General features: G+C 71.5%; 47 protein-coding genes and 2 pseudogenes (2 of these 49 running past the window's edge). 34 read left to right on the top strand and 15 right to left on the bottom strand.

Annotated elements, in window-relative coordinates; all coding sequences use genetic code 11:
- Nucleotides 1–208, bottom strand: the 5' portion of a protein-coding gene (locus tag AB5L52_RS12190) for a hypothetical protein (protein WP_369363938.1). 509 nt of this gene lie to the left of the window's left edge; the window shows 208 of its 717 coding nt (coding positions 1–208); it begins with the start codon at nt 206–208; the stop codon falls past the left edge of the window.
- A complete protein-coding gene (locus AB5L52_RS12185; protein ID WP_369363936.1) occupies nt 205–780 on the bottom strand; it encodes an RNA polymerase sigma factor in 576 nt (191 codons plus the stop codon). Before AB5L52_RS12185 ends, AB5L52_RS12190 begins: the two co-directional genes overlap by 4 nt.
- 54 nt (nt 781–834) lie before the next feature.
- Here AB5L52_RS12185 and AB5L52_RS12180 point away from each other — a divergent pair.
- From AB5L52_RS12180 to AB5L52_RS12165, 4 genes and pseudogenes are all read left to right on the top strand, one after another.
- A pseudogene (locus AB5L52_RS12180) lies at nt 835–1,041 on the top strand (carboxylesterase family protein); the annotation flags it as partial.
- 58 nt (nt 1,042–1,099) lie between these two features.
- A complete protein-coding gene (locus AB5L52_RS12175) occupies nt 1,100–1,546 on the top strand; it encodes an alpha/beta fold hydrolase (protein WP_369363933.1) in 447 nt (148 codons plus the stop codon).
- 524 nt (nt 1,547–2,070) lie between these two features.
- Nucleotides 2,071–3,594, top strand: coding sequence for a tRNA (N6-isopentenyl adenosine(37)-C2)-methylthiotransferase MiaB (miaB, locus tag AB5L52_RS12170; protein WP_351016197.1), 1,524 nt, complete (start codon nt 2,071–2,073; stop codon nt 3,592–3,594).
- A gap of 66 nt (nt 3,595–3,660) precedes the next feature.
- A complete protein-coding gene (locus tag AB5L52_RS12165) occupies nt 3,661–4,374 on the top strand; it encodes a class III extradiol dioxygenase subunit B-like domain-containing protein (RefSeq protein WP_369363930.1) in 714 nt (237 codons plus the stop codon).
- Between the two features lie 524 nt (nt 4,375–4,898).
- Here the strand turns inward: AB5L52_RS12165 and AB5L52_RS12160 are convergent.
- Nucleotides 4,899–5,183 carry an antitoxin gene (locus tag AB5L52_RS12160; protein ID WP_351016191.1) on the bottom strand — a complete coding sequence of 95 codons (285 nt, stop codon included), beginning with the start codon at nt 5,181–5,183 and terminating at the stop codon, nt 4,899–4,901.
- A 24-nt stretch (nt 5,184–5,207) separates the two neighbouring features.
- On the bottom strand, nt 5,208–5,501 hold the full coding sequence (locus AB5L52_RS12155; protein ID WP_351016188.1) for a hypothetical protein: 294 nt from the start codon (nt 5,499–5,501) through the stop codon (nt 5,208–5,210).
- Nucleotides 5,502–5,684: 183 nt separating this feature from the next.
- On the opposite strand from AB5L52_RS12155, the gene miaA reads away from it, so the two are divergent.
- The 6 genes from miaA to hflX all read left to right on the top strand — a co-directional run bounded on the left by miaA (nt 5,685) and on the right by hflX (nt 14,564).
- On the top strand, nt 5,685–6,623 hold the full coding sequence (miaA, locus tag AB5L52_RS12150; RefSeq protein WP_351016185.1) for a tRNA (adenosine(37)-N6)-dimethylallyltransferase MiaA: 939 nt from the start codon (nt 5,685–5,687) through the stop codon (nt 6,621–6,623).
- Nucleotides 6,624–6,730: 107 nt separating this feature from the next.
- Complete coding sequence (locus tag AB5L52_RS12145; protein WP_369368856.1) at nt 6,731–7,354, top strand: hypothetical protein; 624 nt, start codon at nt 6,731–6,733, stop codon at nt 7,352–7,354.
- 213 nt (nt 7,355–7,567) lie between these two features.
- On the top strand, nt 7,568–8,437 hold the full coding sequence (gene dapF, locus AB5L52_RS12140; protein ID WP_369363927.1) for a diaminopimelate epimerase: 870 nt from the start codon (nt 7,568–7,570) through the stop codon (nt 8,435–8,437).
- 283 nt (nt 8,438–8,720) lie between these two features.
- The gene (locus AB5L52_RS12135) at nt 8,721–11,039 is read left to right on the top strand and encodes a bifunctional (p)ppGpp synthetase/guanosine-3',5'-bis(diphosphate) 3'-pyrophosphohydrolase (RefSeq protein WP_369363925.1); all 2,319 of its coding nucleotides are present in this window, start codon (nt 8,721–8,723) and stop codon (nt 11,037–11,039) included.
- A 175-nt stretch (nt 11,040–11,214) separates the two neighbouring features.
- Nucleotides 11,215–12,912 carry a M1 family metallopeptidase gene (locus AB5L52_RS12130; protein ID WP_351016176.1) on the top strand — a complete coding sequence of 566 codons (1,698 nt, stop codon included), beginning with the start codon at nt 11,215–11,217 and terminating at the stop codon, nt 12,910–12,912.
- A gap of 158 nt (nt 12,913–13,070) precedes the next feature.
- Nucleotides 13,071–14,564: a GTPase HflX gene (gene hflX / locus AB5L52_RS12125; protein ID WP_369363923.1), complete on the top strand. Its 1,494-nt coding sequence runs from the start codon at nt 13,071–13,073 to the stop codon at nt 14,562–14,564.
- 164 nt (nt 14,565–14,728) lie between these two features.
- Here hflX and AB5L52_RS12120 read toward each other — a convergent pair whose 3' ends face one another.
- Nucleotides 14,729–15,952 carry a serine protease gene (locus AB5L52_RS12120; RefSeq protein WP_369363922.1) on the bottom strand — a complete coding sequence of 408 codons (1,224 nt, stop codon included), beginning with the start codon at nt 15,950–15,952 and terminating at the stop codon, nt 14,729–14,731.
- Nucleotides 15,953–16,397: 445 nt separating this feature from the next.
- On the opposite strand from AB5L52_RS12120, the gene AB5L52_RS12115 reads away from it, so the two are divergent.
- From AB5L52_RS12115 to AB5L52_RS12100, 4 genes are all read left to right on the top strand, one after another.
- Nucleotides 16,398–17,795 carry a diaminobutyrate--2-oxoglutarate transaminase family protein gene (locus AB5L52_RS12115; protein WP_351016383.1) on the top strand — a complete coding sequence of 466 codons (1,398 nt, stop codon included), beginning with the start codon at nt 16,398–16,400 and terminating at the stop codon, nt 17,793–17,795.
- Nucleotides 17,796–18,131: 336 nt separating this feature from the next.
- Nucleotides 18,132–20,174, top strand: a complete 2,043-nt coding sequence (locus tag AB5L52_RS12110) for an IucA/IucC family siderophore biosynthesis protein (protein WP_369363919.1) — start codon at nt 18,132–18,134, stop codon at nt 20,172–20,174.
- 290 nt (nt 20,175–20,464) lie between these two features.
- Nucleotides 20,465–21,088 carry a GNAT family N-acetyltransferase gene (locus tag AB5L52_RS12105; RefSeq protein ID WP_369368855.1) on the top strand — a complete coding sequence of 208 codons (624 nt, stop codon included), beginning with the start codon at nt 20,465–20,467 and terminating at the stop codon, nt 21,086–21,088.
- A 362-nt stretch (nt 21,089–21,450) separates the two neighbouring features.
- On the top strand, nt 21,451–23,442 hold the full coding sequence (locus AB5L52_RS12100; protein WP_369363917.1) for an ATP-dependent DNA helicase: 1,992 nt from the start codon (nt 21,451–21,453) through the stop codon (nt 23,440–23,442).
- A 163-nt stretch (nt 23,443–23,605) separates the two neighbouring features.
- Here AB5L52_RS12100 and lexA read toward each other — a convergent pair whose 3' ends face one another.
- A complete protein-coding gene (lexA, locus tag AB5L52_RS12095; protein ID WP_055710152.1) occupies nt 23,606–24,385 on the bottom strand; it encodes a transcriptional repressor LexA in 780 nt (259 codons plus the stop codon).
- Between the two features lie 587 nt (nt 24,386–24,972).
- On the opposite strand from lexA, the gene nrdR reads away from it, so the two are divergent.
- From nrdR to AB5L52_RS12075, 4 genes are all read left to right on the top strand, one after another.
- Entirely contained in the window at nt 24,973–25,524 is a 552-nt protein-coding gene (gene nrdR, locus AB5L52_RS12090; protein ID WP_369363914.1) for a transcriptional regulator NrdR, read from the top strand.
- Nucleotides 25,525–25,688: 164 nt separating this feature from the next.
- A complete protein-coding gene (locus AB5L52_RS12085; protein WP_369363912.1) occupies nt 25,689–28,577 on the top strand; it encodes a vitamin B12-dependent ribonucleotide reductase in 2,889 nt (962 codons plus the stop codon).
- A gap of 208 nt (nt 28,578–28,785) precedes the next feature.
- Nucleotides 28,786–29,328, top strand: coding sequence for a TetR/AcrR family transcriptional regulator (locus AB5L52_RS12080; RefSeq protein ID WP_369363910.1), 543 nt, complete (start codon nt 28,786–28,788; stop codon nt 29,326–29,328).
- Nucleotides 29,329–29,377: 49 nt separating this feature from the next.
- A complete protein-coding gene (locus AB5L52_RS12075) occupies nt 29,378–29,875 on the top strand; it encodes a DUF6463 family protein (protein WP_369363908.1) in 498 nt (165 codons plus the stop codon).
- Nucleotides 29,876–29,960: 85 nt separating this feature from the next.
- On the opposite strand, the gene AB5L52_RS12070 is transcribed toward AB5L52_RS12075, so the two are convergent.
- Nucleotides 29,961–30,488, bottom strand: coding sequence for a TerD family protein (locus AB5L52_RS12070; protein WP_369363906.1), 528 nt, complete (start codon nt 30,486–30,488; stop codon nt 29,961–29,963).
- Between the two features lie 154 nt (nt 30,489–30,642).
- On the opposite strand from AB5L52_RS12070, the gene AB5L52_RS12065 reads away from it, so the two are divergent.
- The 7 genes and pseudogenes from AB5L52_RS12065 (at nt 30,643) to AB5L52_RS12035 (ending at nt 35,756) form a co-directional block, all read left to right on the top strand.
- A complete protein-coding gene (locus AB5L52_RS12065) occupies nt 30,643–31,248 on the top strand; it encodes a YdbC family protein (protein ID WP_351016146.1) in 606 nt (201 codons plus the stop codon).
- A gap of 175 nt (nt 31,249–31,423) precedes the next feature.
- Complete coding sequence (locus AB5L52_RS12060; protein ID WP_351016143.1) at nt 31,424–32,083, top strand: histidine phosphatase family protein; 660 nt, start codon at nt 31,424–31,426, stop codon at nt 32,081–32,083.
- A 12-nt stretch (nt 32,084–32,095) separates the two neighbouring features.
- Complete coding sequence (locus AB5L52_RS12055) at nt 32,096–33,001, top strand: ADP-ribosylglycohydrolase family protein (protein WP_369363903.1); 906 nt, start codon at nt 32,096–32,098, stop codon at nt 32,999–33,001.
- Nucleotides 33,002–33,433: 432 nt separating this feature from the next.
- On the top strand, nt 33,434–33,685 hold the full coding sequence (locus tag AB5L52_RS12050; protein ID WP_351016137.1) for a hypothetical protein: 252 nt from the start codon (nt 33,434–33,436) through the stop codon (nt 33,683–33,685).
- Between the two features lie 156 nt (nt 33,686–33,841).
- A pseudogene (locus AB5L52_RS12045) lies at nt 33,842–34,252 on the top strand (TetR-like C-terminal domain-containing protein); the annotation flags it as partial.
- A gap of 104 nt (nt 34,253–34,356) precedes the next feature.
- The gene (locus AB5L52_RS12040) at nt 34,357–35,058 is read left to right on the top strand and encodes a ribonuclease HII (RefSeq protein WP_369363901.1); all 702 of its coding nucleotides are present in this window, start codon (nt 34,357–34,359) and stop codon (nt 35,056–35,058) included.
- 68 nt (nt 35,059–35,126) lie between these two features.
- The gene (locus AB5L52_RS12035; RefSeq protein ID WP_351765162.1) at nt 35,127–35,756 is read left to right on the top strand and encodes a hypothetical protein; all 630 of its coding nucleotides are present in this window, start codon (nt 35,127–35,129) and stop codon (nt 35,754–35,756) included.
- A gap of 391 nt (nt 35,757–36,147) precedes the next feature.
- Here AB5L52_RS12035 and AB5L52_RS12030 read toward each other — a convergent pair whose 3' ends face one another.
- Nucleotides 36,148–36,768 (bottom strand): hypothetical protein, encoded by a 621-nt coding sequence (locus AB5L52_RS12030; protein WP_369363899.1) that lies wholly within the window; start codon nt 36,766–36,768, stop codon nt 36,148–36,150.
- 417 nt (nt 36,769–37,185) lie between these two features.
- Here AB5L52_RS12030 and AB5L52_RS12025 point away from each other — a divergent pair, with 417 nt between their 5' ends.
- The 5 genes from AB5L52_RS12025 to sigJ all read left to right on the top strand — a co-directional run bounded on the left by AB5L52_RS12025 (nt 37,186) and on the right by sigJ (nt 44,279).
- Nucleotides 37,186–39,345, top strand: coding sequence for a RecQ family ATP-dependent DNA helicase (locus tag AB5L52_RS12025; RefSeq protein WP_351765158.1), 2,160 nt, complete (start codon nt 37,186–37,188; stop codon nt 39,343–39,345).
- Between the two features lie 155 nt (nt 39,346–39,500).
- Nucleotides 39,501–41,018, top strand: a complete 1,518-nt coding sequence (locus AB5L52_RS12020) for an MFS transporter (RefSeq protein WP_351016124.1) — start codon at nt 39,501–39,503, stop codon at nt 41,016–41,018.
- A 72-nt stretch (nt 41,019–41,090) separates the two neighbouring features.
- The gene (locus AB5L52_RS12015) at nt 41,091–41,573 is read left to right on the top strand and encodes a nuclear transport factor 2 family protein (RefSeq protein WP_351016123.1); all 483 of its coding nucleotides are present in this window, start codon (nt 41,091–41,093) and stop codon (nt 41,571–41,573) included.
- An 11-nt stretch (nt 41,574–41,584) separates the two neighbouring features.
- Nucleotides 41,585–43,357 carry an AMP-binding protein gene (locus AB5L52_RS12010; protein ID WP_369363897.1) on the top strand — a complete coding sequence of 591 codons (1,773 nt, stop codon included), beginning with the start codon at nt 41,585–41,587 and terminating at the stop codon, nt 43,355–43,357.
- A gap of 10 nt (nt 43,358–43,367) precedes the next feature.
- The gene (sigJ, locus tag AB5L52_RS12005) at nt 43,368–44,279 is read left to right on the top strand and encodes an RNA polymerase sigma factor SigJ (protein ID WP_351016118.1); all 912 of its coding nucleotides are present in this window, start codon (nt 43,368–43,370) and stop codon (nt 44,277–44,279) included.
- Nucleotides 44,280–44,306: 27 nt separating this feature from the next.
- On the opposite strand, the gene AB5L52_RS12000 is transcribed toward sigJ, so the two are convergent.
- The 7 genes from AB5L52_RS12000 to AB5L52_RS11970 form a co-directional block, all read right to left on the bottom strand.
- Entirely contained in the window at nt 44,307–46,613 is a 2,307-nt protein-coding gene (locus tag AB5L52_RS12000; RefSeq protein WP_369363895.1) for a LuxR C-terminal-related transcriptional regulator, read from the bottom strand.
- A gap of 150 nt (nt 46,614–46,763) precedes the next feature.
- A complete protein-coding gene (locus AB5L52_RS11995; RefSeq protein WP_351016113.1) occupies nt 46,764–47,993 on the bottom strand; it encodes a benzoate/H(+) symporter BenE family transporter in 1,230 nt (409 codons plus the stop codon).
- Nucleotides 47,993–49,294 (bottom strand): nucleotide sugar dehydrogenase, encoded by a 1,302-nt coding sequence (locus AB5L52_RS11990; protein ID WP_369363893.1) that lies wholly within the window; start codon nt 49,292–49,294, stop codon nt 47,993–47,995. Before AB5L52_RS11990 ends, AB5L52_RS11995 begins: the two co-directional genes overlap by 1 nt.
- Nucleotides 49,295–49,305: 11 nt before the next feature.
- Nucleotides 49,306–50,262, bottom strand: a complete 957-nt coding sequence (locus AB5L52_RS11985) for a UbiA family prenyltransferase (protein ID WP_369363891.1) — start codon at nt 50,260–50,262, stop codon at nt 49,306–49,308.
- Nucleotides 50,259–51,074, bottom strand: a complete 816-nt coding sequence (locus AB5L52_RS11980) for a class I SAM-dependent methyltransferase (protein WP_369363889.1) — start codon at nt 51,072–51,074, stop codon at nt 50,259–50,261. The genes AB5L52_RS11985 and AB5L52_RS11980 overlap by 4 nt, the downstream gene beginning before the upstream one ends.
- A gap of 29 nt (nt 51,075–51,103) precedes the next feature.
- Nucleotides 51,104–52,222: a DegT/DnrJ/EryC1/StrS family aminotransferase gene (locus AB5L52_RS11975; RefSeq protein WP_351564027.1), complete on the bottom strand. Its 1,119-nt coding sequence runs from the start codon at nt 52,220–52,222 to the stop codon at nt 51,104–51,106.
- Nucleotides 52,219–53,391 (bottom strand): DegT/DnrJ/EryC1/StrS family aminotransferase, encoded by a 1,173-nt coding sequence (locus tag AB5L52_RS11970; protein ID WP_369363887.1) that lies wholly within the window; start codon nt 53,389–53,391, stop codon nt 52,219–52,221. The genes AB5L52_RS11975 and AB5L52_RS11970 overlap by 4 nt, the downstream gene beginning before the upstream one ends.
- Before the next feature lie 410 nt (nt 53,392–53,801).
- Between AB5L52_RS11970 and ispH the strand changes: the two genes are divergently transcribed.
- The 4 genes from ispH to AB5L52_RS11950 all read left to right on the top strand — a co-directional run.
- On the top strand, nt 53,802–54,725 hold the full coding sequence (gene ispH, locus AB5L52_RS11965; protein WP_369363885.1) for a 4-hydroxy-3-methylbut-2-enyl diphosphate reductase: 924 nt from the start codon (nt 53,802–53,804) through the stop codon (nt 54,723–54,725).
- Entirely contained in the window at nt 54,722–55,924 is a 1,203-nt protein-coding gene (locus tag AB5L52_RS11960) for a polyprenyl synthetase family protein (RefSeq protein ID WP_369363883.1), read from the top strand. The genes ispH and AB5L52_RS11960 overlap by 4 nt, the downstream gene beginning before the upstream one ends.
- A gap of 16 nt (nt 55,925–55,940) precedes the next feature.
- Complete coding sequence (locus AB5L52_RS11955) at nt 55,941–56,993, top strand: Gfo/Idh/MocA family oxidoreductase (protein WP_351016092.1); 1,053 nt, start codon at nt 55,941–55,943, stop codon at nt 56,991–56,993.
- Nucleotides 56,994–57,102: 109 nt separating this feature from the next.
- Nucleotides 57,103–57,671: the 5' portion of a sugar phosphate isomerase/epimerase family protein gene (locus AB5L52_RS11950; RefSeq protein ID WP_369363881.1), read on the top strand. It continues 472 nt past the right edge of the window; only the first 569 of its 1,041 coding nucleotides appear in the window; the start codon lies at nt 57,103–57,105; its stop codon lies beyond the right edge, outside the window.

Raw genomic sequence — 57,671 nt, 5'->3', positions numbered from 1 at the left:
GGTCACCGGACAGCGGATGGCAGTGGAAGGCACGCAAGGTGGGTACCAGGTGGGGCAGTTCGCCCTCCAGGTCGCTCGCCACGGCCCACATGTCCGCCATCGGCAGGTCTGCATGGGTTTCTGCGTACATGACGGCATGCAGCCCGGCGGCCGTGACGCGCAGGCGGCGCACCGGGTCGAGTTCGGCCGTAGGCCAGTTCAGGTTCATCGCGGCCACGCCTTTCGGAAGCTGTGACGGGCACGGTGCAGCCGGGACTTCACCGTGCCGCAGGAGATGTTGAGGATGTCGCTCGCGGTCCGTTCGTCCAGGCCCTCCAGTTCGCGAAGGACCAGGACCGCACGGTGCTCGGTGGACATGCGCCGTAGGACGTCCCGCACGTCCACGGCGAGTTCGGGACTGCGCGGCCCGGCGATGTCGTCGAACGCGCACACCGGTGTCTCGCGTTCGGTCCGGCGGGCCACCCGTACCGCCTCGCGTACGGTGATCGTGCGCACCCACGCGTACAGGGCACGCGGGTCCTTCAGCCGGGGCAGGCCCTGGAAGACGGCGATCAGCGCCTCCTGGACGGCATCGGCGCTGTTGTTCAGGGCGATCGGCCGGCACAGTCGGCTCACATACGGGGTGAGCAGGCTCAGCAGGTCGTTGAGCGCCATGGCGTCACCGGACTGCGAGGCCCGGACGAGCGGGGCCGCCTCGGCCCACGGGTCCTCCGGCGCGGCTTGCGGGGACTGCGGGCCCTGCGAGCCCTGTTGCGGGGTGCCCGCTCGCGCGGTTTTCATCTGTCGTTCCCCTCCCCTGGTCGTCAGCTCTCCAGCGGCACCAAGGCGGCGTCGGTGGGGGAGCTCCGGTGGGAAGGAGGGGCAGGAACGGTCCGGTACTCCCGTACTTTTCGCTCTGGCCTGAATTCATGTGGGGGCGACGGAGCGCGGACCGGTGGGCGCCTTCCCGCTTTCCTCGTGATCCCGTTCGCGAAGCCGCCGTTCGGGGCCCTGCGCTTCGCCGCGCCCGAGCCGCCCGAGCTGTGGGACGGGGTCCGGCCTGCTCCCAGGTGGCGGCCGCCGTGGCCGCGCGGCTGGGCCGGGCCGCCACCGCACAGGAGTGGCGAGAATCGGATCCTATGGAGCTGGTGCGGGCGGCCGAGGAGATGTTCGCCGACCGGGAGAAGCACGCGGGCCGCTGGTGTTCGGCGGCCGACTCGGTGCCTGCCGCGGTCTCGACGTGCCCCTGGTCCTCGGCACTGCAGGCTCGGCGGATGCTCCGGCCGGAGCCGTCGCAGGAAGGCCGGGGAACTGTCCCGCCGGATGCGCGCGACACCCTTACTCAGGACTCCTGCGGCCGTACAAGAAGCTCCGGCTGACCACGCCCACCGTGATCCTCGCCGGCGAGCGGGACTTCATGCTGCCGCCGAGCGTCATCACGGACGCCGGCCACCACGCCGACGACCTCCGCGTCGAGGTGATTCCCGGCTGCGGCCACTACCTGCACGAGGAGCGCCCCGAGCTGGTGGCCGAGGCGGCCGAGGCCCTCTTCGCCGGCCGCCCCTGACCCGAGCGCTCCCGGCGTCGCCCGCGTTCCCCGCTCCCCCCGCTTCGCCCGCGTTCCCCGCTGCCGGCGACGCCGAGGCAGGGCGCCCGTCCCGGGTCCGCGCCGCCATGCTGGCCGCCGCCTCGAACGAGAGCTGCCCGTGCAACTCGGACAGGTCCAACAGGGTCAACAGGGTCATGGGCAGGTCCGCGATCCGCTGGCGGATGATCACACGGCAGCGGATCGCGGACACGGTCCGGCTGCGGGGCCCGTCGGGGCGCCGTTCCGGCACGGGCATCAGGCCGGGGCGCAGGAAGCCGGGAGGCATCGACCGGGGACCTCGCGACGTCGTGGCCGTGGCGGTGACCCGCTCGCGCGAGCCATGGCGTTCTTCTTGGACTGGACCTGACGATGGGAATCGCGCAGCCGCTCGTCCCTGACACGGGCGGCGGCCGTGGGGCCCCGTACAAGATCCTCGGGCGCCCTGGGGCGCCCTCCTGAGAAGCGCGGGAAATGAGGTCCCGGGAACCGCCTACCCTTGATGCATGACCATCAGCAGCGACCGGAGCAAGGCAGTGGACCCTCGTTCATCTATGACGTATGAGATCCGCACCTACGGGTGCCAGATGAACGTCCACGATTCCGAGCGCCTGGCGGGGCTGCTCGAAGAGGCCGGGTACGTGCGGGCCCCCGAGGGGGCGGACGGGGACGCCGATGTGGTCGTGTTCAACACCTGCGCCGTACGGGAGAACGCCGACAACCGGCTGTACGGCAACCTCGGCCGGCTCGCGCCGAGGAAGGCCTCGCGGCCCGGTATGCAGATCGCGGTCGGCGGCTGCCTCGCCCAGAAGGACCGCGACACCATCGTGAAGAAGGCGCCCTGGGTGGACGTCGTCTTCGGTACGCACAACATCGGCAAGCTGCCGGTCCTGCTGGAGCGCGCCCGCGTGCAGGAAGAGGCGCAGGTCGAGATCGCCGAGTCGCTGGAGGCGTTCCCGTCCACCCTGCCGACCCGGCGCGAGAGCGCCTACGCGGCCTGGGTCTCGATCTCCGTCGGCTGCAACAACACCTGCACCTTCTGTATTGTCCCGGCCCTGCGCGGCAAGGAGAAGGACCGCCGGCCCGGCGACATCCTCGCCGAGGTCGAGGCGCTGGTCGCCGAGGGCGTCTCCGAGATCACGCTGCTCGGCCAGAACGTCAACGCCTACGGCTCCGACATCGGCGACCGCGAGGCCTTCAGCAAGCTGCTGCGCGCCTGCGGGAAGATCGACGGGTTGGAGCGTGTCCGCTTCACCTCCCCGCACCCCCGTGACTTCACCGACGACGTCATCGCCGCCATGGCCGAGACCCCGAACGTGATGCCGCAGCTGCACATGCCGATGCAGTCCGGCTCGGACACCGTGCTGAAGGCGATGCGCCGCTCCTACCGGCAGGAGCGTTACCTCGGGATCATCGAGAAGGTCCGGGCCGCCATCCCGCACGCCGCGATCACGACCGACATCATCGTGGGCTTCCCCGGCGAGACCGAGGAGGACTTCGAGCAGACCCTGCACGCCGTCCGTGAGGCGCGCTTCGCGCAGGCCTTCACCTTCCAGTACTCCAAGCGCCCCGGCACCCCGGCCGCGACCATGGAGAACCAGATCCCCAAGGAGGTCGTCCAGGCGCGCTACGAGCGGCTCGTCGCCCTCCAGGAGGAGATCTCCTGGGAGGAGAACAAGAAGCAGGTCGGCCGCACGCTGGAGCTGATGGTCGCCGAGGGCGAGGGCCGCAAGGACGGCGCCACGCACCGGCTCTCCGGCCGCGCCCCCGACAACCGGCTCGTCCACTTCACCAAGCCGGAGCAGGAGGTCCGCCCCGGTGACGTGGTCACCGTCGAGGTGACCTACGCCGCCCCGCACCACCTCCTCGCCGAGGGCCCCGTCCTCGCCGTGCGCCGCACCCGCGCGGGGGACGCCTGGGAGAAGCGCACTGCCGCCGAGTCCGCCAAGCCGGCGGGTGTGCTGCTGGGCCTGCCGAAGATCGGCGTCCCGGAGCCGCTGCCCGCGGCGAGCGGCTGCGGTTGCGACTGACGGCACGACGTCCCCGACGCCGTCGAGAGCCGAGCCGGGCGTCGTCCCGGCGTTACCCTGCCGATCATGCTTGTCGCCGCCGCTGTCTGCCCCTGCCCTCCGCTGCTCGTGCCCGAGGTCGCCGCGGGCGCCGCACCCGAAATGGACGCCGCGCGCGCGGCATGCTCCGACGCGCTCGGGGAGCTCGCCGCCGCCCGTCCGGACCTCCTGGTGGTGGTCGGGCCCGCCGAGCAGAGCAGGCGCGGAGCGTTTCCGCAGGGTGCCCGGGGATCCTTCCGCGGGTTCGGGGTCGACCTCGACGTATGCCTCGGGCCCGCGACGGACACCCCCGGCGAGCGCGAGCTGCCGCCGTCGCTCGCCGTCGGCGCGTGGCTGCTGGAGCGGACCGGCTGGGCGGATGCCCCGATCGAGGGACTCGGCGTCGGGGAACCGCTCGCACCACAGCGGTGCGTCGAAGCCGGACGGGACATCGGGGCCCGGGCCGGGCGGGTGGCGCTGCTGGTGATGGGAGACGCCAGCGCGTGCCGCACGCTCAAGGCGCCGGGCTATCTGGACGAGCGGGCGGCACCCTTCGACGCGGAGGTCGCGCGGGCGCTGGGCACGGCGGACCTGGCGGCCGTCCTTGCGCTGGACGCCGAGCTGGCTTACGAGCTGAAGGCCTCCGGCCGCGCCCCCTGGCAGGTCCTGGCCGGCGCCGCCGAGAACGCGTCCCTCAGCGGCTCACTGCTGTACGAGGCCGCACCGTACGGCGTCGGGTATGTGGTGGCCACCTGGTCGTAGCGGGGTGCCCGGTCGCCGGTGGTACCGGGAGGGTGCGCGGTCGCCGGTGGCACCCGGAGGGGGTTCGGCCGCCGCCTGGTCTCAGCGCGATCGCCGATGCGCCGGCGCGCGCGTGAAGCGGGGGCGGAGCCGGTCTGCGTACGGTGGCGATGCGGAGGGGCCGGGTGCTCTGGCGTACCGGCGAAACGGCGGGAGCCGACGCTCTGGCGTACGTGTCAAGCGGTGAGGGCCGGCGCTGCGGCGTCGCGCGAGACGCCGAGCAGGCGCTCTCGCCACGCCCGGAACGGCTGGCAGACGCTGTCACCATGCCCGAAACGGCTTGCATGTGCTCTCGGAATGCTCGAAACGGCTGGCAGGCGCTGTCGGCACGCCCGAAACGGCGGGCACGCACTCCGGCGCACGCGCACACGCACTCCGGCACACACGCATACGGCGGACGGCCGGGAGCCGGTGTGTTGCACGACCGTCCCCGCGACCGTCCGCCGATTCGCATGCCCTGGAGATCCGCATGCCGTTGAGGAGACTCAGGAAGCCGGTGGCGGGCCCTCCGGCCGGGTGGGGGTCGTCGGGTCGCCAGTGGCCGTATCCGGGCCGGGACCTTCCTTGTGCGCAAGGCGGTCCATCGCCTCCTTGGCCTTGCCGGTGCCCGCCTGGATCTTTTCGCTGTACTTGCCCTTGGTCCGCTCGTCCACGACCTTCGCGGCCTTGTCGATGCCGTGCTGGACCTTGTCCCCGTGCTGCCGCGCGAGGTCCGACACCTTGTCCTTGGCCGGGCCGAGCTTGGCCTTCATGTTGTCCAACAGACCCATGGTCCACCTTCCCTCACGGGGCAGTTACCTGCGGGCGCCCTCGCCGGCCTCGTTGTCGGCGGCCTCCTCGGCGGACTGCTGCTTGGGGATGCCGGAGCCCTCGGACGCGTCTTCTGTGTCGGCCTCCGACGGTACCGCCACGTCCTCGCTCCCGTCCCCGGCCGATCCCTTCGCCTCCGCCGATGCGGTCGCCTTCGCCTCCGCCGACTCCGCTTCCGCCGCCTCGGCCGCTTCCGGCTCCGCGCCGGCCTGCGCCTCGGCGGCCGACTCCTCCGGGGTCGGCTTTGACTTGCGGAGGAGCCGTGCAAAAACGCCCATATCCACTCCATACGGTACTCGTGCGGGCGAATTCCCGCGTTACCCGGTGCGTACGGTTGCGCCGCCCGGGTCACCGCCTCCAATCTGCCGGAGGGCGGCTTCTCGCCTCGGGCAACGACCCGGGACCCCGCTCGTCACGTAACTCGTTCGAGGCATGGCCTGGAGGTTTGCGAGACTGGTGCGGTGAGCAGTGCACCCTCCACCCCCCGCGTCATCGCCGTCGTCGGACCCACCGCGGCCGGAAAGTCCGATCTTGGCGTCTTCCTCGCTCAGCAGCTCGGTGGGGAGGTCGTCAACGCCGACTCCATGCAGCTGTACCGAGGGATGGACATCGGCACCGCGAAACTGACGCCCGAAGAGCGCGGCGGCATACCGCACCACCTGCTCGACATCTGGGACGTGACGGTGACCGCCTCCGTCGCCGAGTACCAGAAGCTCGCCCGCGCCCGGATCGACGCCCTGCTCGCCGAGGGCCGCTGGCCCATCCTGGTCGGCGGCTCCGGCCTGTACGTCCGGGGTGCCGTCGACAACCTGGAGTTCCCCGGCACCGACCCCGAGGTCCGCGCCCGCCTGGAGGAGGAGCTGGCCCTGCGCGGTTCGGGCGCGCTGCACGCCCGGCTGGCCGCCGCCGACCCCGAGGCCGCCCGCGCGATCCTGCCGAGCAACGGCCGTCGTATCGTCCGGGCGCTCGAAGTGATCGAGATCACCGGCCGGCCCTTCACCGCGAACCTGCCGGGGCATGACTCCGTCTACGACACCGTCCAGATCGGTGTAGACGTGGCGCGCCCCGAACTGGACGAGCGCATCGCCCTGCGCGTCGACCGCATGTGGGAGGCGGGCCTCGTGGACGAGGTGCGCGCACTGGAGGCGCAGGGGTTGCGTGAAGGGCGCACGGCGTCGCGTGCGCTGGGTTACCAGCAGGTGCTCGCCGCGCTCGCCGGGGAGTGCACCGAAGCGGAAGCGCGGGCCGAGACCGTACGTGCGACCAAGCGCTTCGCGCGCCGCCAGGATTCGTGGTTCAGGCGCGATCCCCGGGTGCACTGGCTGAGTGGGGCCGTGGCGGACCGGAGGGAACTTCCGCACCAGGCCCTGGCGTTGGTCGAACGACCGGTTACAGCCTGATCACGTCATGGCATCGGGATGCGCCGCCGGTCATCCCGGCCTTCCCGGCCGTGCCATCATCGAGCTTCGATCGACCAAGTGGAGCCTAGTTGGGAGGGCGCGTGGCGATGGAGGCCGGCCCTCGTGACACCGCACAAAGCGCCGAGCGCGTCACCACCGACAGTGACGAACCGGACCTGGGTGCGGCCCGTCTGCCCGAGGACTGCCTGGGCGAGGACCGTCCGGCCGATGGCCGGGTGGTCGAGCAGCGGCTGCCCGAAGGGGCTCTCACGGAGGGCCGGCTGGTCGAGGACCCGCTCACCGAGGCCCGGCTGACCGACGACGGTCCCGACGAGACGCCCGACGGCGTGACCGACGACGGGCCGGAGCCCGAGGAGATGTACCCGGGCGGCCCGGAGGTCGAGGTCGAGCTGCGCCCACAGCGCCGGCTGCGCATCTGGCAGCTCGCTCCCATCGTGGGCCTGTCCGCCGTCGGCTCCCTGATGTTCGCCTTCCCGCTCGCCTTCGACTTCGGCGACAGCGGCGCCGTCATCGCCATGCTGGGCCTGCTGATCTGCTCCTGCGCCGCCGGCTGGGCCATGATGGCCGCCCGCAAGGTCGGCTACACCTGGCCCGGCCTCCCGCCCCGCGGCTCGACCCGCCGCCCCGACTGGAGGGTCGTACTCGGCTACGCCCTGCTGGTGGCCGTGGTGGTGGTCCTGGCGGTATGGCGCGTGGCAAGGCTCCGCTGAGGCGCGCCCGAAGCTGAGGCGCGCCCGAAGCTGAACGGCGCCCCGCCAGGGGCGCGGGGCTGTATCCCATGTGCGGCTTACCGCCGCGTGGACATGCCCAGCCACACACGACCCGCACCGCCCCACCCTCCGCACACCACCCCCCACCACCCCCCACCGCTCACAGCCGTCGGCCCAACCTGGCGGAGCGCTCCGCTCCCGTACGATCGAGGAATGAGCGCATCCCTCCCCTTCCTCAAGGGCCACGGCACCGAGAACGACTTCGTGATCGTCCCGGACCCGGAGAACGCCCTCGACCTGACCCCGGCCGCCGTCGCCGCCCTGTGCGACCGCCGGGCCGGCATCGGCGGCGACGGGGTGCTGCACGTGGTGCGCTCGGCCGCACACCCGGAGGCGAAGCCGATGGCGGCCGAAGCCGAGTGGTTCATGGACTACCGCAACGGCGACGGCTCGGTCGCCGAGATGTGCGGCAACGGAGTCCGTGTGTTCGCGCGCTATCTCCAGCACGCCGGGCATGTGGGCGAAGGCGACCTCGCGATCGCCACGCGCGCGGGCGTGAAGACCGTACACATCGCGAAGAACGGTGACGTCACCGTCGGCATGGGCCGCGCCCGCCTGCCCGAAGGCGACGTCATGGTGAGCGTGGACGCGCGAAGCTGGTCCGCGCGCAACGTGAACATGGGCAACCCGCACGCGGTCGCCTTCGTCGACGACCTCGCGCACGCAGGCAACCTGTACACCGCGCCGCCGGTCAGCCCGGCGAACGCCTACCCGGACGGCGTGAACGTGGAGTTCGTCGTCGACCGCGGCCCTCGCCACGTCGCCCTGCGCGTGCACGAGCGCGGCTCCGGCGAGACCCGCTCGTGCGGCACGGGCGCGTGCGCCGTCGCCGTGGCCGCCGCCCGGCGCGACGGCGCAGACCCGGCCGTCACCGGCACCCCGGCCACGTACACCGTCGACGTGCCCGGCGGCCGCCTGGTCATCACCGAACGGCCCGACGGCGAGATCGAGATGACCGGCCCCGCCGTGATCGTCGCCGAGGGCGAGATCGACGCCGAATGGCTGGAAAACGCGCTTCGTTGACCAGGCGAAACCACGAGCGACACATCCCTCGGCGCCCGGAGCAGCGGTTTCCGGTGGCCGGGGGAGTTCGAAACCGCGGGCGACGCCAGGGCACGTGGCGCAAACCCTAAACCTCTTTTGCATCGCTCGAATGGGTGATCCGTTTCACGCTCGGCGGGAGGCGGTCGGTCGCACGTGGTGGGCTCGATAGCATCAAGCACCGGCACGGACGGGGGAACGTCGCCTTCCCTGAGCCGCGTACGCCCTGGGGCCCCGTCCGCCGGTCCACGAGCCGGAGGTGCCCATGAGTGCGGAGGCCACGAACCCTGCGTCCCCTGGCCCGGTGGCCCCCACGGCGTCCGCGGCGGCCACCGCGCCCGCGGTGCCCAGGGCGGACCGCAGGAAGTCCCGGGCCCGGATCGATCTGCGCAGGCTCGGCCGGGCCGCGCTGCTGGGGCCCGCCGTCCGCGGCAAGTTGCCCGACGCGATCGGCCATGTCGTGGAGGCGCACCGCGCCCACCACCCCGATGCGGACCTCGACCCGCTGCGCCGCGCCTACGTCCTCGCGGAGTCCTCGCACCGCGGCCAGATGCGCAAGAGCGGTGAGCCGTACATCACCCACCCGCTCGCCGTGACCCTGATCCTCGCCGAACTCGGCGCCGAGACCACGACGTTGACCGCCTCCCTGCTCCACGACACCGTGGAGGACACTGACGTGACGCTCGATCAGGTGCGGGAACAGTTCGGCGAGGAGGTTCGTTATCTCGTCGACGGGGTGACGAAACTGGAGAAGGTCGACTACGGAGCCGCCGCCGAGCCGGAGACCTTCCGCAAGATGCTCGTCGCCACCGGCAGCGACGTGCGCGTGATGTCGATCAAACTCGCCGACCGGCTGCACAACATGCGCACGCTCGGCGTGATGCGCCCGGAGAAGCAGGCGCGGATCGCCAAGGTCACCCGCGACGTCCTCATCCCGCTCGCCGAGCGCCTCGGCGTGCAGGCCCTGAAGACGGAGATGGAGGACCTGGTCTTCGCCATCCTCCACCCCGAGGAGTGCGAGCACACCCGCGAGCTCATCGCCGAGAACGCCGCCCGCCCGGACGACCCGCTCGCCGAAGTCGCCGACGAGATGCGCCGGGTGCTGCGCGAGGCCGGCATCCCGGCCGAAGTCCTCATCCGCCCCCGGCACTTCGTCTCCGTCCATCGTGTGGCCCGTAAACGCGGACGGCTGCGCGGCACCGACTTCGGCCGCCTGCTCGTGCTCGTGCAGGAGGACGCCGACTGTTACGGCGTCCTCGGTGAACTGCACACCTGTATGACGCCGGTCGTCTCGGAGTTCAAGGACTTCATCGCCGTACCGAAGTTCAACCTGTACCAGTCGCTGCACACCGCCGTCGCCCGCACCGACGGCCAAGTGGTCGAAGTCCTCATCCGCACCCACCAGATGCACAAGGTCGCCGAAGCCGGCGTCGTCGCCCTGGGCAACCCGTACGCCCCCGCCGCCGACGTCCCCACCTCCGGCACCCCGGTCTCCGGCACCCCGGCCTCCGACGAGCCCGCCGACGGCGAGCGCGCCGACCCCACCCGCCCCGGCTGGCTCTCCCGCCTCCTCGAGTGGCAGCAGGCCGCGCCCGATCCCGACACCTTCTGGTCCACCCTGCGCGAGGATCTCGCGCAGGACCGCGAGCTCACCGTCTTCCGCCCCGACGGCGGCAGGCTCGGCCTGCCCGAGGGCGCCACCTGCGTGGACGCCGCCTACGCCCAGTACGGCGAGGACGCGCACGCGTGCATCGGCGCCCGCGTCAACGGCCGCCTGGCCACCCTCAGCACCGTCCTGAAGGACGGCGACACCGTCCAGCTCCTCATGGGCCAGGACCCCGCGTCCGAGCCCTCCCGCGAATGGCTGGAGCACGCCCACACCCCGGCCGCCCGCATCGCCATCCAGCGCTGGCTGGCGACGCATCCGGGCGGCGGCGATACGGAGGACACGGAGGACGCGGACGGCGCGGACGGCGCCCGCCGCGCATTCGTCCCCGAGGCCACCGCCGCCGCGCGCCCCGCGGGCGGCCCACGCGCCTATGCCGCAGGGGGAACCGCCCCCGCGGACGCCGCCGGGAGAACCGCCCCTGCCGACGCCGCCGGGGCAGCCGCCCCCGCCGCCCGCCCGCGAGGCGCCGACGTCCTCGTGGACCGGCCCGGAGCCGCCGTACGGCTCGCCGGGTGCTGTACGCCCGTACCGCCGGACGAGATCACCGGCTTCGCGGTACGCGGGGGAGTGGTCACCGTGCACCGGCTGGAGTGCGCCGCGGTGGCGTACATGAAGGGCCGGGGGCGCACGGAGCTGGGCGTGCGCTGGGGGGACACCAGCGCATGCCGGGTCACGCTGATCGCTGAATCGTTCGGCCGCCCCCATCTGCTCGCCGACCTCACGGAGGCGATCTCCTCGACCGGCGTCGACATCGTCTCCGCCACCGTCGAACCGCCCACCCAGCAGCGGGTCCGGCACACCTACACGCTCCAGCTCCCCGACGCGGCCCACCTCCCGGTCCTCATGCGCGCCATGCGGGACGTGCCGGGCGTGTACGACGTCTCCCGCGCCCAGCACCAGGCCCCGCCCTCCTGAGCGCCGCAGGTACGGGCGGGTCACACACCGCCCGATCGGATCGATCCGCAGGCCTTCCGACCCGGTGCGAAGCCCGCCCGACCGTGCGCAGAAAGGCCCTCCGGACCCAACCCGTTCGGGTGGGCCGGGCGCGCGTCGCCGCCGCGGCGCGGGAACGCACTGGTAGCGGTGATGCATGCTGCTCACCCCCCGCGCCGCCCGCCGCGCCCGTTCCCAGGCCCAGACCCGGAACCGGCCGCGGTTCTCCCGGCACCGGAAGGCGGCCCTGCTCGCCTCCGCCGTCTCCGTCTGCCTCCTCGCCGCCGCGTCCCCGGTCAAGCCCCTCGGCATCGGCGACCGGCTCTTCCCGTACCTGGGCAATCCGGGCTACGACGTGGCGTCGTACGACCTGTCCTTCACCTACCCCGGCACCAACGACAAGCCGCTCCAGGCAGTCACCACGATCTCCGCCAAGACCACGGCCGACCTGGACCGGATCAACCTCGACTTCGCGCACGGCACCGTGCAGTCGGTCGAGGTCGACGGGCATCCCGCGGACTTCGCCAACGCCGGCGAGGATCTGGTCGTCACCCCGGTGCACCCCCTCGCCGAGGGCAGCTGGACCCGGATCACGGTGAAGCACACCAGCGAGCCCGTCGCCGGCAAGGACCAGGACGGCGGCTGGGTGCGCACCGCCGACGGCCTCGCCATGGCCAACCAGGCGGACGCCGCCCACATGGTCTTCCCGTGCAACGACCACCCGTCCGACAAGGCGATGTTCACCTTCCACGTCACGGCCCCGAACGGCTACACCGTCGTGGCCAACGGTGTGCCCACCGGAGCGGAACAGAGCGGCTCCACCACCACCTGGACCTACCGCACCCGGCACCCCATGGCCACCGAACTCGCCCAGGTCTCCATCGGCCACTCCGCCGTGCTGCACCGCTCGGGCCCGCGCGGACTGGCCGTCCGCGACGTGGTGCCCAGCGGCGACCGCAAGGCCCTGCAACCGTGGCTCGACAAGACGCCCGCCCAGATCGCCTGGATGGAGCGCAAGGTCGGCCCGTACCCCTTCGAGACGTACGGCGTGCTCATGGCGCAGGCCTCGACCGGGTTCGAGCTGGAGACGCAGACTCTCTCGCTCTTCGAGAAGGACCTGTTCACCGACGCCGCCTACCCCAAGTGGTACGTCGAGTCGATCATGGTGCACGAGCTGTCCCACCAGTGGTTCGGCGACAGCGTCAGCCCCCGCACCTGGTCCGACGTCTGGCTGAACGAGGGGCATGCCACCTGGTACGAGGCGCTGTACGCCGAGGAGACCGCGCACACGTCCATGGCGGCCCGGATGAAGGCCGCATACGCCGCCTCCGACACCTGGCGTGCGGCCGGCGGCCCGCCCGCCCTGCCCAAGGCGGCCGCTCCCGGCCAGAAGATCTCCATCTTCCGGCCCAACATCTACGACGGCGCTGCCCTCGTGCTCTACGCACTGCGGCAGGAGATCGGCCGGCCGGCCTTCGAGCGGCTGGAGCGCGCCTGGGTCCAGGAACACCGGGACTCCACGGCCGGCACCGCCGACTTCATCCGGCTGGCCTCGACCGTCTCCGGCCGCGACCTGAGCGGCTTCCTCACGGGCTGGCTGTACAGCGAGAAGACCCCGCCGATGCCCGGCCATCCGGACTGGAAGTCGGCGGATCCCACGAAGGCGCCGAAAGCGACCGGCCGGAAGCCGTCAGGACAGGTCACGTCGCCGGGATCGCACCCGGAGTCATCGGAGGCGGTCGCGTCGCCGAGGGCGAGCCGTGAGTCCTCGGGTCCGGCCGTGTCGCCGAGGGCGAGCCGTGGGTCCTCGGGTCCGGTCACGTCGGCGAGAGTGGTCGGGCCGCGGACCCGGTGATAACACGGTGACGAGACGTGCCGCCTCGTGCGACCATCTTCGGGTCGGCACGAGACGGCACGGGAATGTCCCGGGGTCCTCGTGCGTTGAACGTCTGAGCGGCCCGGCAGGACCGCGGTACCGACGCACTGACGGCATCCCATCGACGTAAGGATCCAATGACCTCCTCTTCTTCCCCTTCCCAGGACACCAAGCGCCTCGCGCACGCCTATCCCGAGGGTCTTCGGGCCGATGCCCTGATGGAAGAGGACGTCGCCTGGAGCCACGAGATCGACGGCGAGCGGGACGGCGACCAGTTCGACCGCTCCGAGCGCGCGGCCCTGCGCCGCGTGGTGGGTCTGTCCACGGAGCTGGAGGACGTCACCGAGGTCGAGTACCGCCAGCTCCGCCTGGAGCGGGTCGTGCTCGTCGGCGTGTGGACCACCGGCACCGTGCAGGACGCGGACAACTCCCTCGCGGAGCTGGCCGCCCTCGCCGAGACGGCGGGCGCGCTGGTGCTCGACGGCGTCATCCAGCGCCGCGACAAGCCCGACGCGGCCACCTACATCGGCTCCGGCAAGGCCCAGGAGCTGCGCGACATCGTCATCGAAACGGGCGCGGACACCGTCATCTGCGACGGTGAGCTGAGTCCCGGCCAGCTGATCCAGCTGGAGGACGTCGTCAAGGTCAAGGTCATCGACCGTACGGCCCTGATCCTGGACATCTTCGCCCAGCACGCCAAGTCCCGCGAGGGCAAGGCGCAGGTCGCGCTCGCGCAGATGCAGTACATGCTGCCGCGACTGCGCGGCTGGGGTCAGTCGCTGTCCCGGCAGATGGGCGGCGGCAAGGGCGGCGGCCTCGCCACCCGTGGTCCCGGTGAGACCAAGATCGAGACGGACCGGCGGCGGATCCGCGAGAAGATGGCGAAGATGCGCCGGGAGATCGCGGAGATGAAGACCGGCCGCGAGATCAAGCGCCAGGAGCGCCGGCGCAACAAGGTGCCGTCCGTCGCCATCGCGGGCTACACCAACGCCGGCAAGTCCTCCCTGCTCAACCGCCTCACGGGCGCCGGCGTCCTGGTCGAGAACGCCCTGTTCGCGACCCTGGACCCGACCGTCCGCCGCGCGGAGACCCCGGGCGGGCGGGTGTATACCCTGGCCGACACGGTCGGCTTCGTCCGGCATCTGCCGCACCACCTGGTCGAGGCGTTCCGCTCCACCATGGAGGAGGTCGGCGACGCCGACCTGATCCTGCACGTGGTGGACGGCTCGCACCCGGTACCGGAGGAGCAGCTGGCCGCCGTGCGCGAGGTGATCCGGGACGTCGGCGCCACCGACGTACCCGAGATCGTCGTGATCAACAAGGCGGACGCGGCCGACCCGCTGGTCCTCCAGCGGCTGCTCAGGGTCGAGAAGCGCTCCATCGCCGTCTCGGCCCGCACCGGCATGGGCATCGAGGAACTGCTCACCCTGATCGACGACGAACTGCCGCGCCCGTCGGTCGAGATCGAGGTGCTGGTGCCGTACACGCACGGCAAGCTCGTCGCCCGCGCCCACACCGAGGGCGAGGTGCTCTCCGAGGAGCACACCGCGGAGGGCACCCTGCTCAAGGCCCGGGTACACGAGGAACTGGCGGCAGAACTGGCACCGTACGTCCCGGTGTCGGTGGCCTGATCCAGAGCCAATCCAGAGCCATAGGAAAGGCCCGCTCCCTGGGGTGAAGGGGGCGGGCCTTTCAGCGCCCTGAAAGGGGCGCGGGGACTGCGCGGACAACCAACGACGGCGGTCAGTCGCCCACTCACCGCCAGGTGGCAGACGAGAGGGCGACTCGACTCCGCTTACTGCCCGGCAAACTTCTTGCTCACCGACTGGTACACGCCCTTGGCGACAGGACCCAGCCGAGGACCGGCCAGCCACCCTGAAGTCACCGGGCCGATGGACGTGTTGGACACCAACGCCGGCTTACCGTCCGCACCGGTCTCCACCCAGCCGCCTCCGGAGGACCCGGCGGTCATCGTGCAACCGATCCGGTACATCGTCGGGGCGGACTGCGCGATGGACAGCCGGCCCGGCTTGTCCTTGCACTGGTACAGCAGCTGGCCGTCGAACGGAGCCGCCTCCGGGTAGCCGGACGCGGTGATGCTGCTGACCTTCGGCACCGCGGGCGCGTCGAAGTTCACCGGCAGCGCCCCGCCGACCGTCTCCTCCAGCGACTTGCCGCCGTTGCCCTGCTCCGGCGTCACATGGATCACCGAGAAGTCGTACGGGGCGCCGTTGCCGCCGGTCTCCCCGCCCTGGTCGATCCACTGCTGCGAGGTCTGCGCCGCATCGGCCCACCAGACGCCGTACGGGGCGATCTCGGACCGGCTGGCGTGCTGCAGCTGGGCGGCCGGCTTGCCGGAGTTGTTGTACGACGGCACGAAGGCCATGTTGCGGTACCAGCCGCCGTTCTTGCCGGCGTGCACACAGTGACCCGCCGTCCACACGAGGTTGGACTTGCCCGGGTGCGCGGGGTCCGCCACGACCGTGCCCGAGCACACCATGTGGCCCTCGGGGGAGTCGAAGAACACCTTGCCCGAGGTAGCCGCGTTGGTGTGGTACGGCGCCGCGACCGCCTGCGCCTTCACCGGCTGCGGGGTCGGGTCCGTCACGCCCTGGTCACCCGAGATGTCGTTGTCGTGGACCCCCTTGTTCGGGTCGTTGGCATGACGCATCCGGTTCGGGTCCCACAGACCCTTGATGATCGGGTTGACGAAATCGTTGGCCTCGCGCAGCCAGTCCTGCTTGTTCCAGTTCTTCCAGGCGCCGTTCTTCCACTTGTCGAGGTCGATCCCGTGTTCCTTGAGCTTCTGCTTGAGGTCGTCCGGGATCCTGATCTTGCCGTCGCCGGTACCGGCCGCGGCCGCCGAGGCGGTCGGCTTGCTGTCGGCGTTGTCGTCGCCGTTGCAGGCGGTGGCGGTCAGTGCCAGCGCCGAGGCGAGGGTGACCGCCGCGAGCGAGGTCGAGGTGCGGCGGCTGCCCCTCTCTCGCCGACCAGTGAACGACGGTCGTATGGATCGCATGCTCTTGACTCCCCCTGCTGTGAAGGTACTCGGCGCTTCGGTCGCGACACCGGCCGCGAACTCATGGAACTTCATGCCGGTCTCACGCCCGTGTGAGAACGGCGTCCCAGACTATGCGGTTGCTGTGGGGGACTTCCGACGGAACGGCAACGGTTCGGCCACAAGCCATCTGACCAGGCCAATCATCCATGGATTTACCGGTTTGACGTCCCTTCACCACAACCGCCCGTGGTCCACACGGCGTTCCGCCTGCCGGCAGGCCGCCCGCGGCGCCGTGCGCAACGTGCCGTCTTCCCGGCCCGGCAATGATCTTGCGCAGACCCGTAACCCGTCGAACCGTCCGCGGTTGTAGCGGTGGGGGGCCCGCTGCCTGAACCCGGTCCCCGTGGATCAACTCGCCTCTGAACAGCGGGGAGGACAGCGACCTGTGGCCGTTACGGAGTCGATGGCTGGAGGCGTGCACGGGGAAGCTCCTGCTGTGCACGAGGGGATCCTCAGACGCCAGTCGGCGCGTGAATCCTCCGCCCGCACCTACGCCCGGGCCCTGCCCATCGTCCCGGTCCGGGCGCGAGGCCTCACCATCGAGGGCGCCGACGGCCGTCGTTATCTCGACTGCCTGTCCGGCGCCGGCACACTCGCCCTCGGTCACAACCATCCCGTCGTGCTGGAAGCCATCCGCAAGGTCCTCGACTCCGGCGCTCCCCTCTCCGTCCTCGACCTGGCGACCCCCGTCAAGGACGCCTTCATCACCGAGCTGTTCCGCACCCTTCCGCCCGGTCTCGCCGACCGGGCCCGTGTCCAGTTCTGCGGGCCCGCCGGAACCGACGCCGTGGAGGCCGCCCTCAAACTGGTCCGGACCGCGACCGGCCGCGCAGGCCTGCTCGCCTTCACCGGTGCCTACCACGGCATGACCGCCGGCTCCCTGGCCGCCTCCGGCGGCGCCCGTGACGTCCAGGTCGCCCGCCTGCCCTATCCGCAGGACTACCGCTGCCCCTTCGGCGTCGGCGGACCACGCGGCGCCGAACTCACCGCCCGCTGGACCGAGTCCCTCCTCGACGATCCCAAGTCGGGTGTGCCGCTGCCCGCCGGGATGATCCTCGAACCGGTCCAGGGCGAGGGCGGCGTGCTCCCCGGACCGGACGACTGGCTGCGCCGTATGCGCCGGCTCACGGCTGCCCGGTCCATCCCGCTGATCGCCGACGAGATCCAGACCGGCGTCGGCAGGACGGGTGCCTTCTGGGCCGTCGACCACAGCGGCATCACCCCCGACGTCATGGTCCTGTCCAAGGCCATCGGCGGCAGCCTCCCGCTGGCCGTGATCGTCTACCGCGACGATCTCGACGTCTGGCAACCCGGCGCCCACGCGGGAACCTTCCGCGGCAATCAACTCGCCATGGCGGCGGGCACCGCGACCCTCACATATGTGCGAGAGAACGGCCTCGCCGAACGAGCCGCCGCCCTCGGCGCCCGCATACTGGGCCGACTCGGGGAGCTGACCGACACCTTCGCGTGCGTGGGGGAGGTACGCGGGCGTGGCCTGATGATCGGGGTCGAGCTGGTGGACCCGGAAGAACCCCGGGCCGAACCCGCCGACCACCCCATCGCATCCTCCGGCCTGGAGCCCACTCGCACCCCGCACCCGGCCGCGCCCGAACTCGCCGCGGCCGTCCAACGGGAGTGCCTGCAGCGCGGATTGATCGTCGAACTCGGCGGCCGTCACTCGGCCGTGGTCCGGCTGCTTCCCCCGCTCACGATCAGCGACGAGCAGGCGGCAGCCGTTCTGGACCGCCTGGTGGACGCGGTCGCGGCGGTGGCCCGCACGCGCGAGGAAAACGGCCCATAGCGCAGTGCACACCACAGCCCACACCGCGGCCCTGCCCAGCGTGCGGGCCGAAAGCCGCGTATCCACCGCTCGGCCCCCGGAGCCCGTAGCACCCCTCGGGCCCGTCCCCCTTCGCATCTCAACCACCCCCATCAGTAAGGACATTGAGGCCGAGACCGGCCTCCCCTGGCACATCCACAGCCCTCTCCTGCACGTGCCGCTCTCCCCGCCGACCCGGTCCTCCGCCGAGGCCGAGGCAGCCGTCGACGCCACCCAGGCCGACCGCAGGCGACGCGGGAAGGGCGCCCGAGCGACAGCACGAGCCCCGCACCACCCAGTCGGCCACGAGGAGCCGTCATGAACGCCACCCCCACTCCCGACGGCAGCTCCGGTGCTCCCGACGAACAGGGAGACTCCGGCACCCCGGCCGCTCCCGTGCCGCTCGCCGAGTCGGTTCCCCCGCAGAAGAGGCGCACCGCGGATCTCACCCGAGTGACCGAGCCCGGCGCCGAGCTGCTCGAAGACCCCGACCCGCGCACCGCGGCCCAGGCCGCAGCCGTGGAGAACCTGTTGCGCTGCTGGGTACGCGAGACCAGCCTCGCCGCCCCCGTCAACGGCACCCTCCACGTCCCGCTCCCGGCCAGCGGCGCCGCCCTGCTCGTGCCGGTCCGCTACTGGTCGCCGACCGGCTGGCACCGCTTCGGTCCGCCACGCCTGGTCAGCGCCCCCGAGGCCGCCCCCGACGTCGACGCCGTCACCTTGGCGGCACTCCTCACCCGGGAGACGACCGGCGGCACGGGCAGCAGCTCCCGCTCCCAGCACCCCATCGCCGACGGCCACGGCCACGGCCACGGCCAGGACGGCAACGGCGACCAGGGCGCGGACCGCCAGGGGGAGGACAGATACGGCGCTGACGGCCACGGCGCCGACAGCCACGACGATGTGGTGGCCCGGGTGGCCGACTCCCTCCGTCGTACCGCGACGTTCATCCGCGAACGGCGCGAGCACCCTACCGACGGCCCCGACGTCTTCCTCTCCGCCGAGCAGGCCCTGCTCCTCGGACACCCCCTGCACCCGGCCCCCAAGAGCCGGGAGGGGCTGACCGAGGCAGAAACCCTGCTGTACTCACCGGAGTTGCGCGGCTCCTTTCCGCTGCACTGGATGGCTGTAGCCCCCTCCCTCCTCGTCACCGACTCGGCCTGGACCGAGCGCGGCCGTCCCGTCCCCGCCGCCCACCTCACCCGGCGCCTCGCCGAAACCGATCTCCCGCTGCCCAGCGGTTACGCCGCCCTTCCCCTGCACCCCTGGCAGGCCCGCGAGCTGCGCCACCGCGCACCCGTAGCCGCCCTCCTCGACTCCGGCCTCCTCCGCGACCTCGGCCCCTTCGGGCCTCGCTGGCATCCCACCTCCTCCGTACGCACGGTCCACCGATCCGGCGCCCCCGCGATGCTCAAGCTGTCGCTCGCCCTGCGTATCACCAACTCCCGCCGGGAGAGCCTGCGCAAGGAACTCCATCGGGGAGTCGAGGTGCACCGGCTGCTGCGCACCGGCCTGTCCAAGCAGTGGCAGGCCGTACACCCCTCCTTCGACATCGTCCGCGACCCGGCCTGGCTCGCCGTGGACGATCCGGACGGGCGGCCCGTCCCCGGATGCGACGTGCTGATCCGGCACAACCCGTTCGCACCGAGCGACGACGTCGGCTGCGTCGCCGGACTCGTCTCGCCCCGGCCCGTCCCCGAACCCGGCAGCAACTTTGCGACTCGGACGCCCAGTTGGACCCTGTGCTCCCGACTGGCCCAGCTCGTCGCGCGGCTCGCTGCACGCACCGGCCGGCCCGTCGGTGCCGTGGCCGTGGAGTGGTTTCTCCGGTACCTGGAGCAGGTCGTCCGCCCCGTGCTCTGGCTGGACAGCGAGGCCGGCATCGCGCTCGAAGCCCACCAGCAGAACACCCTGCTCCGGCTCGACCGCGACGGCTGGCCCTCCGGCGGCCGTTACCGCGACAACCAGGGCTACTACTTCCGCGAGTCCCGGCGCGCCGAACTGGACGCCCGGCTGCCCGGTATCGGTGAGCGCAGCGACACCTTCGTCTCCGACGAGGTCACCGACGAACGCTTCGCCTACTACCTCGCCATCAACAATGTGCTGGGCGTGATCGGCGCGTTCGGCTCTCAGCGCCTCGCCGACGAGCGACTCCTCATCGCGGCCTTCCGCCGCTTCCTCACCGACGTCGCCGCAGGGCCCACCGCACTGCGCACCCCGCTGCCCAGCCGCCTGCTCGACTCGCCCGTCCTGCGCTGCAAGGCCAACCTGCTGACCCGGCTGCACGGTCTCGACGAACTCGTCGGCCCGGTCGAGACCCAGTCCGTCTACGTCACCATCGCCAACCCCCTTCATTCCTGAGCGACTTGCCCCGCCTCCCCGCATTTCCGAGGAGCCTGACCCACCTCGTCTCCTGAGAGGAGCGCACCTTGCCTCCCACCGATGCGAACACCGGCCCCGGCGCCGACCTCGCCCATCCGGGCGCCCCCGTCCGCCCCGGTGCCCCGGTCCGCCCGGGCGCCTCCCTCCACCCGGGTGCCCCGGTGCTCCGGGACACCGGCGGCCCGCTGGCGGACGGCGCGGGCAGCAGCCGGGCCGCCCCGTTCACCGGGTTCGCCGTCGAGGACGACGACGGGGACTGCGAGGACACGCTGGACCTGCAGCTGCCCGCCGAGTTCCTCGCCCTCTTCGCCGGAGGGACGGGCTATCTACTGGACCAGCTCCATACGTGGGGTCCGGTGCTCACCCCGGTCGGCTCCTTCCAGCTCCAGCCCGCGCGCATCGAGGAAGACCTGCCGCTCATCCATCGGTGGATGAACGACCCCGCCGTCGCGCCGTTCTGGGAGCTGGCAGGGCCCCGGAACCGGACGGAGGACCATCTGCGCGCCCAACTCGACGGCGACGGACGCAGCGTGCCGTGCCTCGGCGTGCTGGACGGCACTCCCATGAGCTACTGGGAGATCTACCGGGCGGACCTGGATCCGCTGGCCCGCCACTATCCGGCCCGTCCGCATGACACCGGGATCCACGTCCTCGTCGGCGCGGCCACGGATCGAGGGCGCGGGCTGGGGTCCGGCCTGCTCCGCGCCGTGGCCGACCTGGTCCTCGACCGGCGCCCCGCGTGCGCACGGGTCGTAGCGGAACCCGATCTTCGCAACACCCCCTCCGTCGCAGCGTTCCTGAGCGCCGGATTCCGGTTCGCGGACGAGGTCGACCTGCCTGGCAAGCGGGCCGCCCTCATGATCAGGGACCGAGTCCTGCGCGACGTGTTGTAGCGCTGTGTGTTCGCGCCTTCACATGTAGTACGAAGGGCGGGTCGGTCGAGTTCCCATTCGATCCGAGAAACCTGAGGCGAGAAAATCGCGCTCGACCCACGAGTTCACCGCGCCGTTCGACACCTGTTCACCTCTCGCTCGTTCACTCCCCGCTCGTCGAGAGCTCGCGAGCGAGGCCGGCCCCCTGCGCGAGATCGCCCTGTCGCACCCCTCCACGCTCAAGACGCACCTCCATCCGAACCCCGCCCGTACCCCTCCCGCCGCCGCCCACCCCGTCCCACCAGGAGCCCGGTCGTGATCACGCCGCCTCTCCCCGCCTTGACCGCCCGTTTGTCAGTGCCGGGCCGTAGGGTGGTCGGGCTATGACGAAGCCCTCACTCCCCGAACTCCTCCACGCCGCCGTCACCGCTGTCGGCGGCACGGAGCGCCCCGGCCAGGTGACCATGGCCGAAGCGGTCGCCGAGGCGATCGACGGCGGATCCCATCTGCTGGTCCAGGCCGGCACCGGCACCGGAAAGTCGCTCGGCTATCTCGTACCGGCGCTCGCGCACGGGGAACGGGTGGTCGTGGCGACGGCCACCCTCGCGCTGCAGCGCCAGCTCGTGGAGCGCGATCTGCCCCGCACGGTCGACGCCCTGCACCCGCTGCTGCGCCGCCGCCCGGAGTTCGCGATGCTCAAGGGCCGGTCGAACTATCTCTGTCTGCACCGCCTGCACGAGGGCATGCCGCAGGACGAGGAGGACGGACTCTTCGACCAGTTCGAGGCCGCCGCGCCGACGAGCAAGCTGGGGCAGGATCTCCTGCGCCTGCGCGACTGGTCGGACGAGACCGAGACCGGTGACCGGGACGACCTCACACCGGGCGTGTCGGACCGCGCCTGGGCGCAGGTGTCGGTCTCGTCGCGGGAATGCCTTGGCGCGTCGAAGTGCGCCTACGGCGCCGAGTGCTTCGCGGAGATGGCCCGCGAGCGAGCCAAGCTCGCCGAGGTCGTGGTCACGAACCACGCGCTGCTCGCCATCGACGCCATCGAGGGCGCGCCGGTGCTGCCGCAGCACGAGGTGCTGATCGTGGACGAGGCCCATGAACTCGTCTCGCGGGTCACCGGCGTGGCGACCGGCGAACTCACGCCCGGCCAGGTCAACCGCGCGGTGCGCCGCGCCGCCAAGCTGGCGAACGAGAAGGCCGCTGATCAGCTCCAGACCGCCGCCGAGGGCTTCGAGCGGCTGATGGAGCTGGCCCTGCCGGGCCGACTGGAAGAGATCCCGGAAGACCTCGGCTACGCGCTGATGGCACTGCGGGACGCCGCGCGCACGGTCATCTCCGCGATCGGAGCGACGCGCGACAAGTCGGTGCAGGACGAGGACGCGGTCCGCAAGCAGGCGCTGGCCTCGGTGGAGACGGTGCACGACGTGGCCGAGCGGGTCCTGAACGGCTCGGAGTGGGACGTCGTCTGGTACGAGCGGCACGACCGCTTCGGTGCCTCCCTGCGCGTCGCTCCCATGTCGGTCTCGGGTCTGCTCAGGGAGAAGCTCTTCGCGGACCGCTCGGTCGTCCTCACCTCGGCAACCCTCAAGCTGGGCGGTGACTTCAACGGCGTCGGGGCCTCTCTGGGGCTCGGCCCCGAGGGCGTCGAGGGAGAGGACCTGCCGCAGTGGAGGGGCGTCGATGTCGGCTCGCCCTTCGACTACCGCAAGCAGGGCATCCTCTACGTCGCCAAGCATCTCTCGCGCCCCGCGCGGGACGGCGAGCGTTCCGACATGCTCGACGAGCTGAGCGAACTGATCCAGGCGGCAGGGGGCCGCACCCTGGGGCTGTTCTCGTCCATGCGGGCAGCGCAGCTCGCGGCGGAGGAACTGCGCACCAGGATCCCCGAGTTCCCGATCCTGCTCCAGGGCGAGGAGACCCTCGGCGAACTGATCAAAAACTTCGCGGCCGATCCGAAGACCTGTCTCTTCGGCACGCTGTCCCTCTGGCAGGGCGTCGATGTCCCCGGCCCGAGCTGCCAGCTGGTCGTCATGGACAAGATCCCGTTCCCGCGTCCCGACGATCCGTTGATGAGCGCGCGGCAGAAGGCGGTGGAGGACGCCGGCGGCAACGGCTTCATGGCGGTGGCCGCCACGCACGCGGCCCTGCTCATGGCCCAGGGCGCCGGCCGACTCGTCCGTGCGTCGGGGGACCGCGGTGTGGTCGCCGTACTGGACCAGCGGCTGGCCACCGCACGCTACGGCGGCTATCTCAAGACGTCGCTGCCGGACTTCTGGTCCACCACGGACCGTAACCAGGTCCGTAAGTCGCTGGCCGCGATCGACGCGGCGGCGAAGGAGACGGAAGCGCAGCAGGCCGAGGCGGAGTGATCACGGGGCGGCCTGACCAACGCCGGCCAGGCCGCCCCGTGATGCGCAAAGTGCCAGGTCCCCTGGACACAGGGGGGACACAGCAGGACCCCGGAACCGGCGCAGGGGTTCCGGGGCCCGGTCAGGGAGCGAGCAGCCGTACAGGGCCCGCCCGCCGCAGGCGTCACACGCGCCGCAGCACCGCGACGACCTTGCCCAGGATGGTCGCGTCGTCGCCGGGGATCGGTTCGTAGGCCGCGTTGTGCGGAAGGAGCCAGACGTGGCCGTCCTCGCGCTTGAAGCGCTTGACGGTGGCTTCGCCGTCGAGCATGGCTGCCACGATGTCGCCGTTCTCCGCGACGGGCTGACGGCGTACGGTGACCCAGTCGCCGTCGCAGATCGCGGCCTCGATCATGGAGTCGCCGACGACCTTGAGGACGAACAGCTCGCCGTCGCCGACGAGCTGGCGGGGGAGCGGGAAGACGTCCTCGACGGACTCCTCCGCGAGGATCGGGCCACCGGCGGCGATCCGGCCGACCAGCGGGACGTACGACGCGGCGGGCTTGCCGGCGGTGTCCGTGGGCTGCACGGTCACGGCCTGGTCCGAGCCGCGGACCTCGTACGCGCGCGGGCGGTGCGGGTCACGGCGCAGGAAGCCCTTGCGCTCCAGCGCCATCAACTGATGCGCGACCGAGGACGTGCTGGAGAGGCCGACGGCCTGGCCGATCTCGCGCATCGACGGCGGATATCCGCGTCGCTGTACCGAGTCGCGGATGACTTCGATCACGCGACGCTGCCGGTCGGTGAGTCCGGAGCTGTCCGCCCGGATTCCTGGAGGTCGGCCCGGCAGAGAGCGCTTGTGTCCCTCGGGATTCGTGGCTTCGTTCATCACATGTACCGGCTCGACTCGGCCCTGGGAGCGGTCCTGGGCGGTGATGGTGGCACTGTCTGCGGTGGTGGTCACGTCGGCCCCTCTCGATGGTCTCCCTGCTGGACAACGGTAGTTGCTTTCGAAAGGTTGCGCCAAACACACGTTCGAGTGAAAAAGTGCGATTCACCTGACGCGATCATGTGTCTGGGTGTATTGCTAACGCCCCACCTGGCGGGCAAAAGCGCCCATCGTTGTACTCTTCACCGCCGGGGTTGCCGACCTCGTGGGTCGTTACCCAGTCTGCCATCCGGAATCCGCGCATCCGGGCTCCGGGGCCCTTCTGTGCCGGAGTCCCACGCGTCCTCCGTGCGGCGCCCACGGTATCTCCGTAAGTGCCACAGTGGTACGGCTCTGCGCCCGCGTGTCCCCGGCCGGACCGCCCGCGTGGTGGGGTCCGCCCCTCTTCTGCCGCGACACGCGTGACTGCCTGCTGCGACACGCGTGACTGCCTGGGTGTATGAGCCAATCCCCACATCTAGTGGTTGGATGGCTACAGCAGCCCACAAGTTGTGGTCCCCCGGGTCTGAAGCGGCTCCACGATCGCCTATGCTTAGGGCTGCTTCGCGGGGCCCATGGGCCCGGTGAGGTTGTTGAGTCTGCTGTGAGGAGGGTTGGAGATCATGCACTGCCCCTTCTGCAGGCACCCCGACAGCCGCGTGGTCGACAGTCGTACGACCGACGACGGCACGTCCATCCGCAGGCGCCGCCAGTGCCCTGACTGCTCCCGTCGTTTCACGACCGTGGAGACGTGTTCGCTCATGGTGATCAAGCGGTCCGGGGTCACCGAGCCATTCAGCCGTACCAAGGTCATCAACGGTGTGCGCAAGGCATGCCAGGGACGGCCTGTCACCGAGGACGCACTCGCCCAGCTCGGCCAGCGGGTCGAGGAGGCGCTGCGGGCCACCGGAAGCGCCGAGCTGTCCACCCACGACGTGGGGCTGGCCATACTCGGCCCGTTGCAGGAACTCGACCTCGTCGCCTTTCTGCGATTCGCCTCCGTCTACCGGGCGTTCGACTCGCTCGAGGACTTCGAGGCCGCCATCGCGGAGCTGAGGGAGACGGCGCGGGGCCCCGCCGCGGACGACGAAGACGCGGGAGCGGGGAGCCAGGAAGACGAACGCGGGCCCGGCGGGACCACTCAGGTTCCCGTGCCCGCCCACGCCGCCGACTGATCGGCGGGCCGGAAGCCGGGGGGAGGCCCGGATTCCGGCCGGACGGCGGCGACCAAGACCTGTTGCGGGTGGCAGCTGAGGGTGCCCGCAATACACGACAGAACACCGTGCCACGGGAACAAACGGGGCACTTCAGGGCGTTTTTGCCCGTAGAGGGAGGCGGCATGACAGAGACGGCGAGCGGTCCGGCGCGAGGTTCCCGAGCCAAGGGCGCCAAGGCCACCAAGGGGCTGCGTATCGAGCGCATCCACACCACCCCCGGCGTACACCCGTACGACGAGGTCGAGTGGGTGAGCCGTGACGTCGTCATGACCAACTGGCGCGACGGCTCGGTCAACTTCGAGCAGCGTGGCGTCGAGTTCCCCGACTTCTGGTCGGTGAACGCGGTCAACATCGTCACCAGTAAGTACTTCCGCGGTGCCGTCGGCACCCCGCAGCGCGAGACCGGCCTCAAGCAGCTGATCGACCGCATCGTGAAGACGTACCGGAAGGCCGGTGAGGACCACAAGTACTTCGCCTCGCCCGCCGACGCCGAGATCTTCGAGCACGAGCTGGCGTACGCCCTCCTGCACCAGATCTTCAGCTTCAACAGCCCCGTGTGGTTCAACGTGGGCACCGCGCAGCCCCAGCAGGTCTCCGCCTGCTTCATCCTGTCCGTCGACGACTCCATGGAGTCGATCCTCGACTGGTACAAGGAAGAGGGCATGATCTTCAAGGGCGGCTCCGGTGCCGGCCTGAACCTCTCCCGCATCCGCTCCTCCAAGGAGCTGCTCTCCTCCGGCGGCAACGCCTCCGGTCCGGTCTCCTTCATGCGCGGCGCCGACGCCTCCGCCGGCACCATCAAGTCCGGCGGTGCCACCCGCCGCGCCGCCAAGATGGTCGTGCTCGACGTCGACCACCCCGACATCGAGGACTTCATCGAGACCAAGGTCAAGGAGGAGGAGAAGATCCGCGTCCTGCGCGACGCGGGCTTCGACATGGACCTGGGCGGCGACGACATCACCTCCGTCCAGTACCAGAACGCCAACAACTCGGTCCGGGTGAACGACGAGTTCATGAAGGCGGTCGAGGACGGCGGCAACTTCGGCCTGCGTGCCCGGATGACCGGTGAGGTCCTCGAAGAGGTCGACGCCAAGGCGCTCTTCCGCAAGATTGCCGAGGCCGCCTGGGCCTGCGCCGACCCGGGCATCCAGTACGACGACACCATCAACACCTGGCACACCTGCCCCGAGTCCGGCCGGATCACCGCGTCGAACCCGTGCAGCGAGTACATGCACCTGGACAACACGTCCTGCAACCTGGCCTCGCTGAACCTGATGAAGTTCCTCAAGGACGACGGCAAGGGCAACCAGTCCTTCGAGACCGAGCGCTTCCAGAAGGTCGTCGAGCTGGTCATCACCGCGATGGACATCTCGATCTGCTTCGCGGACTTCCCGACCCAGAAGATCGGCGAGAACACGCGCGCGTTCCGCCAGCTCGGCATCGGCTACGCCAACCTCGGCGCCCTGCTGATGGCCACCGGCCACGCCTACGACTCCGACGGCGGCCGCGCTCTCGCCGGCGCCATCACCTCCCTGATGACGGGTACGGCCTACCGCCGCTCCGCCGAGCTGGCCTCGGTCGTCGGCACGTACGACGGCTACGCCCGCAACGCCGACGCCCACAACCGCGTCATGAAGCAGCACGCCGACGCCAACGGCAAGGCCGTCCGCATGGACGACCTGGACACCCCCGTGTGGGCCGCCGCCACGGAGGCGTGGCAGGACGTGGTGTGTCTTGGTGAGAAGAACGGTTTCCGTAACTCCCAGGCGTCCGTCCTCGCCCCGACCGGCACCATCGGTCTCGCGATGTCCTGCGACACCACCGGTGTCGAGCCCGACCTGGCGCTCGTGAAGTTCAAGAAGCTGGTCGGCGGCGGCTCGATGCAGATCGTCAACGGCACCGTCCCGCAGGCCCTGCGTCGCCTGGGCTACCAGGAGGAGCAGATCGAGGCGATCGTCGCCCACATCGCCGAGCACGGCAATGTGATCGACGCCCCCGGCCTGAAGCACGGGCACTACGAGGTGTTCGACTGCGCCATGGGCGAGCGCGCCATCTCCCCGATGGGCCACGTCCGCATGATGGCCGCGATCCAGCCGTGGATCTCCGGCGCCATCTCCAAGACGGTCAACATGCCGGAGACGGCGACCGTCGAGGAGGTCGAGGAGATCTACTTCGAGGCCTGGAAGCTGGGCGTCAAGGCGCTCGCGATCTACCGCGACAACTGCAAGGTCGGCCAGCCGCTCTCCGCCAAGAAGAAGGAGGACGAGAAGGCCGAGATCGCCGTGAAGGCCGAGGACACGATCCGTGCCGCGGTCGAGAAGGTGGTCGAGTACCGCCCGGTCCGCAAGCGGCTCCCCAAGGGCCGCCCGGGGATCACCACGTCCTTCACCGTCGGCGGCGCCGAGGGCTACATGACGGCCAACTCCTACCCGGACGACGGTCTCGGCGAGGTCTTCCTGAAGATGTCCAAGCAGGGCTCGACCCTCGCGGGCATGATGGACGCCTTCTCCATCGCGGTCTCCGTCGGCCTCCAGTACGGCGTGCCGCTGGAGACGTACGTCTCGAAGTTCACCAACATGCGCTTCGAGCCGGCCGGTATGACGGACGACCCGGACGTGCGGATGGCCCAGTCGATCGTCGACTACATCTTCCGCCGCCTGGCGCTGGACTTCCTGCCCTTCGAGACCCGCTCCGCGCTCGGCATCCACTCCGCCCAGGAGCGCCAGCGGCACCTGGAGACCGGTTCCTACGAGCCGGCCGACGACGAGGTCGACGTCGAGGGCCTGGCCCAGTCGGCGCCGCGCGCCCAGGAGCTCAAGGCGGTCGCCGCGCCGAAGTCCGAGGTGGCCGTGCCCGCCCCGAAGCAGGCCCACACCAGCGCCGAGCTGGTGGAGATGCAGCTGGGCATCCAGGCCGACGCCCCGCTGTGCTTCTCCTGCGGTACGAAGATGCAGCGGGCCGGTTCCTGCTACATCTGCGAGGGCTGCGGCTCGACCAGCGGCTGCAGCTGACGGTGGGCCAAGCTGCATCTGATGCAGCGTTCGGCCGGCCGGCCGAAACCCCGTAGTGCCTGGTAGCGAGGGGGATCCGGATACCTTCCGGATCCCCCTCGCTGTCGTTTGCCCACCGTGGCCTTCCCGTCAACACAGCTGAAATGAGGGCGACTTCTGTTAGCCTGCTCCATACCAAACCTTTTGGTATGGAGAGGAGGGGGGCGGAGTGAGCGCGGAGAGATCGGCGTGGCTGGACGAGGGCCTGACGCTGCTGGCGGAGCAAGGTGCCCCGGCGGTGACGCTGGAGCGACTGTGCGCGCGCATGGGCATGTCGAAGGGCGCCTTCTACCACCACTTCGGATCGATGCCGAAGTACCGGACCCGATTGCTCGACCACTTCGAGGCCAAGTGCACCACGGCGATCATCGACAGGGTGGAGGCACCCGGCACGCTGCCGGCCCGGGAGCGGCTGGACCGGCTCATCGCGGAAGTGACCAAGGACGCCAGTCCCTCGCTGGAGGTCGCCCTGCGGGCCTGGGCGAAACAGGATCCGGAGGCGGCGCGGGTGCAGGAACGTGTCGACGCGACCCGCATCGGATATCTGCGGCAGCTGTGCGAACAGGCCGGTCATGGCAGACCGGACCAGATGGCCAAGATGCTCTATCTGATGTTGATCGGGGCGGAGCACCTCATGCCCCCGCTCCCGAAATCAGAACTGCGCGGCATGTACGAGCTGCTGATGCCGCTCCTGGACCGGCCGGCCTCCTGACTCCTCAGGCGACCGAGGGCGGCCCCTCATCCGGAAGGAACACAGCGTCATGAATGCCTACGCACGCCCGGAATCCGGTAAGTCCAACGCCAGAGGTCTCCGTCTGCTGGTGCCCCGTCTGATGCTCGCTGTCGCTGTGGCGCACATGATGGTGGGCCTCGTCTCCGCGTACGGGCACTGGAGCGGGATCGTCTCGGACGGGCTGTGGAACACGGTCCGCAACGACGACGATGCCCGCATGACGGCCCTGTGGTTCATGATCAGCGGGATTGCCTTCTTCGGCCTCGGGCTCCTTGCCAGGAGGTCCGTGATCGTCACGGGCACGATGCCCGCGGAGACCGGATGGATCCTGCTGGCAGCCGGAATCCCGGTGTCGGTGCTGGAACCGGTCTCGGGCGGCTGGTCGCTGATCGTCATCGGTGCACTGGCCGTTGTGATGTCACGGCGTGACCGTTTCACGACAGGCTTCGACCGGTCGGCCGCTCAGCGAGGGGCAGAGACAGTCGCGTCGGGTGCGGCCCCGGGGAATACCGCACCCTCCGAATAGGTGCTCTGGCCGTGCACGTACGCGGTTGCCGCAGTGCGGTAAGGGGCGTCACTCCAGGGTCGGCGCCCCTTACTTCTGCCCACCTCTACTGGGCCCTGCCCATGACCCGGGTGAAGGCCGCCGGGTCCTCCTCGAAGCCGTGCACGCCGGGGCGGAAGATCCACTCCCCGGAGCCGTCACGCACGAACTCGGCGATCGTGGCCGCCGTCGCGCCGGGCACCGAGCCGAAGTCGTCCTCGGCGAGCACGGTGTAGCCCTCCCGGACGCGCATGGCCGGATTCAGCACGTGGCCGAACGTCTTGTGTCCGGGCCGCTGTTGGATGACGACACCGACCACCACGCGTGCGTACCGGCCGTCGAGCCGGTCCAGCTCCAGCGTCATGACCTCGTCCCAGCCGAAGCCCCTGCCGTCCGTGCTGTCCCGGTTGAGGAAGATCGTGCCGTCCGGTGAGCGGCTGTCGAAGTGCACCAGATAGGCCGGCGCGCCGTATGCGTCGCCCGAGACGAACGTCGCGGCGATGATGTCGAGATCGGTGGGCGGCTGACCCACCGGACTGGGGTCCCACTTGAGTCCGACCTCGGCCTTGCGGATTCCCTTGCTGAACCCGGTCAACAGGCTTCCCCTTCCCCCTGGTGGTTGCCTTGTCCCCCAACTCCGCTGACGTCGGGGTTCCTTGTCCATCGTGCCACGCGTGCGGGGGCGCGTGCGCGGGTGATCTCCGCCGGAGCGTGACCGACGCCACGCCCGCTGGCCTTACGATGGCGCGGTGCTGGTCAAGTGGATTCGCTGCACCGTGGTGGACCGCCGCGGCTTCGAGCGGGGGCAGCGAAAATGGGCGGGGCTTCTGGGGGAGCCGGGTTTTCGGGGGCAGGGTGGCGGCTGGAGCCGGCAGCGGTCGGGCGTGGTGCACATCTTCGCCTTCTGGGAGAGCCGCGCCTTCTACGACTCCTTCATGGCCCGCTCGCACGACCGCCTGGCCTCCGCCCAGTCCGGCACGTTCAAGGACGCGCAGGTCAAGCTGTTCGAGTACCGCTTCGATGTGAAGACGGGCTTCGAACCGCGGTTCACCGACGCCGATCTGATCCGCGTGGCCCTGTGCCGGATCCACGAGGAGCGCGTCGAGCACTTCACACTCATGCAGGAGAAGGTGTGGAACCCCGCGATGGCGGGTTCGCCCGGCATGATCCGCGGCATGTTCGGTGAGGCGCCCGAGCAGGAGTTCCTGATCCTGTCGATGTGGCGGTCGGCGGCCGAGCACGGCAAGTACCGCACCGAGCGCGTGGAACGCCTCGCGCTGCGCGCCCAGACCGAGGCCGACGTGGCGGCGCTCTCCGGTGACATCGTGGACCTGGAGTCGTCCTGGACGGTCTGAGCCCGCACCCGCGAGTTTGAATATCAAACTCGCACGTAAGGCGCCGCTGTCAAACTCGCACGTAAGGTGTCACACGGGGGTCGGGAGCGCCTCGGGACGCGGGATTCGTGTGACCTATGCCGTATGGGGCCCGTACGAGTCCTCGACTCCCCCTCGTACGATCTAGGGTTTTGGCATGGCACGACCACGGCGCATCGTCCTTGTCCGGCACGGCGAGTCCACGGGCAACGTCGACGACTCCGTGTACGAGCGCGAGCCCGACCACGCTCTCGCGCTGACCGAGCGCGGCTGGAGACAGGCCGCGGAGACCGGCAAGGAGCTCCGGGAACTCTTCGGCCGGGAACGCGTGAGCGTGTACGTCTCCCCGTACCGGCGGACGCACGAGACGCTCCGCGCCTTCCATCTCGCCCCGGATCTCATACGCGTCCGGGAGGAGCCCCGCCTTCGCGAACAGGACTGGGGCAACTGGCAGGACCGCGACGACGTCCGCCTGCAGAAGGCCTACCGCGACGCGTACGGCCACTTCTTCTTCCGGTTCCCGCAGGGCGAGTCCGGAGCCGATGTGTACGACCGGGTCGGCGGCTTCCTGGAGAGCCTGTACCGCAGCTTCGAGGCACCGGACCATCCACCGAACGTCCTGCTGGTGACACATGGACTCGCGATGCGGCTGTTCTGCATGCGCTGGTTCCACTGGACGGTCGCGGAATTCGAGTCGCTGTCGAACCCCGGGAACGCCGAGGTGCGGATGCTCGTTCTCGGGGAGGACGGCAAGTACACGCTCGACCGGCCCTTCGAGCGCTGGCGAGAGCCGATGCCCTACTGGGCGAACGGATAGAGTGGCAGAGCGATGACCGCTGACTCCTCTTCCGCCGGGCGCCTGGAGCGCGCCCTGGCGAGCCTGCGCGGACTGGCCGTGGGGGACGCCCTGGGCTCCCAGTTCTTCGTTCCGGCGAACTACCCCCTGCTGAAGCGACGCGAGCTGCCCGCGGGGCCCTGGCAGTGGACGGACGACACCGAGATGGCCGGCTCCGTCGTCGCCGTCCTCGCCGCCCACCACCGCATCGACCAGGACGCACTGGCCCGTTCCTTCGCCGAGCACCACGACTTCGACCGGGGATACGGCCCCGCCGTCAACCGCCTGCTGAGACTCGTCCGGGAGGGTGAGGACTGGCGCGAGCTGGCCGCCGGGCTGTTCAACGGCCGGGGGTCCTGGGGCAACGGAGCGGCGATGCGGATCGCGCCCCTGGGCGCCTGGTACGCGGACGACCCGGAGCAGGCGATCCACCAGGCGGAGATCTCGGCCTACCCCACCCATCAGCACCGTGAGGCCGTCGTCGGCAGCATGGCCGTGGCCGCCGCGGCGGCGCTGGCCGGCTCCCCGGACGGCCCGCCCGGCCCCGAGGCACTCCTCGACGGCGTCATCGCCCTGGTGCCCAAGAGTGCGGTCGGCCAGGGACTCCGGCGCGCCCGGGACATGCTCGACTACGGCGACGCGGGCACCGTCGCGGCGGTGCTGGGCTGCGGCCGGCGTACGACCGCCCACGACACCGTCCCCTTCGCTCTCTGGTCCGCCGCACGCAGCCTCGGTGACTACGAGACGGCGTTCTGGACGACGGCCGGCGTGGGCGGCGACATGGACACGACCTGCGCGATCGTGGGCGGCGTGCTCGCCTCCGGCAAGGCGGGAGCCCCGCCCGCCGAGTGGACACAACGCACCGAGGCGCTGCCGGAGTGGGTACCGACGAGGGTCTGACGGGTCCGGGTCCGGGTCGGCGGGGCCGAGGCGAGCCTTCGGGCCGCGCTTTCTGCCGAGCAGGAGGATTACGTCCTTTCGGGCTCAAACTTCCCTCCGTCCGGGCCCACGCTTTCCTCCGTCCGGCCCCATATTCGCTGCGTCGGCTAAGAAACTCTCCGTGCCCGCTGGGAACTCTCCGTGATCGCCGCCCGTTCTTCCGGTGGCAGGCGTAGTGCTGGTTCTGGCTGTGGTGATTCTGATGCTCGGGCCCGCTGGGCTCATTGCTCCGGCGAGCCGACGGCAAGGGATTTTCGGCAGCCGCTTCTTCGTCCCGTCCTGGGCGGCCGAGCCGAGCACGGTCGTCAGGGTCTGATCCGACCGCGGGGGGTGTCTCACCCTCTCGGATGCGCTCGGCGCGACACCGGCCACGAGGCTGTGCATGGTGATTTCATGATCACAGCACCTGAGCCCAAGAAGACCGTTTTCCGGATTCCGCGAGTATTCGCGGTGAGCGCCGCCGTGGGCATCGCTTGTGCGGCGGGCGTGGCGACTGCCACGTCCGCCGTGGCCGTGACGCCCCCCGCACACGTCGCCACAAAGGCCGCCCCGGCCTTGGGTCACGGCGGCGGAGGCGAGGGCGACAACAACAGCAACAACAAGTGCGCCAACGGTCTCCTCGACCTGCTCAACTTCTGCAACTGACCGACAACCGGCGGTAGTTCCTGCCGGCCAACCACACAACTGCATAGGCAAGAAGTCCACCCATCTATCCACCCACCTCCAGGGCGGTCAGGAACAGGGGCAGGTTCCCTCTTCCTGACCGCCCTGCCGACCGCAACCGAAGGTTTGCGCCCGCTGCTCCGGCCGGGGGCAGGATTGCCGCGGGTCGAGTCCGCCCCGGACCTCGGCAGTGTGCGCGAGGAGTTCCTCGCCCTGTGCCGGCGGGTGCGCCGGATCAGGTACTCGCCGCCCGGCGTGGCCCTGCGCTCGGTGATTCACGAGTGCGATGAAGCCCAGGCGGAGCGCTTCCGGGAGGTGATCGTCGGAGACGTGGTGGAGCCGACCGTCGAGCTTCTCGGTGAGGTTCTCGTCCGTGGAATGGAGCGGGGCGAGGTTCGTCCGGATGCCGTCAACGGCCATGTCCTGGATGCCGTCCCGGCCATGACGATGTACCGCTCGAAGATGTGCGCCAGCGAATGGAACGACCAGGAGCTCAAGGGGATGATCGACCAGCTGATGCTCCCGCTGCTCCGGCGTCAAGGAGTCTGACGCTCCCGCCGTAAGGAGTCCGATCCCGGCCGGCGGTGATCTGCGCGGCGCTCCGGCGACCGGGGTGTCGGGTCACGATCGCGGCGGCGTAGGCTGAGGGCGCCATGCCGTACGAACCGCCTACTCACACTGTCGAGCGCTCCCTGCGCGCCACGACCGGAGCGAAGGTCATCGCCGGTGTCGACGAGGTGGGGCGCGGCGCCTGGGCCGGACCCGTCACCGTCTGCGCCGCCGTCACCGGACTCCGCCGTCCCCCCGTGGGGCTGACCGACTCCAAGTTGCTGACGATCAAGCGGCGTACGGAACTGTCCGAGGTCCTGCGGGCATGGGTGACGGCCTACGCGCTGGGGCATGCTTCCCCCGAGGAGATCGACGACCTGGGGATGACGGCGGCACTGCGGCTCGCCGCAGTCCGTGCGCTGGACGCCCTGCCGGTCCGCCCCGACGCCGTGATCCTCGACGGGAAGCACGACTACCTCGGCGCCCCCTGGAGGGTCCGCACGGTGATCAAGGGCGATCGCTCGTGTGTGGCCGTGGCCGCCGCGTCGGTGATAGCCAAGGTTCAGCGCGACAAAATGATGGCCGAACTGGGTGTCGACCATGCAGACTTCGGGTTTGCGGACAACGCCGGGTATCCGTCGCCCGTGCACAAGGCCGCACTGGCGGAGTGGGGGCCCACCCCGCACCACCGCTTGTCGTGGGCGTATCTTGATGCGTTGCCTCAGTGGCGGCACCTCAAGAAGGTCCGCAGCTGGGCGGACGGAAGCGTTCCGGAGATCGAGGGCCAGCTCGGCTTCGATTTCTGACGGTTCCGCTCGCACTGATGTGCCACCCGGTCACCCGCGCCGCACCAATGTTTGATAAATATCAGCTCATGCCTCTCATTCCCGAGGAGCCTCAGATTCACGAGAGTGCCCAGGGTCCCCGCGTCACTCCGGCCAGCGGCCGTACCGCGCCGACCCCCCGTCCCGTACCCGGCCCCCGCCCCGCGGCGTCCCGCCCCGGTCGTCCCGGCCCTCAGCGGCCGGCACCGCCGGTGCAGCGCACCCCGCGTGACGTGGCTCCGGCCCAGCCGAGTCCTTCGGGCCCGGCCGCTCCCGCCGCCCCGGCGGCGACCCCGCAGATCCAGCTGATCCCGGCCTCGGCCGGTGGTGCGCTCGACGCCGCCGACGAGGCGGTGGACCTGCTCCTGGACTCGGGCCGTGCCCCGGGCGACGTGCTCGTGATCACCACTGGTGCCCTGCATCCGTGGGCGGAGCACGAGCTGTCCTTCGGTGAAGCCTCCTACTGGGCGCAGCACGACGCCGGTGACGACGTCTTCTACACGGACGCCGCCGTCGCCTCCCGTGCCGCGTCCCGCCCCGTGGTCGTCGTGGCCGTCAACGGAGGCCCCGCCTCCGCTGCCGCCTCGGCTCTGCCGCTGGCCCACGCCCGGGCCGGTGCCCTGCTGATCGTCTGCGGCGATCCGCAGCAGATCAACGCGGTGCTGGGCGCCGGGGTCTGAGCCGCGTCCGGCGCCTCGGGGCACCGGGGTGACGTAGCTGCCGCTCCGGCGGCATCCGCACGGCGCGCCCTTTGGCATGCCCGGACGACCGACGGTCGTTCCGCCAAGGGGAGCGGCTCCACGGCCGCACGCCGGCGCCAGGACGCCGACTGCACAGCAGCCGTCGTCGGGCGCAAGCCGGACCGGACACCGGCTTCGGGCTCGGCCTTCCGGTTCGGCTCGGACTTCCGGCTCAGCCTCGGCCTTCCGGTTCGGCTCGGCGCAGGCCCGCACGGCGTCCCGGTGGTCGAGGGGCGGACGTACGCCGGACCGACGTGCCGATCTCGGTCGGTCGTGCCGGTGACGCGGGCGCCCCGTGACGGCCGAGGGCCTGCGGCTGCCGCCGCCGGCGTCAGCGGGCCGCCGCGCGGCGGAGGACCTCGGAGACGGGGCCGCCGGTGCGTGGGGTGAGGGGCGGGGCCTCCGACAGGGCGAAGGGCTCCGGCGTGGAGTCGGCGTTGGGGTGGCGGCCGCTGCGGCCCTCGCCCAGCACATGCCAGCCGTCATGGGTCAGCGTGATGTACGCCCCGCACCGCAGCCCGTGCAACGTGCAGGCGTCACGCAGGCCCCACATCCAGGCACCGTCCTCCTCCGTCCAACGCGCGTCGCCCTCACGGCAGTAGACGAGAATGGCCGTGCGCACCGGGGTACGGCGGCGTAGGTCGTGCGGGATGATCCGGCGCAGCTGCGCGAGCAGGGCGTTGCGGAACATCCAGCCGTCGGCCGGGTCGACGTGGCGGGTGAACGACGCGCTGGCGCACAGCCGCTCCTCGGGATCGAGTACGGCCACGATGGCCGTCGAGATGCTCGGCCGATGGCGGGTGTGCAGTCCGCCGACGACCTCACGGGGGTTGCGCAGCAGGGGGATTCCGGCGGCGGCCCATTCGGCCGGTTCGAGCAGGCGACTGGCGGAAGCGGCGGACGCGGACGTCGACAACGAGGCCGCCGAGGCCGAGGCGAATCCGAAGGTCACGTTCCTCCCTTCGGCTACGCGCCCACACAGCGGGCGGGGTCGGATTGAGGGACCGCGCACCACAGCAGAGCCCAGCCGGATCACGGACGAGCCGTGCGGGGAGCGGACCTCAATTCTTCCTGTCGAACTTGGATGCGGCAACGCGCAATTGGGGCCACCGGCGGTTATCTGGCGGTGCGTGGCTTATATTCCTACCCAAAGGTGAGCCCCACGACGCCTGAGGTGACGGCTCGTGCCCCGTACGGCTGCCGGGACCGGGGGCGCGGTCGACCCTGAATGGCCTGGACAGCTCGGGCGGGACCTCGTCGTGGGGTTTCCTCGGCCGATGCCGGGCGGACGCACCGGTCGTGCGTCGATCCACGCCGCTCACGCTGAGTGAATTGGCCGAGGGTCCGCGCCATCGGGTTGCATGGGGGCATGGACACCCTGGAGCTGCGCGCCGAAGCCGATGCCGTCCTTGCCGAGCTCGTCGGTGCCCCGGAGGGCTCGGCGCGGTTGCGGGAGGACCAGTGGCGAGCGGTGGCGGCCCTGGTCGAGGAGCGTCGGCGGGCGCTGGTGGTGCAGCGCACCGGCTGGGGCAAGTCGGCGGTGTACTTCGTCGCCACCGCGCTGCTGCGGCGGCGTGGCGCGGGCCCGACGGTGATCGTCTCGCCGCTGCTGGCGCTGATGCGCAACCAGGTCGAGTCGGCGGCACGGGCCGGTATCCGGGCGCGGACGATCAACTCGGCCAATCCGGAGGAGTGGGACGCGATCCACGAGGAGGTCGAGCGCGGCGAGACCGACGTGCTCCTCGTCAGCCCGGAGCGCCTCAATTCCGTGGACTTCCGCGAGCAGACGCTGCCCAGGCTGGCCGCCACGACCGGTCTGCTGGTGGTGGACGAGGCGCACTGCATCTCCGACTGGGGCCATGACTTCCGCCCCGACTACCGCAGGCTGCGCGCGATGCTGGCCGAGCTGGCCCCCGGCGTGCCGGTGCTGGCCACCACCGCGACCGCCAACGCGCGCGTGACCGCGGATGTGGCCGAACAGCTGGGTACGGGCGCCGGCGAGGCCCTGGTGCTGCGCGGCCCGCTGGACCGCGAGAGCCTGCGCCTCGGGGTGGTCCAACTGCCGGACGCCGCGCACCGCCTGGCCTGGCTCGCCGAGCACCTCGACGAGCTGCCGGGCTCCGGGATCGTCTACACGCTGACGGTGGCCGCCGCCGAGGAGGCCACCGCCTATCTGCGGCAGCGCGGCTTCGAGGTGGCGTCCTACACCGGCCGCACGGAGCACGCCGACCGGCTGCAGGCCGAGGCCGACCTGCTGGAGAACCGGGTCAAGGCGCTGGTCGCGACGTCCGCGCTGGGCATGGGCTTCGACAAGCCGGACCTGGGCTTCGTCGTCCACCTCGGCTCGCCGTCCTCGCCGATCGCCTACTACCAGCAGGTGGGCCGTGCGGGCCGCGGGGTGGAGCACGCCGACGTACTGATGCTGCCGGGCAAGGAGGACGAGGCGATCTGGCGCTACTTCGCCGACACCGCGTTCCCGCCCGAGGCGCAGGTCCGCCAGACCCTCGCGGCACTCGCCGGCGCGGGACGACCGCTGTCCGTGCCGGCCCTGGAGGCGGCGGTGGACCTGCGGCGTACCCGGCTGGAGACGATGCTGAAGGTCCTCGACGTGGACGGGGCGGTCAAGCGGGTGAAGGGCGGCTGGGAGAGCACCGGGCAGCCCTGGGTGTACGACACGGAGCGGTACGCCTGGGTGGCGCGGCAGCGGGCGGCCGAGCAGCAGGCCATGCGCGAGTACGTGCACACGTCCCGGTGCCGGATGGAGTTCCTGCGCCGGCAGCTGGACGACGAGGGGGCCGCCCCCTGCGGCCGGTGCGACAACTGCGCCGGCTCGTGGATCGGGTCCGCCGTGTCGGCCGAGGCGCTGAAGGGGGCCACGAAGGAACTGGACCGGCCGGGCGTGGAGGTCGAGCCGCGCCGGATGTGGCCGACGGGGATGCCCGCTCTGGGCATCGAGCTCAAGGGCCGTATCCCGGCGGGGGAGCAGTGCTCCACCGGGCGCGCCCTGGGCCGGCTCTCGGACATCGGCTGGGGCAACCGGCTGCGCCCGCTGCTGGCGGAGAACGCACCCGACGGCCCGGTCCCCGACGACGTCCTGCAGGCCGCGGTGGCCGTCCTCGCCGACTGGGCGCGCTCTGCGGGCGGCTGGGCGCCGAACGTCCCGGACGCCTCGGCCCGGCCGGTCGGAATCGTCTCGGTACCGTCCCTGACCCGCCCGCAGCTGGTCGGTTCCCTCGCCCAGGGCATCGCGGCCGTCGGCCGCCTTCCCTACCTGGGCGGCCTGACGTACACCGGGCCGAACGGGGCGCACGCGGCTCGCCGCAGCAACTCCGCGCAGCGCCTCAGGGCGCTGTCGGGCGCCTTCACCGTGCCGGAGGACCTGGCCGCGGCTCTGGCCGGCTCTCCCGGCCCCGTCCTGCTCGTGGACGACTGCACCGAGTCCGGCTGGACCCTCGCGGTCGCGGCCCGCCTGCTCCGCCGGGCCGGCAGCGGGCCCGTCCTCCCGCTGGTCCTCGCCGCGGCGGGCTGACCACCGGCCCCTCCGCCCGCGACTTTTCACGGCCGTACGGCGCCCGCGCCCACCCCTGTCCTCAAGTTCCCGTGCCCATCCATGTCACGGTTCCGTCCCCGGCTGCGTCGGTCCTGGTGAAGCTCCTCACACGACTACGAACGAGAGGCCACGGGATGGGCACGGACGCACCAAAAGCGCGGCAGCGAAACCCCTGGCTGGTACTGGCGGTACTCTGCGCGAGCTTCTTCATGACGCTGCTGGACACCACGATCGTCACCATCGCCATCCCCGACATGGCGAAGGGGCTGCACGCGTCGCTGGACGACATCCTCTGGTTCGCCAACGCCTACATGCTGGTCTTCGCGACGCTGCTGCTGCTCTCCGGACGGCTCGGCGACCGGTTCGGGCCGCAGCGGGCCTTCGCCGCAGGACTCGCGGTCTTCACCGCAGCCTCCGCGGTGTGCGGCCTCGTGGACACCCCGGGGCAGATGATCGCGGCCCGGGCGGTCCAGGGGCTCGGCGCCGCCGTGATGATGCCGCAGACCCTGGCCCTGATCAGCGCCGTCTTCCCGGCGGAGCGCCGCGGCGCGGCCTTCGGCGTGTGGTCGGCGGTCGCGGGCCTCGCCACGGTCGCCGGTCCCGCGGTCGGCGGTGCGGTGGTCTCCGGCCTGGACTGGCGCTGGATCTTCTTCATCAACCTCCCGATCGGCGTGGTGGCCCTGTTGGGTGCGCTGGTCGTGGTGCCCGACGTGCGCACCGGGCAGCGGTCCTCGCTGGACCTGCCGGGCGCCGTCCTGTCCACGGCGGGCCTCAGCCTGATCGTGTACGGGCTGATCGAGGGGGAGCGCTACGACTGGGGCACCATCACGTCCTTCCTCAGCATCCCGCTGGTCCTCGCGCTCGGCGCGGTGCTCCTCGGGGTCTTCGCCCTGCATCAGCGCTCCCGTCAGGACAGCCGTCCGCTGGTGCCGTTCGAACTGTTCCGCAGCCGCGGGTTCACCGTCTCGGCCATGCTCGGCGCGATGCTGCTGTTCGGTTCCATCGGCGTGCTGCTGCCGCTCACCCTCTATCTCCAGTCCGTACTCGGGCTCTCCGCGGGCAAGGCCGGTCTCGCCCTCGTACCGGGACCGCTGGTGTCCTTGTTCGTGGCGCCCGTGGCCGGCAACGCGGTCGGCAAGCTGGGCGGCCGGAAGATCCTCGTCCCCGGCCTGCTGATCTTCGGCGCCGGTATCGCCCTCACGGCGGTCATGGCCAAGGCGGACTCCAGCGTGTGGGCCGTCATCCCCGGCCAGATCGTCTTCGGCGTCGGCATGGGCCTGGTGTTCGCACCGACCAGCACCCTCGCGATGCAGGAGATCCCGCCGCGCCTGACCGGTGTCGCCTCCGGCATGTTCACCACGTTCCGGCAGATCGGCGCCGTCGTCGGGGCGGCTGCGGTCGGCGCCCTGCTGCAGAACCGGCTCGCCGCCGAGGGCGTCCCGGCGGCGGTACGGCAGCAGGCCGGGCGGCTCGCGGACGCGGCGTACGCCGGCGGACTCACCAACGCGGTGCACTATGGCCTGTTCCTGACGGTCGCGGTGGCGGTTGTCGCCTCCGCCCTCGCCCTGCTCATGCCGCCGGCCCCCGGACCGCGGCCGGAAGCCGCCACGGAGCCGCGCGCGGAGGCGGACGCCGCCCAGGCCCTGGACTAGCCGAATCCCCGAATCTCCATTTCCGAATCCTTGAATTCGCTGATTTCGCATTGTTCCCGAGGAGGAATTCCCATGTCGGAAAAGACTGTCATCCAGCGGTACATCACGGCGCTCGGCGATCAGGACTGGGCCGCTCTGGAAAAGCTGTACGCCCCGGATGTCGCGCTGTACGCACCCACCGCCTGGGGCGTCAAGGGCGTGGAATTCCTGCTGAAGTTCTGCCAGGAGATCCACCAGGCCCACCCCGGTATCCGTGCCGTCCTGCACGACGAGTTCTACAGTGCCGACGGCACCCGGGCGGCGTTCCGGTTCGCGCTGCACTGGCACAACACCGGCTCGTACTTCGGCAACGCGCCCACCGGCGAGCGCGGTTCGAGCCTGGAGCAGCACACCGTACGCATCGAGGACGGGCGGATCGTCGAACAGGTCGTCGGCGTCAGCACCATGGCGCTGCACTTCCTGCAGAAGGACGCGTGGGGCGTGACGTATGTGACGGACGCCGTCGACCCGGCCCCCGAGATCGTCTCCGCCCCGCAGGCGGAGAGCCGCCCGTGACGGAGCGGCCCATGGCGGAGCCGCCGGCGGCAGGGCCGCAGGTGACGGAGCCGCTCGTCGCGCGGCCCTGGTCCATCGAGGGCGTCTCCGGGCTGCGGGTGCCCAGGGACGTCGCCGAGCGGTTCCGCGCGCAGGGCTGGTGGCGGGACACCTCCGTCCTGCACGATTTGCTCCGGGTCGCCGCGGCGCGGCCCGACGACCCGGCGATCGTCGTGCACAGCGGGCACGGCCGTACCACCACCGTGCGCTACGCCGAGCTGGCGTTCCAGGTGCGGAGGTTCGCCGCCGCGCTGACCTCCCTCGGGGTGCGCCGGGGCGACCGTGTCGCCTTCCAGCTGCCCAACTGGTGGGAGGTGGCGGCGCTCACCCTCGCCTGCTGCTGGACCGGCGCGATCGCCGTACCCCTGCTGCCCACGCTGCGCGCCCTGGAGCTGGAGCGCATGCTGGCGGCGGCCCGCGCCCAGGTGTGCGTCGTCGTCGACACCTGGGAGGGCTACGACTGTGCGGCCGCGCTGGAGGAGATCTCGGCCCGGCTGCCCTGGCTGCGCCACGGCGTGGTGCACGGGGAGCGGGTGCCGCCCTGGGCGGTCGACTTCCGCGAGTACTTCCTGCGCACCCCGCACGAGGAACGCGTCGCCCCGCCGCGCCTGCCGACCGGCGCGGCCCTCGACCGGGTCTGCATGCTGCTGTTCACCTCCGGCACCACCGGGGAACGCAAGGCGGTGCTGCACACCGAGAACACCCTGTACGCGGGCACCGGGGCGGGGGCGAGCCCGGTCGAGCGGGGCTGGGCCGCCCGCGAGGTGTTCAGCACCCCGCACCCCGTCACCGGCCCCGCGGGCCTGCTGTACTGCGTGTGGGGCCCGATCCTGGCCGGGGGCACCGGCGCCTACCAGGACGTGTGGGCGCCGGAGCGGTATCTCGAACTGCTGTCGGCGGCCTCGGTCACGCAGACGTTCCTGGCGCCCTCCTTCGTCCAGCAGCTTCTGCAGGAGCAGCGCCGGCGACCCCGCTCGCTGCCCTCGCTGCGGTTCGTGATGACCGGGGCCGCGCCCGTGCACGCGGATCTCGCCCGCGCGATCCATGACGAACTGCGGGTCCCCGTGCGCTCGTGCTGGGGCATGACCGAGGCCGGCATGGGCTTCCGGACCCGTGAGGACGACCCCTGCGACTGGGCCGCGAAGAGCGACGGCTCGCCGATGCCCGGCCTTCAGGTGCGGCTGCCCTCGGTCCCCGGCGACGACGGCATCCACCGGCTGCAGGTCCGGGGCGCCTCGCTGGCCGTCGGGTTCTGGCAGCCGGGCTCCGGGGAGCCGTTCCACGAGACCTGGCAGCACGACGACGGCTGGCTGGACACCGGAGACCTGGTCCGCCAGGACGGCCGGGGCGGCATCCGCTTCGCCGGGCGGGCGAGCCGGCGGGTGGGCGCCACGTTCATGGTTCCGGTGGCCGAGGTCGAGCAGGAGATCCTCCGCCATCCCGGGGTGCGGGAGGTGGTGCTGGTCGGGTACGAGGAGGAGCCGGGGCACGAGAGTTCGTGCGCCGTGGTGGTGGCCGACGGGGACCGCTGTCCGACGCTGGCGGAGCTGGTCGGCATCCTCGTCGAGCGCGGCATGACGCGCTGGTATCTGCCGACGCGGCTGCTGGAGGTCGCCGAGCTGCCGCGCAACGAGAACGGCAAGATTCGGTACGAGCGGTTGAAGGCCATGATTGTAGACTCAGCAGGGCAGTTGGCGGGCGATCGCGACGAACGCCGGTCCTGGGTGAACGCCGATCCTGCGTGAACGGGGAGTCATGGCCGAGGCGACAGCCGTCTCCGAACGGTACGGGACCGCGGATCCGTTCGAGCGGTACCGGCAGCTGATGTTCGGCATCTCGTACCGCATGCTCGGCACCGTCGTCGATGCCGAGGACGTCGTCCAGGAGACCTGGCTGCGCTGGCAGCGCGTCGACCGGGACGCCGTGGCCGATCCGCGCGGCTATCTCGTGCGGGCCGTCACCCGTACCGCCATCGACCAGATGCGCCGCAGCCAGGCCCGGCGCGAGGAGTACGTGGGGCCCTGGCTGCCCGAGCCGCTGCTGGTCTCGTCCGATGTCGCGGTGGAGTCCTCGCTGCTCGGCGAGTCGCTGAGCATGGCCGTCCTGGTGATGATGGAGACGCTGTCCCCGCTGGAGCGCGCCGTGTTCGTGCTGCACGAGGTGTTCGGCTTCAGCTTCCCCGAGGTCGCCGAGGCGGTCGACCGCACCGAGCAGGCGGTACGGCAGCTCGGCAGCCGGGCCCGGCGCCATGTGCGGCTGCGCAACCGCCGCTTCGAGCCGGACCGCCGCCAGGCCCGTGAGATAACCGAGCGCTTCCTCGCGGCCTGCCTCGACGGCGATGTGGAGGCGCTCATGGCGGTGCTGGCCCCCGACGTGACGATGTGGGCGGACGGCAACGGACAGGCGGAGACCCCGCGCGTCCCGCTGCACGGAGCCGCCACGATCGCCGAGTACTTCGCGTCCACCGCGGGCCGCTATCCGGCCGGGCTCGCGGTCCGCATGGACGAGCGGTACGACGGTGCGCCGGCCGCCGTCCTGACCACACCGGCGGGGGTGTTCGCCGTGGTCACCGCCGACTTCGACCTGCTCGACGGACACCCCCGCATCAGCGCTGTACACGCCGTCCGGGCCCGCGAGAAGCTGGCCCGGATCCGCTCCGCGAGCTGAACGCCGGCGCCGGCCCGCGCGGGGCGGTCACTCCGGTACGGTGCCCGGGGCGTTGCGGCGTTGGCGGTTCAGGACCCACTGGGCCACGTGGATGCGGGAGGGCACGTCCAGGCGGCGCATGACCTCACGGACGTGGTTGACCACGGTCCACTCCGACAGCCGTAGCTGCTGCGATATCTGACGGTTCGTCAGACCTTGGCTGACCAGCATGGCCACCTCGTACTGGCGGGCCGTGAGCTGCACCGAGCGGGACACGGCCGACGCGGGCTCGGGGGCCGGCGGGCCGACGGCGAGCGCCTCGCCCGCGGCCGCGGCGGCGGAGAGCGCCCGCCCCTCCCGTCGGGCCGCCTCGTACTCGGGACCGGACAGCAGCCGGCGCGCGTCGCGCAGGGCGGTCGCAGAGGCGCCGTCGTCCAGCGGCGGATGCGCCCCGGTCGCCTCCCGCAGGGCGGACGCGGCCGCGAGCAGCCGGGCCACCCGGTGCCCCTGCTGCGGCAGCCGCTGCCACACGTGCAGCGCGTGCTCCTCCAGGACAGTGGGCAGCAGGGTGTGTTCCCCGATGGACCGCAGCCGGTGCAGGCTCTCCCACAGCAGCCGCTCCGACAGCGCCCGGTCGCCCCGGGAGTCGGCCAGCGCACCGCGCTGGGCCAGCACCAGCCCCTCGCCCCGCACGTCCCGGGCCCGCATGAACAGGGCGTTCGCCGTGTCCAGCAGATCGGCGGCCAGCTTGGCGTCCACCAGCCGGGTCCCGGCGGCCAGGGCCAGGGCGGCGTTCGCCACCTCGACCGTCGCCCCCTCGCCGGCTGCCGTGCGGAGCAGCTGCAGGGCGGCCTTGCGGACCGCCGCGGGTGCCGCGCTCTGCTGGGCGACCGCGAGCCGGGCCAGCGCCGCCTGCTCATGGACGGTGTCGCCCTGCTCGTGGAAGGCATGGGCCGCGTGCCGGAAGCAGTCCGCCGCCAGCCGCGCGTTGCCGCGGGCCAGCGCCAGCTCACCCCGTGCGGCCTCGGCCCGCGCGGCCTGCTCCCCGTGCCCGGGGGCGGCGAGGAACGCGGCCGACGCCCTGGCCAGCCACTGCTCACCGAGGGCGAGATGGCCGCTCACCAGCCAGAAGCGGTGCAGGGCCAGGGCCGCGCGGGCCGCGTCCGTGCGCCGGCCGCTCGCCTCCAGATGGGTCAGCGCGGCCAGCAGATCCTCGTGCAGCGGGGCCAGCCGGTGCAGCCACTGGGCCTGCTGCGGGCCCGTCAGATGGGGTGCGGCCTCCAGGGCCAGGGACAGGAAGTGCTCCGCGTGCCGGCGCCGGGCGTCCGGCAGCTCACCCGTCGCCGCCAGTTGTTCCAGGCAGAACTCGCGGACCGTGTTGAACATCGTGAACCGCGGTTCCTCGCCGCCCGGCGTCACCCGCAGCAGATGGTGGCCCACCAGCGCCTCCACCACCTGCTCCGCCCGGTACCCGGAAGAGTCCCACAACTTCTCGACGGTGGTGAGGTTCATGCTGGCCGTGAAGACCGACAGCAGGGTGAGCAGTCCGCGCTGCTCCCCGTCGAGCAGCCGGAAGCTGTGCTCGGTGATCGAGCGGACGGTGCGGTGCAGCGGCGAGCGCACGGCATGGTCGCCGCCCAGTACCGGCCGGCCCTCGCGCAGCCGGGTCAGCAGGCTGTCCACCTGGAAGAGCCGCAGCTTCTCGGCGACCAGCTCGATCGCCAGCGGCAGCCCGTCCATCCGGGTGCAGATCTCCGCCACCGCCTGGGCGTTCTGCGCGGTCAGCGTGAACGACGGGTCCATCGCCCGGGCCCGGTCGACGAACAGTTCCACCGCGGCGTAGTCCTGGAATTCGAGGACGTCCTGCCGGTACGGCGGCGGCGGGGCCGGCAGCGGGGGTACGGGGAAGAGCCGCTCCCCGTACAGGCCCAGCGGCCGGCGGCCGGTGGTGAGGATGCGCAGGCGGGGCGAGCGGCTCAGCAGGGTGTCGACCGCCATGGCGATGGCGTCCGCGCCCCGCTCGATGCCGTCCAGGACCAGCAGACTCGGCTCGTCCGGCAGCCGGGCCGCCAGGACCTCGGCGAGATCGTCGCCGCCGGCCGTCGCATGCAGATCGACATAGACGACCCGGACGTCCGGGACGTCGGCCACCGCCGCGCCGGCCAGTCGGCTCTTGCCGACGCCGCCGGGACCGACGAGAGTGATCAACCGGTGCGTTTCCTGGCCGAGTTGGGCGGACAGGGTGAGAATCTCCAGATCGCGGCCGACCAGCGTGGTGCGATGGCCGCGGGCGTGGGCCCGTGTGTCGACGAACAGTGGCCGGGACGCTCCGCCTGAGCCGAGCGCACCGGCCATCCCTGGTATATCCGGATCGTGGAACCTTTGTCGTGGTATTTGCGTTCCATTGCTCGGCACGATGACCCCCCGTTCGTCACCTAGCGTGAACTGCAAGGCAAAAGCATACGGCCAACAGTCCCGGGGAACGTCTCGGCTGAAATTGTTGGCTCATTCGCGCCGTACAGGTTGCATGGTCGAATTGGTATTTTGCCTCGCTTGTGTCAGGACCGCCCGGCAGGTCATCCCGAAAACCAGACCCCAGAAGGCCGCCCCGAGACCCAGCAGAGTGACGCCCGAGGCGGTGGTGAGAAACGCGACGAGTGCGGCGGTACGGTTGCGGGCCTCGGTAAACGCCCCCGAGAGACTGCCGCCGAGAGCGCCCAGCAGGGCGATGCCCGCGGCCGCCGCGATCAGGGCCGGCGGCAGCGCCGCGAACAGCCCGGCGACGGTCGTCCCGAACAGACCGACCGCGATATAGAGCACCCCACAACTCAATCCGGCCACATAGCGGCGGGCGCGGTCCGCATGGGCGTCCGGGCCGGCGCAGATCGCCGCCGTGATCGCGCCGAGGTTGAGCGCGTGCGCCCCGAAGGGCGCGAAGAGGACGGACGCCACGCCCGTGTCCCGGACCAGCGGCCCCGAGGGCAGCGCATAGCCGGCCTCCCTGAGCGCCCCCACGCCCGGCGCGTTCTGCGCCGACATGGTGACCAGGAACAGCGGCAGAGCCAGGCTGACCAGCGCCGCGCCGGGCCAGGCGGGCACGGTGAACACCGGGGTGGCGAGGGAGAGCCGGGTGCCGCCCAGGGACAGCGTGCCGGTGCCCGCCGCCACCGCGACGGCCGCGGCCAGCGGTGCCGCGATGGCGTACCGGGGCGCCACCCGCTGGCAGACGACGTACCCGGCGAGCATCACCCCGGCCACGGCCGGGCTGTCCTGCAGCGCCCGCAGGGCCTCCAGGCCGAACCGCAGCAGGATCCCGGCCAGCACCGCGGAGACGACGGTGGCCGGAATCCTGCGCATCAGCGCGTCGAACCAGCCCGTCACCCCCACCAGCACGGTGAGCGCCGCGGCGGCCAGATACGCCCCGACCGCCGTCGCGTACGGCATCCTGTCCAGCTGGGTGACGAGCAGCGCCGCGCCCGGCGTCGACCACGCCGCCACGACCGGCGCGCGGAACCGTAGGCTCAGCACGAACCCGGTCACCCCGCTGCCCACGGCGACCGCCCAGATCCACGAGGAGAGCCGGGCCTGGTCCAGATGACCCGCGTGCGCGGCCTGCACCACCAGGGTCAGCGGCCCCGCGAAGGAGACCACGACCGCGACGGCCCCCGCGACGACCGCGGACAGGGAAGCGTCCTGCCACACCCGCCGTACGCGGCCGCCGAAGGCCTCCGCCATCAGAGGATCTCGACGTTGACGGCCGGCCGCAGCCGCCGCCGGCAGTCCAGGACGTGCTGGGCGCCGCGCAGGACGACGTCGTAGTCGAAGTCGTCGTGATCCGTGAGCAGCACCACCGCGTCCGCCGCGGCCACCTCCTCCTCGGTCAGCTCCACCCGGCGCACCCGGGCGTCCAGCGGCGCGGTCTCGCGTACGTGCGGGTCCACGGCGTGCACCTGCGCGCCGGTGCGCAGCAGCAGTTCGGCGACCCGCAGCGCCGGCGACTCGCGGGCGTCCCCGCTGTTGCGCTTGTACGCCAGCCCCAGCAGCAGCACCCGGGAGCCGTTCGCCGGACGCTGGAGCCGGTTGAGGGCCTGCACCAGACGCTGCACCACGTAGTGCGGCATCTGGCTGTTGACGTCGTTGGCCAGGTCGACGAACCGGAACCGGCGGCCCAGCTGGCGCTCCACCCGCCAGGACAGATAGCGGGGGTCGACCGGCAGACAGTGGCCGCCCACCCCGGGACCCGGCGTGAACGGCATGAAGCCGAACGGCTTGGAGGAGGCCGCGTCGATCGCCTCCCAGGCGTCCACACCGAGTTCGCGGGCGATCACCGCCATCTCGTTGACCAGCGCGATGTTGACGTGCCGGTAGGTGTTCTCCAGGAGCTTGGCCAGCTCGGCGGTCTTCGGGTCGCGCACCGGCACGGTCCGCTCGACCACCGTGTCGTAGAACTCCTCGACCCGGCGCAGGGACTCCGGGCCCACGCCCGACACGATCTTGGGAGTGGTCTCCAGGGTCCAGCGCTGGTTGCCGGGGTCGATGCGTTCGGGGCTGTAGCCGAGGTGGAAGTCGGCCCCGGGCTGCAGCCCGCTCTCCTTCTGCAGCAGCGCCCCGAACACGTCCTCGGTGGTGCCCGGGTAGGTGGTGGACTCCAGGACGACCAGCGCGCCCGGCCGCAGATGCCCGGCCAGGGTCAGCGCCGCCTCCTCGATGCAGCTCAGATCGGGTACGTCGTCCAGCAGCGGCGTGGGCACGGTGACCACGGCCACGTCGAAGCCGGCGAGCGCGCCGGCGTCGGTCGTCGGGTGGTAGGCCCCCGACTCCAGTGCCTTGGCCAGCCGTTGCTCGTCGACGTCCTCCACATAGGAGTCGCCCGAGCGCAGCCGGGAGATCCGGGCGTCGTCCACGTCGTAGCCGACGACCGTGTACCCGGCCTCCACCGCGCGCACGGCCAGCGGCAGACCCACATACCCTTGGCCGACCACGGCCACCCGGCGATCCGCGCGCCGCGGGGCGTCGTCGTTCATCGTTCGGGACATCGTGTGCCCTTTCAGCCGTTGTGCACGAGAACCAGGTTCGCCGCGACCAGGAGGACGACGCCCCAGCGGTGGATGGTGACGCCTTGCTTGCGGGCCGACAGCACCTCTCCCGCGATCAGCCCGGCGTGCGCCTGCCGGGCGCGCAGCGCCATCACGGGCAGCAGGAACGCGCAGAACCACCACGGCACCGCCCCGACCGCCGCGGTGAGCACGATCGCGCCCGTCTCGGCCAGCGACAGCCCGGCGATGAAGCCCCGGTAGACGCCCGGGGAGACACTCGTGGCCAGGTTGCGCCGGCCGGCCTCCCGGTCGCCGTCGACGTCGTTGATGTTGGAGTAGACCGAGACCATCAGGCTCCACAGCCCGAACAGGAAGCACTCCAGCCAGGCCGCGCCGGTCATCTCCCCGTGCAGCAGGGCGAACGGGACCAGCACGCACAGACCGGTGCTCAGCCAGATGACCGCCTCCTGGCCGCCCCGGTAGCTGAGCTTGAGGCCGTAGGAGTACTGCACGCTGATGAGCACCGAGAAGCCCGCCGCGACCAGCGCCCACCAGGGCCGGTGCGGGGCGACCAGCGCGGTGAGCGCCCACAGCGCGCTGCCTCCGACGGCACATCCCCAGCCGAAGCGCAGCGCCTGGCGCAGGGTGAGCCGGCCGTCGAGCAGCGGCTTGCGGTCCCGGGCCCGCAGCGACTCCTGCGGGTCGTAGTTGCGGGCGTCGCTGCCGTCCCGCAGCCCGGTGACGTCGTCGAGTGCGACGGTGGCCGCCACGATCCCCACCCAGCCCAGGTCGAACAGCACCAGCACCCACCAGGTGCGCGGCCGCTGCCACGCCGCGCCGGGCTGCAGGGCCAGCACCACGAGGACGCACAGGTAGTAGTCGAAGAACGAGAGCTTCGCCAGCTTCGCGTACGCGCCCGCCCGCTCCCGGACGCCCGGGCGCGGCGCCGCCGAGGTCGTGACCGTCATCGCCCCGGCTCCGTCCCGCCCGGCTTGCGGCCGACCGTGCTGATCAGCACCTGGCTCAGCCAGTGGTGCGCCGGGTCGGCCATCTCGGCGAGGGCCGCGTCGATCCGCGCGTCGGCCACGAGCCCGGCGGCCACGATGCGCGGCCGCATGAACTCCAGCCACAGCATGTAGTGCCGGGCCTGGTCGGAACCGCCGCGCACCATCACGACCCGGCCCTCCGCCGTCGCCTCCAGACCGGCGGCCAGGACCAGCTGGAGGTCGACGTGGCCGCCGCGCGGATCGTGGCCCGCCTCGCGCATCAGGCCGTATCCGGCGGCCCGTACGTCCTGCAGGAAGTCCTCCGACAGGTAGGTGCGGAACAGCGTGGAGGAGTCGGTGTCCTCCAGGAACAGCAGCCCGCCGGGCCGCAGCGCGCGCACCATGCGGTCCACCGCGGCCGCCCGGTCGGGCAGATGCTGCAGCACCATGCGGGAGTGCACGAGGTCGAACGCCGCCTCCGGCAGATCCTCCTCCCGCAGATCGTGTCGTACGACGTCCACCTGCGGCAGTTGCCCGAGCGCGGCCAGCCGCTCGGTCTGCAGATCGGTGGCGAGGACCCGCCCCCCGGGGCCCACCCGGTCGGCGAGCCAGCGTGCCACCGAGCCGGAACCGGCCCCGATCTCCAGGCAGTTCCAGCCGGGCCCCACCCCCAGCGCGGCCATCCGCTCCAGGGTGCCCGGATCCCAGATCGCCTCGTTGGTCCGCAGCCGTTCGGTCTCTTTCTCCCAGACCGGGTCGAAGACGTACTCCTGCTGTGCCGGCGCGCTCGTCATGAGGGTCTCCCTGGACTGCTCTCGCGTGCTCATGCGTAGAACTCGCAGACCGTGTCGGCGATGAACTCCACCTCGGCATCGGTCAGATGGGGCCAGATCGGGATGGCCAGGTTGCGTGCGGAGGCCCGCTCGGCGTTCGGCCAGCTGCCCTCCGGAGCGGCCCACGGTGCGAAGGCGGGCTGCCGGGGCAGCGGGACGGGGTAGTAGATGTGGCTGCCGATCCGGTGCTCCGTCAGATAGGCGCGCAGGTCCTCGCGGCGGTCGACGAGCAGTGAATAGACGTAGTAGCAGCGGCCGTTGCGGCCGGCGGGCGGCGCGAGCACCCCGCGCTCGCGCAGCGGCTCGAAGCGCTCCGTGTAGTAGTCGGCGATCCGTGCCCGGCGTTCCAGCCGGTCCGGGAAGCCGGGCAGCCGGTGCAGCTGGAAGGCGGCCAGCACCTCGTCGAACCGGCTGTTCTGGCCGATCCGGTGGTGCAGGAAGCGGTGGACACCGTCCTGCCCGTGGTTGCGCAGCATCCGGGCGGCACGCGCCAGTTCGGGGTCGTCGGTGAGCACGACGCCGCCCTCGCCCGCGGTACCGAACGCCTTGACCTGGAAGAAGGAGAACACCCCGAGGTCGCCCCAGCGTCCGGCGGGCCGGCCGTCCAGGACGGCGCCCTGGGCGACCGCCGCGTCCTCGATCAGGGCGACCCCGTGCTCACGGGCGATCGCCCCGAGCCGCTCCATGTCCGCCATGATCGAGAAGACATGGGCCGGCATCAGCGCCTTCGTGCGCTCGGTGATCAGCGACTTGGTGGCGTCGGGGTCCAGGACCATGGTCCACGGGTCGACATCGGCGAAGACCGGGGTGGCACCCGTGTTCGCCACCGAACTGGCCACCGGCTGGCAGCAGAAGGCCGGCACGATCACCTCGTCGCCGGGGCCGATGTCCAGCGCCCGCACGGACAGCTCCAGCGCCCCCGTGCCGCTGGAGCAGGCCACGACATGGCCGGCGCCGGTCATCTCGCGCAGCGCCTCCTCCAGTGCGGCGGTGCGCTCGCCGAGGATGAAGCGCTGCCCGGGACCCGTGCCCAGCTCGTGCAGGGCCGACAGCAGGGCCTCGCGGTCGTCCTCGAAGAGATCGGGGGGAAAGAAGGGCAGAGTCCTCATGATGCGTCCCCCGTGTAGAAGCGCCGGATCGCCTCGCACACCCGGTGCACGTCGTCCGGGGCGAGGTCGGGGTGGAAGGGCAGCGCGACGGTGCGCTCGCAGGCGGCCTCGGCATGCGGGAAGTCGCCCCGGCGGTGGCCGAGTCCGGCGAAACAGGGCTGCAGATGCAGCGGGGTCGGGTAGTAGACCTCGGTGCCGATACCTGCCCGGGTGAGGTGCTCCACCAGGGCGTCGCGCCGCTCCACCTCGATCACGTACACATAGAAGACCGGCGGAGCCGGTACGTCCCGCTCGACCACCGTGGGCAGCCGCAGCACGCCCGGCACGTCGCGCAGTCGCTCCGTGTACAGCGCCGCCAGTTCCGCGCGGCGGGCGATCGCGGCGTCGAGCCGGGGCAGCTTGCCGAGCAGCACCGACGCCTGGATGTCGTCCATCTTGCTGTTGGTGCCCGAGGCGCCGGAGAGGTTGGAGATACCGGCGATGTGGTCCACGGTGCGGCCCATCCGGCCGTGGTGGCGCAGGATCGCCACCCGCTCGGCGATCTCCGGGTCGTCGGTCAGGACGGCACCCGCGTCGCCCAGCGCGCCCAGGGTCTTGGTGGGGAAGAACGACAGCACGCCGCCGTCGCCCAGCAGTCCGGCGTGGACGCCGGCACGGCGCATGCCGATCGCCTCCGCGCTGTCCTCCACCACCTTGAGACCGTGCCGCTGCGCCAGGGCGCCGAGCGCTCCCATGTCCGCGAGCTGCCAGAACAGATGCACCGGCATGATCGCCTTGGTGCGCGGGGTGAGGACCGCCTCGACGGAACGCGGGTCCAGTGAGTAGCTCACCGGGTCGATGTCGGCGAACACCGGTGTGGCGCGGGCCAGTGCCACCGAGGACGCCGAGGCGACGAAGCTGAAGGCCGGCACGACGACCTCGTCGCCGGGGCCGACACCGCAGGCGCGCAGCAGCAGGACGAGAGCGTCCGTCCCGCTGTTCACCGCCACCACGTGCCGTGCTCCGGTGTATTCGGCGAGCGCCTTTTCCAGTTCGGCGACCTGCCGGCCGTGGGAGTACTTACCACGGTCGAACATCTCGTTGAGATGGCGGTTGATATCCGGCCAACAGTCGGTGAAGGTGCCGGCCTGAGTAAAGAACGGAACCGGGTGTTCGGCTTCCGATTCCATGCTTCGATCGGTGCTCCGGGTAGGGGAGATCACGCGGTAATCCTCCGTGAACCGAGACGGAGATATGGCTGTGCGAAGCTAAGCTGCTCCTTTTCCGGGCGGCAATGGCAAACCCTTGTCAGCGGCGGGGACGGGGGAGGGGCAAGTATCAGTCATACCGGGGGTGGTTGCGTACTGAACTACCAGGTCAGAGACATCTTTTGGTGCCTGTCAGGCGGCTTGCCCGGCCGGCGGCGGGGCTGGACGCTTGACATGGCAACCCCCTTCACCGCAGTTTTTTCGAAGCACCGTCGCGTTGCCGCATCGCATGTTCAGAGTCCGATGAGCGGGTGACAGAGGATGTGCTCCCTTTGAAATCGCAGGACAATTCCGCAACTCCAGAAGAAACGGCGGGAACCCCCGGTAAAACCGTGGTTCTTGCTGAGCCGCGCAGTTTCTGCGCCGGTGTGCAACGCGCCATCGACATCGTCGAAGCCGCACTGGAACGCTTCGGTCCGCCCGTCTACGTACGCAAACAGATCGTCCACAACGAACACGTGGTGCGCGACCTCGAGACCCGCGGCGCGCGGTTCGTGGACTCCGAGGCGGAGGTGCCGGTCGGCGCCCTCTGCGTCTTCTCCGCGCACGGCGTCGCGCCGACCGTGCGCGAGGCCGCCGCCGACCGCGAACTGCGGGTGATCGACGCCACCTGCCCCCTCGTCTCCAAGGTGCACCAGGAGGCCCGGCGGTTCGCCGAGGACCGCCGCACGATCCTGCTCATCGGCCACGCCGAGCACGAGGAGGTCGAGGGCACCTACGGCGAGGCACCCGAACGCACCGTGGTCGTCGGCACCGTCGACGAGGTGCGCGCCCTCGACCTGCCGCGCGACGCGCCGGTCGCCTATCTCACGCAGACCACCCTCGCCCTGGACGAGACCAGGGAGATCATCGAGGCGCTGGAGGAGCGGTTCGACGATCTGCGCGGCCCGGGCAGCGACGACATCTGCTACGCCAGTCAGAACCGGCAGAACGCCGTCAAGGCCGTCGCCGCCCGCACCGGCCTGGTGCTCGTCGTCGGCTCCACGAACTCCTCCAACTCCGTACGGATGGTGGAGGTCGCCCGCGACGCCGGCACCCCGGCCCACCTCGTCCCCAGCCCCGACGACCTCGACGAGAGCTGGCTCACTGGGGTGGAGTCGGTCGGCGTCAGCGCCGGCGCGAGCGCCCCCGGCGTCCTCGTCGACGGCCTGCTGCACCGGCTCGCCGCACTCGGCTACCGCACGGTCGAGGTCGAGCGGACCGCCACCGAGGACGTCGTGTTCGGGCTGCCTTCCGCACTGAAGGGCACGGCATGAGCGACGACTTGAAGAGCGGCCTGAGTGACGGAGACGGGCTGGAGGGTGGCATGGGGGATGGTGTGGAGGGCGGCACGAGCGGTGGCCTGAAGGGCGGCGCGGGTGACGGCCTGGAGGGCGGCACGAGCGGTGGTCTGAAGGGCGGCATGGCTGACGGCCTGGAGGGCGGTCTGAGTGACGACGTCCTCGGCCGGTCGCTGGAGGCCGTCCAGCGGCGCATCGACGCCGTCCTCGTCGAGGAGAGCGCGCGCTGGACCGCCGTGGACCCGCGCTGCGCCGCGTTCGTCGACGCCGTCACCGCCATCACCACCGCCAAGGGCAAGCTGCTGCGTCCCCGCTTCTGTCTGCTCGGCCATCTCGCCGCCGGCGGCGACCCCGGCCACGACCAGGCGCTCGACGCCGCCGCGGCCCTTGAACTCCTGCACAGCTTCGCCCTGTTGCGCGACGACGTGCTCGACGACTCCCCGCTGCGCCGGGGCGCCGTCACCGCGCACGAACGGCACGCCGAGGACCACCGGGCGCGCGGGCTGCGCGGCGAACCCCGCCGCTACGGCGAGGGCGTCGCCAACCTCGCCGCCGACCTCGCGCACGTCTACGCCGACCGGCTCACCCGCGCCCTGCCCGCCGCGGCACGCGCGGTGTGGGATGAGACCCGCATCGAGGTCACCGTCGGCCAGTACCTCGACATCGCCGTGGCCGCCGAGGGCGTGGCCGACCCGGAGCTGTCCCGCTGGATCGCGGTCTGCAAGTCCGGCCGGTACACCATCCACCGCCCGCTGCAGCTCGGCTCCGCCCTCGCGGGCCGGCCCGACCTCGCCGAGGTCTTCGAGGGATACGGCCTGCCGCTGGGCGAGGCGTTCCAGCTCCGGGACGACCTCATCGACGCCTTCGGCGACTCCGATGACACCGGCAAGCCCACCGGCCTCGACTTCGACCGGTTCAAGATGAGCTACCTGCTGAGCCTCGCCGTACGCCGCGACGAGCGGATCAGGGAACTCGCCGCCGCGCCCGCGGGCCCCGGGGGCGCGGCCAGGATGCGCGCACTGCTCGTCGAGACGGGCGTGGCCGAGGAGGTCGAACAGCGCATCGCGCACCTCGTCGACCAGGCGCGCCGGGCCGTGGCCGACGCACCCCTGGTGCCCCGGTGGCGCACCGAGCTGATGGACCTCACCACGCGTGTGGCCTACCGGGACCGCTGAGAGGAGCCCCACCGGTATGGAGCGGACACTGATCATCGGGCTCGGACGGGCGGGCCTGGGGCTGCACTGGGCGGTGCTGCGCAAGCTGCGCGCCGCCGGGCGGCACGCCGAACTCTTCGACCCCGGCCCCGTGCTGACCTTCGACCCGCTCGATCCCATGGCGCCCCCGCGGGCCGAGGGACTGCGCCCCGTCGCCTCGGTCGCCCAGGCCCGCGAGCTGCTGGACCCCGAGCGGACCGTCGTACACCTGTGCACCCCGCCCGTCGCCCGCCTCGGGCTGCTGCGCGAACTGGCCGCCGCGGGCTTTCGCAGGATCATCGTGGAGAAGCCTCTGGCGGCCGACCGCCAGGCCGTCCACGAGATCCTCGACCTCGCCCGCACCCAGCGGCTGCGCCTCGCGGTCGTCGCCCCCTGGCTGGCCAGCGCGCTGACCGCACGGCTCGACCGCCTCGTCGAGGACGGCGACCTCGGCGAACTGCGCGCCATCGACGTACGGCAGAGCAAGCCGCGCATGAGCCGCACCCTGGCCGACGGCGGGCACCCCACCGCGTTCGACGTGGAACCCCCGCACTCCCTCGGGGTCTGTCTCCGGCTCGCCGGGGACGCCGTGCTCAGCACCGCCGAACTGGCCGACATGCGGATCGGCGACACCGTCATCCCCGGCATGGGCCGCGCCGAACTGGTCCTGAGGCACCAGGACGCGACCAGCCGGATCGTCTCCGACCTCACCGCCCCGGTCCGCGAGCGCCGCGTGGAGCTGGAGTTCACCCATGGCCGGGCGGTCGCGCACTACCCGGGCGCCGAGGACGACCACTACGCCCAGCTGCGGCTCAGCCGCGCCGGGCACTCCGAGACCCGCGAGGTCTTCCCCGACGACCAGCTGTCCGCGTACTTCGTCGACACCTACCGCACCCTGCGCGAGGGCACGACCCTGGAACCTCAACTGCGTCTCGCCGCCCGCGTGGTGGAACTGCTCGCCGACGCCAAGGAGGCGGCCCGGCGCCCCGACCCGGCGGACGCCCTGCCCTCCGCAGGCCAGAGCGGATGCCGGGTGAGCCATGCCGGCTGACCCACGCTCCCACTCCACGACGACCGAGCCCGAGCTCGCACCACCGGGCTCCGGTTCTGCCCAGGAGGCGTCTCGGCTTTCGTCGTCGCGGTCCGGCTCCGCCGGGGAGGTGTCTCGGCTTTCGCCGTCGCGCTCCGGCTCCGCCGGGGATGCGTCTGCGCTTTCGTCGGCGCGGTCCGGCTCCGCTGCGGCCAAGCCTCTGGCTTCGCCATCGCAGTCCCGGTCCGCTGCGGCCGAGCCCCGGCTTTCGCCGCCGCCCGGTGTCCGCTACGCCGGTATCGGTGACGAGGCCGCCGCCGACCTCGCCGGTCAGATCCGGGCGCACCGGCTGCTGGGCTGGTCCGCGATCGAGTTGCGCGACGTCGACGGCACGGCCCTCGCCGACCTCGACGACGCCGCGTTCGACCATGTCGTCGAGGCCCTGCGCGAGGCGCGCCTGGACGTGGTGTGCGTGGACTCCCGTATCGCCAACTGGGCCCGCCCGGTGACCGGTGACTTCGAACTGGACCGTGGCGAGCTGGAGCGCCTGGCCCCGCGGTGCGCCGCCCTCGGCACCCGGCACGTCCGCGTGATGTCGTACCCGAACGACCCCGACGCCCCGCTCGACGAACCGGACTGGGCCCGCCGGACGATCGACCGCATGCGGCGCCTGGCCCGGCAGGCCGAGGACGCCGGGCT

It is taken from the genome of Streptomyces sp. CG4, assembly GCF_041080655.1.
Lineage (GTDB): Bacteria > Actinomycetota > Actinomycetes > Streptomycetales > Streptomycetaceae > Streptomyces.
This window is presented reverse-complemented; position numbering and strand designations above follow the sequence as displayed.

Bases quoted from the DNA above. Each gene is read 5' to 3' on its own strand.
- AB5L52_RS12185 (WP_369363936.1), bottom strand. From the start codon at position 780: ATGAAAACCGCGCGAGCGGGCACCCCGCAACAGGGCTCGCAGGGCCCG.
- AB5L52_RS12085 (WP_369363912.1), top strand. From the start codon at position 25,689: ATGACAGAGACGGCGAGCGGTCCGGCGCGAGGTTCCCGAGCCAAGGGC.
- AB5L52_RS11990 (WP_369363893.1), bottom strand. From the start codon at position 49,294: ATGTCCCGAACGATGAACGACGACGCCCCGCGGCGCGCGGATCGCCGG.
- AB5L52_RS12110 (WP_369363919.1), top strand. From the start codon at position 18,132: ATGAACGCCACCCCCACTCCCGACGGCAGCTCCGGTGCTCCCGACGAA.
- AB5L52_RS12020 (WP_351016124.1), top strand. From the start codon at position 39,501: ATGGGCACGGACGCACCAAAAGCGCGGCAGCGAAACCCCTGGCTGGTA.
- hflX (WP_369363923.1), top strand. From the start codon at position 13,071: ATGACCTCCTCTTCTTCCCCTTCCCAGGACACCAAGCGCCTCGCGCAC.
- AB5L52_RS12010 (WP_369363897.1), top strand. From the start codon at position 41,585: ATGGCGGAGCCGCCGGCGGCAGGGCCGCAGGTGACGGAGCCGCTCGTC.
- sigJ (WP_351016118.1), top strand. From the start codon at position 43,368: ATGGCCGAGGCGACAGCCGTCTCCGAACGGTACGGGACCGCGGATCCG.
- AB5L52_RS11980 (WP_369363889.1), bottom strand. From the start codon at position 51,074: ATGACGAGCGCGCCGGCACAGCAGGAGTACGTCTTCGACCCGGTCTGG.
- AB5L52_RS12060 (WP_351016143.1), top strand. From the start codon at position 31,424: ATGGCACGACCACGGCGCATCGTCCTTGTCCGGCACGGCGAGTCCACG.
- AB5L52_RS12120 (WP_369363922.1), bottom strand. From the start codon at position 15,952: ATGCGATCCATACGACCGTCGTTCACTGGTCGGCGAGAGAGGGGCAGC.
- AB5L52_RS12160 (WP_351016191.1), bottom strand. From the start codon at position 5,183: ATGGGTCTGTTGGACAACATGAAGGCCAAGCTCGGCCCGGCCAAGGAC.
- AB5L52_RS12050 (WP_351016137.1), top strand. From the start codon at position 33,434: ATGATCACAGCACCTGAGCCCAAGAAGACCGTTTTCCGGATTCCGCGA.
- AB5L52_RS12165 (WP_369363930.1), top strand. From the start codon at position 3,661: ATGCTTGTCGCCGCCGCTGTCTGCCCCTGCCCTCCGCTGCTCGTGCCC.
- AB5L52_RS12130 (WP_351016176.1), top strand. From the start codon at position 11,215: ATGCTGCTCACCCCCCGCGCCGCCCGCCGCGCCCGTTCCCAGGCCCAG.
- AB5L52_RS12055 (WP_369363903.1), top strand. From the start codon at position 32,096: ATGACCGCTGACTCCTCTTCCGCCGGGCGCCTGGAGCGCGCCCTGGCG.
- AB5L52_RS11955 (WP_351016092.1), top strand. From the start codon at position 55,941: ATGGAGCGGACACTGATCATCGGGCTCGGACGGGCGGGCCTGGGGCTG.
- dapF (WP_369363927.1), top strand. From the start codon at position 7,568: ATGAGCGCATCCCTCCCCTTCCTCAAGGGCCACGGCACCGAGAACGAC.
- AB5L52_RS12025 (WP_351765158.1), top strand. From the start codon at position 37,186: ATGGACACCCTGGAGCTGCGCGCCGAAGCCGATGCCGTCCTTGCCGAG.
- AB5L52_RS12000 (WP_369363895.1), bottom strand. From the start codon at position 46,613: ATGGCCGGTGCGCTCGGCTCAGGCGGAGCGTCCCGGCCACTGTTCGTC.
- AB5L52_RS12135 (WP_369363925.1), top strand. From the start codon at position 8,721: ATGAGTGCGGAGGCCACGAACCCTGCGTCCCCTGGCCCGGTGGCCCCC.
- nrdR (WP_369363914.1), top strand. From the start codon at position 24,973: ATGCACTGCCCCTTCTGCAGGCACCCCGACAGCCGCGTGGTCGACAGT.
- AB5L52_RS12145 (WP_369368856.1), top strand. From the start codon at position 6,731: ATGGAGGCCGGCCCTCGTGACACCGCACAAAGCGCCGAGCGCGTCACC.
- AB5L52_RS11985 (WP_369363891.1), bottom strand. From the start codon at position 50,262: ATGACGGTCACGACCTCGGCGGCGCCGCGCCCGGGCGTCCGGGAGCGG.
- AB5L52_RS12155 (WP_351016188.1), bottom strand. From the start codon at position 5,501: ATGGGCGTTTTTGCACGGCTCCTCCGCAAGTCAAAGCCGACCCCGGAG.
- AB5L52_RS12100 (WP_369363917.1), top strand. From the start codon at position 21,451: ATGACGAAGCCCTCACTCCCCGAACTCCTCCACGCCGCCGTCACCGCT.
- AB5L52_RS11960 (WP_369363883.1), top strand. From the start codon at position 54,722: ATGAGCGACGACTTGAAGAGCGGCCTGAGTGACGGAGACGGGCTGGAG.
- AB5L52_RS12035 (WP_351765162.1), top strand. From the start codon at position 35,127: ATGCCTCTCATTCCCGAGGAGCCTCAGATTCACGAGAGTGCCCAGGGT.
- AB5L52_RS12115 (WP_351016383.1), top strand. From the start codon at position 16,398: ATGGCTGGAGGCGTGCACGGGGAAGCTCCTGCTGTGCACGAGGGGATC.
- AB5L52_RS12040 (WP_369363901.1), top strand. From the start codon at position 34,357: ATGCCGTACGAACCGCCTACTCACACTGTCGAGCGCTCCCTGCGCGCC.
- AB5L52_RS11975 (WP_351564027.1), bottom strand. From the start codon at position 52,222: ATGAGGACTCTGCCCTTCTTTCCCCCCGATCTCTTCGAGGACGACCGC.
- AB5L52_RS11970 (WP_369363887.1), bottom strand. From the start codon at position 53,391: ATGGAATCGGAAGCCGAACACCCGGTTCCGTTCTTTACTCAGGCCGGC.
- AB5L52_RS12075 (WP_369363908.1), top strand. From the start codon at position 29,378: ATGAATGCCTACGCACGCCCGGAATCCGGTAAGTCCAACGCCAGAGGT.
- AB5L52_RS11995 (WP_351016113.1), bottom strand. From the start codon at position 47,993: ATGGCGGAGGCCTTCGGCGGCCGCGTACGGCGGGTGTGGCAGGACGCT.
- miaB (WP_351016197.1), top strand. From the start codon at position 2,071: ATGACCATCAGCAGCGACCGGAGCAAGGCAGTGGACCCTCGTTCATCT.
- AB5L52_RS12015 (WP_351016123.1), top strand. From the start codon at position 41,091: ATGTCGGAAAAGACTGTCATCCAGCGGTACATCACGGCGCTCGGCGAT.